The 56,853-nt window shown below is 73.2% G+C and carries 48 protein-coding genes, 1 tRNA gene and 4 pseudogenes (1 of these 53 only partly in view); 26 read left to right on the top strand and 27 right to left on the bottom strand.

Annotation, left to right across the window (positions count from 1 at the left end):
• From BBH68_RS04860 to BBH68_RS04850, 3 genes are all read right to left on the bottom strand, one after another.
• On the bottom strand, positions 1-496 hold the start of the coding sequence (locus BBH68_RS04860) for an oxidoreductase (protein WP_079150807.1). 557 nt of this gene lie to the left of the window's left edge; the window shows 496 of its 1,053 coding nt (coding positions 1-496); it begins with the start codon at positions 494-496; its stop codon lies beyond the left edge, outside the window.
• A gap of 161 nt (positions 497-657) precedes the next feature.
• Positions 658-1,551, bottom strand: coding sequence for an alpha/beta fold hydrolase (locus BBH68_RS04855; RefSeq protein WP_211301803.1), 894 nt, complete (start codon positions 1,549-1,551; stop codon positions 658-660).
• Between the two features lie 76 nt (positions 1,552-1,627).
• Positions 1,628-2,428 (bottom strand): GNAT family N-acetyltransferase, encoded by an 801-nt coding sequence (locus BBH68_RS04850; protein ID WP_065959047.1) that lies wholly within the window; start codon positions 2,426-2,428, stop codon positions 1,628-1,630.
• A 97-nt stretch (positions 2,429-2,525) separates the two neighbouring features.
• Between BBH68_RS04850 and BBH68_RS04845 the strand changes: the two genes are divergently transcribed.
• From BBH68_RS04845 to BBH68_RS04825, 5 genes are all read left to right on the top strand, one after another.
• Positions 2,526-2,840 carry an NIPSNAP family protein gene (locus BBH68_RS04845; protein WP_065959045.1) on the top strand — a complete coding sequence of 105 codons (315 nt, stop codon included), beginning with the start codon at positions 2,526-2,528 and terminating at the stop codon, positions 2,838-2,840.
• Between the two features lie 71 nt (positions 2,841-2,911).
• Positions 2,912-3,847 (top strand): amidohydrolase family protein, encoded by a 936-nt coding sequence (locus BBH68_RS04840; RefSeq protein WP_281182464.1) that lies wholly within the window; start codon positions 2,912-2,914, stop codon positions 3,845-3,847.
• Positions 3,848-3,905: 58 nt separating this feature from the next.
• Positions 3,906-5,936 carry a hypothetical protein gene (locus BBH68_RS04835; protein WP_065959044.1) on the top strand — a complete coding sequence of 677 codons (2,031 nt, stop codon included), beginning with the start codon at positions 3,906-3,908 and terminating at the stop codon, positions 5,934-5,936.
• Between the two features lie 11 nt (positions 5,937-5,947).
• Complete coding sequence (locus BBH68_RS04830) at positions 5,948-6,796, top strand: PTS sugar transporter subunit IIAB (protein WP_065959042.1); 849 nt, start codon at positions 5,948-5,950, stop codon at positions 6,794-6,796.
• Positions 6,797-6,818: 22 nt separating this feature from the next.
• Positions 6,819-8,393: a PTS ascorbate transporter subunit IIC gene (locus BBH68_RS04825; RefSeq protein WP_065959041.1), complete on the top strand. Its 1,575-nt coding sequence runs from the start codon at positions 6,819-6,821 to the stop codon at positions 8,391-8,393.
• Between the two features lie 16 nt (positions 8,394-8,409).
• Here the strand turns inward: BBH68_RS04825 and BBH68_RS04820 are convergent, their stop codons facing one another.
• The 6 genes from BBH68_RS04820 to BBH68_RS04795 all read right to left on the bottom strand — a co-directional run bounded on the left by BBH68_RS04820 (position 8,410) and on the right by BBH68_RS04795 (position 16,012).
• Complete coding sequence (locus tag BBH68_RS04820; protein ID WP_065959039.1) at positions 8,410-10,770, bottom strand: beta-xylosidase/alpha-l-arabinosidase; 2,361 nt, start codon at positions 10,768-10,770, stop codon at positions 8,410-8,412.
• 35 nt (positions 10,771-10,805) lie between these two features.
• Entirely contained in the window at positions 10,806-11,732 is a 927-nt protein-coding gene (locus BBH68_RS04815; protein ID WP_065959038.1) for a carbohydrate ABC transporter permease, read from the bottom strand.
• Positions 11,729-12,697: a carbohydrate ABC transporter permease gene (locus tag BBH68_RS04810; protein ID WP_065959036.1), complete on the bottom strand. Its 969-nt coding sequence runs from the start codon at positions 12,695-12,697 to the stop codon at positions 11,729-11,731. Before BBH68_RS04810 ends, BBH68_RS04815 begins: the two co-directional genes overlap by 4 nt.
• Positions 12,697-13,986, bottom strand: coding sequence for an ABC transporter substrate-binding protein (locus BBH68_RS04805; protein ID WP_065959035.1), 1,290 nt, complete (start codon positions 13,984-13,986; stop codon positions 12,697-12,699). Before BBH68_RS04805 ends, BBH68_RS04810 begins: the two co-directional genes overlap by 1 nt.
• A 165-nt stretch (positions 13,987-14,151) precedes the next feature.
• Positions 14,152-15,213, bottom strand: coding sequence for a LacI family DNA-binding transcriptional regulator (locus BBH68_RS04800; protein ID WP_065959034.1), 1,062 nt, complete (start codon positions 15,211-15,213; stop codon positions 14,152-14,154).
• A 187-nt stretch (positions 15,214-15,400) separates the two neighbouring features.
• Positions 15,401-16,012 carry a TetR/AcrR family transcriptional regulator C-terminal domain-containing protein gene (locus tag BBH68_RS04795; protein WP_065959032.1) on the bottom strand — a complete coding sequence of 204 codons (612 nt, stop codon included), beginning with the start codon at positions 16,010-16,012 and terminating at the stop codon, positions 15,401-15,403.
• Positions 16,013-16,078: 66 nt separating this feature from the next.
• On the opposite strand from BBH68_RS04795, the gene BBH68_RS04790 reads away from it, so the two are divergent.
• From BBH68_RS04790 to BBH68_RS04775, 4 genes are all read left to right on the top strand, one after another.
• Positions 16,079-17,341, top strand: a complete 1,263-nt coding sequence (locus BBH68_RS04790) for a beta-ketoacyl-[acyl-carrier-protein] synthase family protein (protein ID WP_065959082.1) — start codon at positions 16,079-16,081, stop codon at positions 17,339-17,341.
• 99 nt (positions 17,342-17,440) lie between these two features.
• Positions 17,441-18,010, top strand: a complete 570-nt coding sequence (locus BBH68_RS04785; protein ID WP_065959031.1) for an RNA polymerase sigma factor — start codon at positions 17,441-17,443, stop codon at positions 18,008-18,010.
• A 1-nt stretch (position 18,011) separates the two neighbouring features.
• Complete coding sequence (locus BBH68_RS04780) at positions 18,012-19,217, top strand: CU044_5270 family protein (RefSeq protein WP_065959029.1); 1,206 nt, start codon at positions 18,012-18,014, stop codon at positions 19,215-19,217.
• A 94-nt stretch (positions 19,218-19,311) separates the two neighbouring features.
• Entirely contained in the window at positions 19,312-20,547 is a 1,236-nt protein-coding gene (locus tag BBH68_RS04775; protein WP_065959028.1) for a hypothetical protein, read from the top strand.
• On the opposite strand, the gene nirD is transcribed toward BBH68_RS04775, so the two are convergent.
• The 9 genes from nirD to BBH68_RS04730 form a co-directional block, all read right to left on the bottom strand.
• Positions 20,530-20,973, bottom strand: coding sequence for a nitrite reductase small subunit NirD (nirD, locus tag BBH68_RS04770; RefSeq protein ID WP_079150805.1), 444 nt, complete (start codon positions 20,971-20,973; stop codon positions 20,530-20,532). The genes BBH68_RS04775 and nirD overlap by 18 nt on opposite strands.
• Positions 20,970-23,612 carry a nitrite reductase large subunit NirB gene (gene nirB / locus BBH68_RS04765; RefSeq protein ID WP_065959026.1) on the bottom strand — a complete coding sequence of 881 codons (2,643 nt, stop codon included), beginning with the start codon at positions 23,610-23,612 and terminating at the stop codon, positions 20,970-20,972. Before nirB ends, nirD begins: the two co-directional genes overlap by 4 nt.
• A gap of 2 nt (positions 23,613-23,614) precedes the next feature.
• Positions 23,615-24,961, bottom strand: a complete 1,347-nt coding sequence (locus tag BBH68_RS04760; protein ID WP_065959024.1) for an NAD(P)/FAD-dependent oxidoreductase — start codon at positions 24,959-24,961, stop codon at positions 23,615-23,617.
• An 81-nt stretch (positions 24,962-25,042) separates the two neighbouring features.
• A complete protein-coding gene (locus BBH68_RS04755) occupies positions 25,043-26,371 on the bottom strand; it encodes a cytochrome P450 family protein (RefSeq protein WP_065959023.1) in 1,329 nt (442 codons plus the stop codon).
• Positions 26,368-27,624, bottom strand: a complete 1,257-nt coding sequence (locus tag BBH68_RS04750) for a cytochrome P450 (RefSeq protein WP_065959020.1) — start codon at positions 27,622-27,624, stop codon at positions 26,368-26,370. The genes BBH68_RS04755 and BBH68_RS04750 overlap by 4 nt, the downstream gene beginning before the upstream one ends.
• Positions 27,621-28,241 (bottom strand): GTP-binding protein, encoded by a 621-nt coding sequence (locus BBH68_RS04745; RefSeq protein ID WP_079150811.1) that lies wholly within the window; start codon positions 28,239-28,241, stop codon positions 27,621-27,623. The genes BBH68_RS04750 and BBH68_RS04745 overlap by 4 nt, the downstream gene beginning before the upstream one ends.
• Positions 28,242-28,389: 148 nt before the next feature.
• On the bottom strand, positions 28,390-28,749 hold the full coding sequence (locus BBH68_RS04740; RefSeq protein WP_065959019.1) for a DUF742 domain-containing protein: 360 nt from the start codon (positions 28,747-28,749) through the stop codon (positions 28,390-28,392).
• Positions 28,746-29,192: a roadblock/LC7 domain-containing protein gene (locus BBH68_RS04735; RefSeq protein WP_065959016.1), complete on the bottom strand. Its 447-nt coding sequence runs from the start codon at positions 29,190-29,192 to the stop codon at positions 28,746-28,748. Before BBH68_RS04735 ends, BBH68_RS04740 begins: the two co-directional genes overlap by 4 nt.
• A complete protein-coding gene (locus BBH68_RS04730; protein WP_076970987.1) occupies positions 29,192-30,610 on the bottom strand; it encodes an ATP-binding protein in 1,419 nt (472 codons plus the stop codon). Before BBH68_RS04730 ends, BBH68_RS04735 begins: the two co-directional genes overlap by 1 nt.
• A gap of 243 nt (positions 30,611-30,853) precedes the next feature.
• Between BBH68_RS04730 and BBH68_RS04725 the strand changes: the two genes are divergently transcribed.
• The 3 genes from BBH68_RS04725 to BBH68_RS04715 are packed head-to-tail and all read left to right on the top strand — an operon-like array spanning position 30,854 to position 33,762.
• Positions 30,854-31,072 carry a hypothetical protein gene (locus BBH68_RS04725; RefSeq protein ID WP_065959013.1) on the top strand — a complete coding sequence of 73 codons (219 nt, stop codon included), beginning with the start codon at positions 30,854-30,856 and terminating at the stop codon, positions 31,070-31,072.
• 42 nt (positions 31,073-31,114) lie between these two features.
• Entirely contained in the window at positions 31,115-32,944 is a 1,830-nt protein-coding gene (locus BBH68_RS04720) for a stealth family protein (RefSeq protein ID WP_065959010.1), read from the top strand.
• A gap of 35 nt (positions 32,945-32,979) precedes the next feature.
• Entirely contained in the window at positions 32,980-33,762 is a 783-nt protein-coding gene (locus BBH68_RS04715; protein WP_065959008.1) for a sulfite exporter TauE/SafE family protein, read from the top strand.
• Between the two features lie 7 nt (positions 33,763-33,769).
• Here the strand turns inward: BBH68_RS04715 and BBH68_RS44425 are convergent, their stop codons facing one another.
• Positions 33,770-34,975, bottom strand: a complete 1,206-nt coding sequence (locus BBH68_RS44425; protein ID WP_425428775.1) for a substrate-binding domain-containing protein — start codon at positions 34,973-34,975, stop codon at positions 33,770-33,772.
• 36 nt (positions 34,976-35,011) lie between these two features.
• Positions 35,012-35,776, bottom strand: a pseudogene (locus BBH68_RS44420) (serine/threonine-protein kinase); the annotation flags it as partial.
• Positions 35,777-35,976: 200 nt separating this feature from the next.
• Between BBH68_RS44420 and BBH68_RS04705 the strand changes: the two are divergent.
• Positions 35,977-36,510 carry an SRPBCC family protein gene (locus BBH68_RS04705; protein WP_065959007.1) on the top strand — a complete coding sequence of 178 codons (534 nt, stop codon included), beginning with the start codon at positions 35,977-35,979 and terminating at the stop codon, positions 36,508-36,510.
• Positions 36,511-36,565: 55 nt separating this feature from the next.
• On the opposite strand, the gene BBH68_RS04700 is transcribed toward BBH68_RS04705, so the two are convergent.
• Positions 36,566-37,330, bottom strand: a complete 765-nt coding sequence (locus BBH68_RS04700) for an alpha/beta hydrolase (protein WP_065959004.1) — start codon at positions 37,328-37,330, stop codon at positions 36,566-36,568.
• A gap of 235 nt (positions 37,331-37,565) precedes the next feature.
• Here BBH68_RS04700 and BBH68_RS43960 point away from each other — a divergent pair, with 235 nt between their 5' ends.
• Entirely contained in the window at positions 37,566-37,697 is a 132-nt protein-coding gene (locus BBH68_RS43960) for a hypothetical protein (RefSeq protein ID WP_281182463.1), read from the top strand.
• 60 nt (positions 37,698-37,757) lie between these two features.
• Here the strand turns inward: BBH68_RS43960 and BBH68_RS04695 are convergent, their stop codons facing one another.
• Positions 37,758-38,324 carry a TetR/AcrR family transcriptional regulator gene (locus BBH68_RS04695; RefSeq protein WP_065959003.1) on the bottom strand — a complete coding sequence of 189 codons (567 nt, stop codon included), beginning with the start codon at positions 38,322-38,324 and terminating at the stop codon, positions 37,758-37,760.
• A 145-nt stretch (positions 38,325-38,469) separates the two neighbouring features.
• On the opposite strand from BBH68_RS04695, the gene BBH68_RS04690 reads away from it, so the two are divergent.
• Together BBH68_RS04690 and BBH68_RS04685 are read left to right on the top strand one after the other, a co-directional pair.
• Positions 38,470-39,939, top strand: a complete 1,470-nt coding sequence (locus BBH68_RS04690) for an MFS transporter (RefSeq protein ID WP_065959001.1) — start codon at positions 38,470-38,472, stop codon at positions 39,937-39,939.
• 190 nt (positions 39,940-40,129) lie between these two features.
• Complete coding sequence (locus tag BBH68_RS04685; RefSeq protein WP_065959077.1) at positions 40,130-40,783, top strand: TIGR04222 domain-containing membrane protein; 654 nt, start codon at positions 40,130-40,132, stop codon at positions 40,781-40,783.
• Positions 40,784-40,892: 109 nt separating this feature from the next.
• Here BBH68_RS04685 and BBH68_RS04680 read toward each other — a convergent pair whose 3' ends face one another.
• Entirely contained in the window at positions 40,893-41,279 is a 387-nt protein-coding gene (locus BBH68_RS04680) for a cupin domain-containing protein (RefSeq protein WP_065958999.1), read from the bottom strand.
• Between the two features lie 110 nt (positions 41,280-41,389).
• Between BBH68_RS04680 and cutA the strand changes: the two genes are divergently transcribed.
• Complete coding sequence (gene cutA / locus BBH68_RS04675) at positions 41,390-41,713, top strand: divalent-cation tolerance protein CutA (protein ID WP_065958998.1); 324 nt, start codon at positions 41,390-41,392, stop codon at positions 41,711-41,713.
• 57 nt (positions 41,714-41,770) lie between these two features.
• Here cutA and BBH68_RS04670 read toward each other — a convergent pair whose 3' ends face one another.
• Positions 41,771-42,382: a SanA/YdcF family protein gene (locus BBH68_RS04670; protein ID WP_483855351.1), complete on the bottom strand. Its 612-nt coding sequence runs from the start codon at positions 42,380-42,382 to the stop codon at positions 41,771-41,773.
• A gap of 304 nt (positions 42,383-42,686) precedes the next feature.
• On the opposite strand from BBH68_RS04670, the gene BBH68_RS04665 reads away from it, so the two are divergent.
• Positions 42,687-43,673, top strand: coding sequence for an adenosine deaminase (locus tag BBH68_RS04665; protein ID WP_065958996.1), 987 nt, complete (start codon positions 42,687-42,689; stop codon positions 43,671-43,673).
• A gap of 59 nt (positions 43,674-43,732) precedes the next feature.
• On the opposite strand, the gene BBH68_RS04660 is transcribed toward BBH68_RS04665, so the two are convergent.
• Positions 43,733-46,027, bottom strand: coding sequence for a molybdopterin oxidoreductase family protein (locus BBH68_RS04660; protein ID WP_076970988.1), 2,295 nt, complete (start codon positions 46,025-46,027; stop codon positions 43,733-43,735).
• A gap of 159 nt (positions 46,028-46,186) precedes the next feature.
• Between BBH68_RS04660 and BBH68_RS04655 the strand changes: the two genes are divergently transcribed.
• From BBH68_RS04655 to BBH68_RS04635, 7 genes and pseudogenes are all read left to right on the top strand, one after another.
• On the top strand, positions 46,187-47,146 hold the full coding sequence (locus BBH68_RS04655; protein ID WP_065959072.1) for a sirohydrochlorin chelatase: 960 nt from the start codon (positions 46,187-46,189) through the stop codon (positions 47,144-47,146).
• Positions 47,143-48,648: a deoxyguanosinetriphosphate triphosphohydrolase gene (locus BBH68_RS04650; protein WP_245737887.1), complete on the top strand. Its 1,506-nt coding sequence runs from the start codon at positions 47,143-47,145 to the stop codon at positions 48,646-48,648. Before BBH68_RS04655 ends, BBH68_RS04650 begins: the two co-directional genes overlap by 4 nt.
• Before the next feature lie 237 nt (positions 48,649-48,885).
• Complete coding sequence (locus BBH68_RS04645) at positions 48,886-50,175, top strand: NAD(P)/FAD-dependent oxidoreductase (RefSeq protein ID WP_065958993.1); 1,290 nt, start codon at positions 48,886-48,888, stop codon at positions 50,173-50,175.
• 81 nt (positions 50,176-50,256) lie between these two features.
• Positions 50,257-50,442, top strand: a pseudogene (locus tag BBH68_RS42725) (CHC2 zinc finger domain-containing protein); the annotation flags it as partial.
• 138 nt (positions 50,443-50,580) lie between these two features.
• Positions 50,581-51,054, top strand: a pseudogene (locus tag BBH68_RS44415) (hypothetical protein); the annotation flags it as partial.
• Positions 51,055-51,375: 321 nt separating this feature from the next.
• Positions 51,376-53,169 (top strand): annotated as a pseudogene (gene dnaG, locus BBH68_RS42715) (DNA primase); the annotation flags it as partial.
• Between the two features lie 124 nt (positions 53,170-53,293).
• The gene (locus tag BBH68_RS04635) at positions 53,294-54,676 is read left to right on the top strand and encodes an RNA polymerase sigma factor (RefSeq protein ID WP_065958992.1); all 1,383 of its coding nucleotides are present in this window, start codon (positions 53,294-53,296) and stop codon (positions 54,674-54,676) included.
• A gap of 56 nt (positions 54,677-54,732) precedes the next feature.
• On the opposite strand, the gene BBH68_RS04630 is transcribed toward BBH68_RS04635, so the two are convergent.
• Both BBH68_RS04630 and BBH68_RS04625 read right to left on the bottom strand, forming a co-directional pair.
• Positions 54,733-56,229, bottom strand: a complete 1,497-nt coding sequence (locus BBH68_RS04630; RefSeq protein ID WP_065958990.1) for an FGGY family carbohydrate kinase — start codon at positions 56,227-56,229, stop codon at positions 54,733-54,735.
• A gap of 25 nt (positions 56,230-56,254) precedes the next feature.
• Positions 56,255-56,524 (bottom strand): hypothetical protein, encoded by a 270-nt coding sequence (locus tag BBH68_RS04625; protein ID WP_065958988.1) that lies wholly within the window; start codon positions 56,522-56,524, stop codon positions 56,255-56,257.
• 210 nt (positions 56,525-56,734) lie between these two features.
• Here BBH68_RS04625 and BBH68_RS04620 point away from each other — a divergent pair.
• Positions 56,735-56,807: transfer RNA gene (locus BBH68_RS04620), tRNA-Asn, on the top strand.
• The last annotated feature ends 46 nt before the right edge of the window (positions 56,808-56,853 follow it).

The raw sequence follows: 56,853 nt of genomic DNA, 5'->3' as shown, positions 1-56,853 counted from the left end.
GCTCCATGTTGAGATCGCGCGGGTCCACCGTCCCCAGCATGTGCATGAAGCTGGACACGCTGACCACCCGCGCCCCCGGCTTCGCCGCCAGCAGCCTGGGCAGCAGCAGCCCGGTCAGCGCGAAGTGCCCCAGGTGGTTGACGCCGAACTGCGTCTCGAAGCCGTCGGCGGTCCTGCGGTGGGGGAGGGCCATCACCCCCGCGTTGTTGATCAGCAGGTCCAGCCGGTCCCCCCGGTACTCGGCCGCGAAGGCCCGTACGGACGCCAGGTCCGCCAGGTCCAGCGGCGCGAACCGCACCTCCGCGCCCGGCACCTGCGCCCGGATCCGCTCCACGGCCTCGGCGCCCCGCGCCTCGCTGCGGCAGGCGAGCACCACCTGGGCGCCGCGCCGGGCCAGCTCGCGGGCGGTGACATAGCCGATGCCGCTGTTGGCGCCGGTCACCACGGCGGTGCGGCCGGTCTGATCGGGGATGTCGCTCGCGGTCCAGCCCTTCATCACGCGCTCCTTCGCCGTCTGTCGCCGTCGGTCGCCCTCGGTCGCGGTCTGCCGCAGTCCGCCGCAGTCTGTCGCGGTTGTCGTGGACTGCGCTACGCGCTGGTAGCCCTGGCCTCCGGCGACAGCCTAGGCGTGCGGTCGTGAAGGTGCGAGTGACCGGCCTACCGGTCCGCGCCGGCCTTCCGGTCCGCGCCGGCCTTCCGCAGGAGGGAGCGGAGTACGGCCCCGGCGTGGGTCCACAGCACCGCGCCGCCGATCCCCGGTACGACGCGGCGGTCCGCGCCCGGGACGCGGGTGGCGAGGAAGGCGCCGTTGTCGGGGGAGTGGCCGGTGTCCTGCTCGCCGTACCAGATATCGACCGGCACGGCGATCCGGCCGAGGTCGAACGGCCACCGCCCCATGGCCAGGACGGTGTCCCGGCCGTAACCGGCCCCGCCGTGGGCGAAGCCCTCGGCCAGGGCCCGGCGGTAGGCGGCCTCGAACCCGGGGTCCCGGTACACGGCCAGGTCGCACTCCGGGCTCCCGGCCATCACCAGGTCCCACATCGCGTCCGCGCCGAGACCGGCGAAGAACTCCTCCGCCCCGGCCGGGTCGCGCACGCTCCTGTCGACCAGCCCCCGCAGCTCCGCCGGCAGGGCGGTGGCGAACTCCGGCGCCGCCACCTCGTCGGCGCCGGAGACGACGGCCAGGGCCGAGACGACACCCTCCACGGCACACGCGAGCGCGAACGGCGCGCCCTGGGAGTTGCCGACCACCGGCGGGCGCCCCAGCCCGCGCAGCGCCGTGAATTGGCGCATGTCCTCGGCGAAGTCGGCGAAGCCCCGGCCCGGTGCCGGCGTGGAGGCGCCGAGACCCGGGCGGTCCACCGAGACGAGACGCACCCCGAGCGCCTCGACGGCCCCCGCCCCGAAGCCGAGCCACCGGCTCGTGGCGGCCCCAGGACACAGCAGCACGGGCACGCCGTCCGGCGGCCCCCACTCGGCCCACCCCAGGGACCGTCCGTCGGACAGCCGCTCCTCACCGAGCCGTGCGGGATCCTCGATGAACACGCTCATGATTGCCATCTTGGCCCGGGGGCGGGCGCCGCGCACATGGGTTTCGCCGTGTGGTCCGGCGGCGTCGTCCGTCGGATCAGCCCTTCACGCCGTAGAAGCGGATCGGCGAGTTCGGCCTGAACCCGATGCGCGGATACACGGGGGCCCCGGCGGCGGTCGCGTGCAGCGTGGCGCGGGTCAGCCCGGTGGCCCGGGCGCCCTCGTACAGGGCCTTGCGCGTGACCGCCTCGCCGTAGCCTCTGCGCTGCCACTCCGGGTCCGTGGCGACGAGCACGACGAACAGTCGGCCTTCCGCCTCGACCGTAGCCGCGCACGTCACCGGAGTGTCGCCCCGCATGCCCAGGTAGGCGTACACCTCGCTCTTCCACAGCGCGGATCCGGCGAGTCCGTCGCGGCCGTCCTCCAAGGGGAAGCCGTAGGCACGCGAGTTGAGGTCCGCGTACGCCCGCAGGTGTTCATCGGACGTCACGCGGACGAACGTCAGATCGGGGTGGGCCGGCTCGGGCAGGGGAAGCAGGTCCCCGGCCATTCCGGTACCGGGGAAGGCGTACTGGAGGCCCGCGCGCTCGGCCGCCGCCTCCAGCGCGGAGCCGGCCCCGTCGGCGAGAAGGTCCTCGAAGAGCCAGAGGAAGCCCGGCTGTCGCTTCGAGCGCATAATGTCCGCGGCCTGGCTCAGACGCTGTCCCAGGTGCTCCGCGTCCGACCCCACGTCGGTCAGGGTGACGCAGTTCCAGAAGGCGAACCGGCAGTCCGCCCAGCGGACGGCGATCCCCGGAAGGTCGCGCACGTCCGCCCCCGCGTCGCGGTCGAGCACCATGGCGCGCCAGACCGCGGCGAGCTGCTCCATGGATTCGATGGATTCCGCGCGATCGGTCACCGTGGCCCCGCTCGTCGTTGAGGTGGTGGAGGTCGTTCAGGCCGTAGGAGCCTACCGCTGCCGACGGGGGGCGGGGCGGGGACGCTAGCCTCGGAGGATGATTACCTGCGTCGTCGAGTACGTGATCGACCCGGCGAAGATCGAGGCGTTCGAGCGGTTCGGGCGCCGCTGGATGGAGCTGGTCGACCGCCATGGCGGCACGCACCACGGCTACTTCCTGCCGTCCGAGGGCGCCAGCGACAAAGCACTGGCCTTGTTCAGCTTCCCCAGCCTCGCCGCGTACGAGGAGTACCGGACGCTGTTCGGCAAGGACCCCGAGTTCATCGAGGCGGACCGGATCAGGGACGAAAGCGGCTGCGTCCTGCGCTACGAGCGCACATTCATGCGGCCCCTGCTGCCCGACGCTCCCTAGCCCTGCCCCTGCCTCGCCCGCCATCTCACCCCGTGAGAGGGGAAGATCCGTCGCCGATTACGCTGCCGTCCATGGCCGACCCGCATCCCGTCACCCCCGAACGCGACGACGCCACCTCCGAGCGCGAGGACGTCACCTCCGAGCGCGAGGATGTCGCCGCCTTCCGTGCCGAGGTGGGGCTCGACCACCTCATCGACGTCCACACCCACTTCATGCCGCAGCGCGTCCTGGACAAGGTGTGGGCGTACTTCGACGCGGCGGGTCCTCTCACGGGTCGCGCCTGGCCGATCACCTACCGGCGCGAGGAGCAGGAACGCCTCGATGTGCTGCGCGGCTTCGGGGTGCGCGCCTTCACCGCGATGCTCTACCCGCACAAGCCCGGCATGGCCCGCTGGCTCAACGACTGGGCCGCTGACTTCGCCGCCCGTACCCCCGACTGCCTGCACACCGCGACCTTCTACGCCGAGCCGTGCGCCCTCGACGACGTACGCCGCGCCCTCGACCAGGGCGCGCGCGTCTTCAAGTGCCACCTCCAGGTCGGCGACTTCGACCCCAACGACCCGCTGCTCGACGCGGTCTGGGCGGTGCTCGCCGAGCGCGGCATACCCGTGGTCACCCACTGCGGCTCCGGCCCCATCCCAGGACGTCACACCGGGCCCGGGCCGATCGGCGCGCTGCTGGCCCGCCACCCCGCCCTGCGGCTGGTCGTCGCCCATCTCGGCATGCCGGAGTACGCGGAGTTCCTCGACCTGGCCGAGCGGTACGAGCACGTCATGCTCGACACCACCATGGTCTTCACCCCGTTCGTCGAGGCCGACATGCCCTTCCCGCGCGCCGAGCTGCCCCGCCTCGCCGACCTGCGGGAGAAGGTCCTGCTGGGCACCGACTTCCCCAACATCCCCTACCCGTACGCCGACGCCCTGCGCGCCCTGCGGGACACCGGACTCGGCGCCGACTGGCTGCGCGCGGTCTGCCACGACAACGCCGCCCGCCTCTTCGGCCTCTGAACAGCCCCCGCGCCCGCCCGACCGTCCCGCTGTCGGACCCATGCGTCAGGATTTCCCCATGGAGACGACAGCGGGCGGGCTGGTGACGGCGCGGGCCGAGGTGGCGGCCCTGGACGACTACGGCGTGGGGACCGCGCTGAGCGGGCTCGTCGACGGCCCGGGGTACTGGACCCGTGACGGCTCCCTGGCCGCCATCGAGCGGACCGGGCGCTATCTGGCCGGGACCTGGGAGCCCTCCCGGCCGGACGGCGACCCGGGGAAGGCGGGCGAGGGTTCCTGGGCGCGGTTCATCGGGCGGATCGGCGCCGTGGCGCTGCGCGCCGCCGCGCCGTCCACCCGCGAGGAGCGCCGCGAGCGGCTGCTGGCGCTGCTGGAGTTCTGGGCGGAGAGCCCCTTCGCCGACCCGGCGGCCCGGCTGCGCACCGGTGTGGTGCGGGTGGCGGAAGGCGCCCCGGAAGCGGTGCGGGACGAGCGGGGGGCCGCCGTCGCGGTGGGCTGGGCCGGGTCGGGCAGCCGCCGGTTCGTCGAGCTGCGCACCGGCGAGGCGGAGCCGCCGAGCCTGGGGACCGTCGAAGAGGCGCGTGACGTGCCGCGCGGCTGGGGCAGCGCCGAGCAGCTGCGCCGGCTGGTGGGCCTGGTCCGGGAGCGGGGGCCGGCGCCCTGGGACCCCGAGGCCGTGGGCGTGCTGGGCGAGGGCACGGGCCTGGGGCGCGCGGCGGCGTCCCTGGCGCTCGCGGGGCTCCTGGAGCGGTCCTACGTCCCCTTCCTCGACGCACACGAGCGCGAGGTGCTGCGGCTCAAGGTCGCCGAGGCCGACGACGGCGCGTCCGAACTGGCGCGGCAGACCTCGCTGGAGCGCCTCGAGCTGCTGGCGGACGTGCTGCCCGAGGACCCGGCCGAGCTGTGGGAGCCGGGCGGGATGCGCGCGGTGGCGGAGCGGCTGGCCGAGGGGTGGCGGGCGCGGCGCGGCCGGCGGGCCGTGGTGCCGCAGCGCACGCTCGACGCGGTCGTGGAGCTGGGGCTGCTGCGGCTGTCCGCCGCCGAGTTCTGCGCGGCGTTCACCCAGCCCGGGGCCGAGCCGGGGCTCGACGCCCCCCTCGACACCTGGATCAGGAACAGCGAGCACGGTCCGCTGCTCACCGACGCCCGCTGGGACGTGGTGAGGTTCCAGGAGCGCCTGCACACCGTCGTCCCCCACCTGTCCTGGGTGTACGCCGAGCTGCCCGCCGGCGATCCGGTCCGCGACGGGGCGCCCGGCTTGGTGCGGCTGCTGCTGGAGCGCCTGGAACACCCGGGGCTGCTGCTGCGCGCCGGGCGCCCCGCCGCCGGCGTCGGGCGGACGGTCGCGGACCTGCACGAGCGGTTCGGCTTCCGGCCGTACGCGGGCCCGGAGCGGCTGGACGTCGCGAGCATCGACGACGGGCTGACCGTCGTCACGGACGGCGCGGTCGACCGCAGGGGATACCGGTCCCCGCCCAAGCTGTACTTCCGCCCCGCGTACTTCGGCGACGACGAGCGCTCCCGGACCCTGGCGGCCGCGATATCCGACTCCGGGGGATCTCTGGACGACCTCCCGCTCGTGGAGTGGCTGCGCGGCCCCGCCTGCGCGCGCATCGTCGAGCGGATCGAGAGCGCCGCGCTGCCGGCCGGGGCGTACGAGAGCAATCCGGCGGCCTCCGCGCCCGAGGTGGTGGCCCGGGTCGCCGGGAGCCTCGGCGTCGAGGAGGATCCGGCGGCGCTCTACCTCCAACTGCTGGCCCTGCCCGCGCCGACCGACCGGAACGTCCGCGCCTGGAACGGGTGGAAGGCCGACCGGCACCAGAAGGCCGCCGCCGTGCTGGTCGAGCGCGGCCTGGTCGTGGAGGACAAGCGACCCCGGGCGGGCCGCAAGGTCTTCCTGCCGGGCGAGTGGATCCACGCCAAGAAGCCCTACCAGCCGATGGAGGCGTGGAAGGCGGAGCTGATCGGGGTGGCGCGCTCCTACAACGGGCGCCTGGAGAACCCCCTGCCGCTGCCCACCCGCACGCTTCCCGAGCTGTTCGCCCAGGCCTGGGCGCTGGTCGAAAACGGAAGCGGTCCCTCCATGTAAAGATCTTGTGCATGACACAACTAAGTGATTTTCTGTCCGGCGAGGCCATACGGCTCGATGTCCGGGCGGCCGACTGGCGGGAGGCGATCGGGGTCGCGGGCGGCCTCATGGTCGCGGCGGGCGTCGCCACCGGGGACTACACCGCCGAGATGATCGCCAACGTCGAGGACAACGGCCCCTACATCGTCATAGCCCCCGGCCTGGCGTTCGCCCACGCCCGGCCGTCCCCGGCGGTGCTCAGAACCGGCATGTCCTGGGTGCGGCTCGCCGAGCCGGTCGAGTTCGGCCACGAGTCCAACGACCCGGTCGAGCTGGTCGTCGCCCTCGCCGCGAAGGACTCCGCCGCGCACACCTCGGCCATGGCCGCCCTGGCGCGGCTGCTGGGCGACCCGGACACCGCCGCCGCGCTCGCGGCCGCGCCCACGCCCGGGGCGCTGCTCGCCATCCTCACCGGGGGCGCCGAGCCGGGGCCCGCCGCCCCCGCCCCCGCTGCCGAGAGCGCTCCCGCCGCCGGAGGTGCTTCCTCCGCCGCCCCCGCTTCGTCCCTGCACAAGATCCTGACCGTCTGCGGCAACGGCGTCGGCACCAGCCTGTTCCTCAAGAACACCCTGGAACAGGTCCTGGACCGCTGGAAGTGGTCGAAGTTCGTCACCGTGGAGGCGACCGACACCATCTCGGCCAAGGGCAAGGCCTCCGAGGCCGTCGCCCTGCTCACCTCCCGGGAGATCGCCAAGACCCTGGGGGACGTGGGGCGGCCGGTGAAGGTCGTCCAGGACTTCACCAGCACCGCCGAGGTGGACGCGGCACTCCGCGACATCTACGACGTCGACACCCGCGCCGCCGACACCCACGACGCCTGACGACGAGGAAGCGAAGAACATCATGGGCTGGCTTGTCGCTGTCGCGAAGTTTCTCGTCAACGAGATTCTGAGCGAACCCGCGTATCTGATCGGCATCATCACCGCCGTCGGACTCATCGCGCTCAAGAGAACCACCGGGCAGATCGTCGGCGGCGCCATCAAGGCGACCCTCGGCTTCCTGCTGATCGGCGCCGGCGCGGGGCTGGTCACCGGCTCCCTCGCCCCGCTGGGCACGATGATCCAGGGCGCCACGGGCGCTCATGGCGTCATCCCCACGAACGAGGCCATCGTCGGCATCGCCCAGGACCGGTTCGGCTCCCGCGTCGCGTGGCTGATGATCCTGGGCTTCGTGGTCAGCCTGCTGCTGGCCCGCTTCACCCCGCTGCGCTATGTGTTCCTGACCGGACACCACATGCTCTTCATGGCCACGCTGCTGACCGTGGTGCTGGCCGGCACCGGGCAGTCGACCTTCGCGGTGGTCGCGGTCGGCGGGGTGCTGCTCGGCATCATGCTGGTCGCCATGCCGGCGTTCGCGCATCCATGGACCAAGCGCGTCACCGGGAGCAACACCGTGGCCATCGGCCACTTCGGCACCGCCGGCTATGTGGTGGCGGGCGCGGCCGGGAAGGTGGTCGGCAAGCGCAGCCGCAGCACCGAGGAGATGAAGCTGCCCGAGGGGCTGCGCTTCCTGCGCGACTCGATGGTGGCCACCGCCCTGTCCATGCTGCTGATCTACCTGGCCATGGCGGTGGTCTTCCTCGCCAAGGTCGGCAAGGAGCAGGCGTTCAAGGCGTTCGCGGGCGCGGGCGGCGGCGCGCCGGCCACCGATGTCGGCAACTACCTGATGCAGTCCGTGATGCAGGGGCTCCAGTTCGGCATCGCGGTCGCGGTGATCCTCTTCGGTGTCCGTACGATCCTCGGCGAGCTGGTCCCCGCCTTCCAGGGCATCGCGGAGAAGGTGGTGCCGGGCGCGCTGCCCGCGCTGGACGCGCCGATCGTCTTCCCGTACGCGCAGAACGCGGTGCTGATCGGCTTCCTCGCCAGCTTCACCGGCGGGCTGGTCAGCCTGGGCCTGCTCACCTGGATCTTCAACCCGGCCTTCGGCCTGGCCCTGGTGCTGCCGGGCCTGGTCCCGCACTTCTTCACCGGCGGCGCGGCCGGGGTGTACGGGAACTCGACCGGCGGCCGGCGCGGCGCGGTCGTCGGCGCCTTCCTCAACGGGGTGCTGATCACCTTCCTGCCCGCCCTGCTGCTCAAGGTGCTCGGCGCGTTCGGCGACCAGAACACCACCTTCGGCGACGCGGACTTCGGCTGGCTCGGCGCCCTCATCGGCAACGCGGGCAAGGCAGGCGGCGCCCCCGGACTGGTGATCATCCTGCTGATCGGGTTCGCCGTGCTGGGCGCCGCCATCGTGATGCAGAAGCGGGTGGTCGAGACCGGCTGGGACCCGGGCGCCGCCCGCGACGCCGCGCTGGGCCGGGAGACGGCGCCGGGCCGGGAGGCGGAGCCGGCGGGAGAGACCACGGCGGGCCCCGCCTCCTACCCGAAGATCGCCCCGCCCGCCGGCGCCCCCGCGCCCCCGCCGCCGCCCCGCTGACGCCCGGGCGCCGGGGTCACTTCACCTCCGCCGGGCACACCAGCCTCCGCCGGTGGTCCACCGTCCGCTCCGGCCCGGTCAGCGTCAGCGGCAGGGTGTGCCGTACGTCGGCGTCGGCGCTGGAGGCGGCCAGGCGCAGCTCCAGCGGGCCGGGTTCGACGACGCGGCCCCCGTCGGGCGCGCCCGGGTAGGAGGCCAGGTCGGCGTGGAAGGTGAACTGGACCTCGGCGCTCTCGCCGGGCGCCAGCGGGACCCGCGCGTAGCCGATGAGCCGGGTGACCGGGCGGACGGCGCGGGCCACGGGCTGGTGCAGATAGAGCTGCACCACCTCGGTGCCGGGCCGCTCGCCCGTGTTGCGGACGGTCAGGCGCAGCGCGGTCTCGCCGTCGGTGGCCAGGGTGGCCGCGTCCGCCTCCGGGGCCTCCCAGACGAAGGTGGTGTACGACAGGCCGTGGCCGAAGGGGTGCAGCGGGGTGGGGTCCACGGTGCTGGCCCCGCCGTGCAGCCCCAGCGGCGGCTGGAGGTACGTCCAGGGCTGGCCGCCGGGCCCGTACGGGACGCTGACGGGCAGCCGGCCCGAGGGGTTCACGCGGCCGGAGAGCACCCCGGCGACGGCCGGGCCGCCCTCCTCGCCGGGGAAGAAGGCCTGGACGGTGGCGGCGAGCAGGTCCGACCAGCGGCCGAGCGCGTACGGGCGCCCGGTCAGCAGGACCAGCACCACGGGGGTGCCGGTGGCCAGCAGGGTGTCGAGCAGGGCGCCCTGCTCCCCGGGCAGTTCGAGGTCGGCGGCGTCGCAGCCCTCGCCCGAGGTGCCCCGGCCGAACAGGCCGGAGAGGTCGCCGAGCACGGCCACGCACACATCGGCGTCCGAGGCGGCGCGGGCTGCCTGCGCCAGCCGGCTCTCGGCGGCCACGGCGGCCGAGGCGCCCGTCGCGGCGGCGGCCCCGGTGGCCGGTCCGGGCGGGGCGCAGCCCTCGGCGTGGGTGATCCGCGCGTCGGGGAGTTCGGCGCGCAGCGCGGCGAGCAGCGTCGGCACGTCGATGCCGATCGGCAGCTCCGGGTGCTCGATGCCCACGTGCCGGGGGAAGGTGTAGCAGCCGAGCATCGCGGCGGGGTCGTCGGCGAGCGGCCCGACGACCGCGATCCGGGCCCCGGGCGCGAGCGGCAGCACCTGGCGGTCGTTGGCGAGCAGCACCACCGACTCCTCGGCGAGCTGTCGGGCCACCTCCCGCATCACCGGCGGGTCCAGGTCCACCGTCTGGGGCAGCGCGGGCGGAGTGGCCGACCAGTCCGGGTCGAGCAGCCCCAGTTCGCACTTCTGCCGCAGCACCCGCAGCGCCGCCCGGTCCACCAGCGCCTCGTCCACCTCCCCGGCCCGTACGGCGTCCCGCAGCGGCGTGGCGAAGCAGCGCACGGCGGGCAGCTCCACGTCCACGCCGGCCGCCAGCGCGAGCCCGGCGGCGCGCGCCGGGGAGTCGGCGACGCGGTGGTTCAGCTCCAGGAAGGAGACCCCGAAGTAGTCGGAGACGACGGTGCCGGTGAAGCCCCAGCACTCGCGCAGCAGTTCCGTCAGCAGCCAGGGGTTGGCCGCCGACGGGACGCCGTCGAGGTCGTTGTAGGCGTGCATGACCGAGCGCGCCCCGCCCTCGAGCACGGCCATCTCGAACGGCGGCAGGATGACGTCGGCCAGCTCGCGCGGGCCGATGGAGACCGGCGCGTGGTTGCGGGCGCCGCGCGAGGCCGAGTAGCCCGCGAAGTGCTTGAGGGTGGCGACGATCCCGGCCGACTGAAGGCCGCGCACATACGCGGTGCCGATGGTCCCGACCAGGTACGGATCCTCGCCGATGGACTCCTCCGTACGCCCCCAGCGCGGGTCGCGCACCACGTCCACGACGGGGGACAGGCCCTGGTGGATGCCCACCGCCCGCATGGAGGCGCCGATCAGCTCGGCCGCCCGGCCGACCAGCGCCGGGTCGAAGGTGGCGCCCCAGGCCAGCGGGGTCGGGAAGACGGTCGCGCCCCAGGCGGCGAAGCCGGTCAGGCACTCCTCGTGGGCGACGGCCGGGATCCCGAAGCGGTTGCCGGCGGCGATCCGCGCCTGGGTGCGGGCGAGGGCGGCGGCGCCCTCGCCCGGCTCGACGGGGGCGGTGCCGAACGGGCGGGTCAGCTGGCCGAGGCCGTGGGGGAGCAGGGCGTCGAGGTCCACGTCCTCGTTGACCTCGTGCTGGAGCGGGGCGACGTCCTCGCCCTCGGTGGACCCGGAGCCCGGCCAGACCCCGGCGAGTTGGGCGAGCTTCTCCTCCAGGGTCATCCGGGAGAGCAGGTCCGCGGCGCGGTCTTCGGCGGGGAGGGAGGTGTCCTGCCAGGGGTGAGGCATGAAGCTCCTTGTCTCAGGCTGTTCGCCGGGGTCGGTCACTTGCCGCCCACGCCCATCAGGCCGTTGATCAGCTGACGGCGGGCGAAGAGGTAGACGACGAAGATCGGGACGATGGACAGCACGACCGCGGTGAGCAGCGCCGGGGTGTCCACCCGGAACTCGCCGACGTAGTCGTACAGGCCCAGGGTCAGCACCCGGTTCTCCCGGGACTGGGTGAGGATCAGCGGGAACATGAAGCCGTTCCACGCGTGCAGGGCCGAGTACACGCCGACCGTGGAGATCCCCGCCCGCGACATCGGCACCACCAGTCGCAGCAGCACCCGGGTGGGCCCCGCCCCGTCCAGCGCCATCGACTCGTACAGCTCCTCGTCGATGTCGCGCATGGTGCCCGCCAGGATCAGCACGCTGACCGGGAGCGAGAAGGCGGCCGTCGGCAGGATCACCGCCAGCAGGGTGTCGTAGAGATGCAGCTTGGTGATCACCAGATAGATCGGGATGATCACCGCCTGGGACGGGATCGCCAGCCCCAGCAGGAAGATCTGGAAGACGCGCCGGGACACCCGGCCCCGAGCGCGCACGACCGCGTAGCCGACGGTCACCGACAGCACGATGACGAGGGTGGCGCACACGGCGGTGACGACCAGGGTGTTGCCCAGATAGGTGAAGAAGTGGCTGCTCAGCACCCGGTCGTAGTTGGCGAGCGTGGGGTGGGTGGGCAGCGACAGCGGACCGTCGTCGATATAGCCGTCGCGGGTCCGGAAGGTGGTGGCCACCAGGACGTACAGCGGGGCGCCGACGATGACCAGCCACAGCAGGGAGGCGAGACCGGCCGGGTAGTTGGGCCTTCGAGGGCCGCTCCTCCTCAGCAGCCGGGGCAGGCCCGCGCGGCGGGGCTTGGCCGGCGGCGCGACCTTGCCGGTCCCGCGGTCCGTCCCGGGCCGCTGGTGCAGCACGTCGGTCACAACCCCTCCCGGGTGCTGCGCATCGAGCTGAAGCCGGTCAGCCGCACCAGCAGCAGCGAGACGGCGGTGGCGACGACGACGAGGAGGGCCGCGACCGCGCTGGCGTAGCCGAGGTCGAAGGCCTGGAAGCCGTTCTTGTACATCAGGTACGGGACGATGCTGGTGTCCGTGCCCGGGCCGCCCTTGGTGAGGATCAGCACGGTGTCGAAGAAGGTCAGCGCGCCCACCACCATGATCACCGACGAGGTGACCACGGTGTTGCGCAGCTGGGGCAGCGTGATCGAGAAGAACTGGCGGACGGTGCCCGCCCCGTCGATGGCCGCCGCGTCGTAGAGCGAGCGCGGGATGGCCCGGGCGCCGCCCTGGTAGATCAGGGTGTGGAGGGGGATGAACTGCCAGGCGGTCACGAACAGGATGGCGCCGAAGGCGCCCTGGGAGTCGCCCAGCAGGTCGCCGTCCGCGAAGCCGAGGGTGGGCCCGATCTCGGCGATGAGGCCGAAGTTGGGGTCCAGTAGCTGCTTCCAGACCAGGGCGAGGGCCACGGAGGACGCCAGCAGCGGCAGGAAGAAGATCGCCGACAGCACGGCGCGGTTGCGCTGCCGCCCGGCCGCCCACACGCCGAGCAGCAGCGCGATCGGGGTCTGGACCAGCCAGGTCAGGACGGTCAGCAGCAGGCTGAGCCAGACCGCCTGGTGCATGTCCGGGTCGTGCCACAGCCGGGACCAGTTGTCGGTGCCGGTCCAGTGGGGGGAGCCGATGCCGTCCCACTCGGTGAAGGCCAGATAGCCGACCAGCAGCATGGGGAGGACGGCGAAACACGCGAAGAACAGCACCCCGGGGAGCGCCCAGACCGCGCCGGGGCGGCCCACGGCGTCACGGCCCACGCCCTTGCCGGACGCCCTCCTGCCGCCGCCCTTGCCGACGGCGACCTTGCCGCTGCCGCCCTTGCTGACGGCGCCCGTCATTACTTGATGTCCTTCTTCAGCGCCGCGACGAACCCGGTCGGGCTCAGCTGCCCGTTGAACAGCTTCTGGATGTCGGTGTGCAGCGACGGCGTGTTCTTGGCCGACAGCGCCTGGTCCCAGGAGAGGGTGAAGCTCGGGGCCTCACGCACCATGTCGTACTGGAACCGCGCGTAGGCGGGGTTCTCGTGCTCGTTCAGCAGCGAGGTGGCGTCGGAGGTCGTGGGCACGTCGCCGTTGGCTATCAGGTCCTTGGCGTAGTCCTGCTTGGCGGCGAACTTCACGAACTCGATCGCGGCGGTCTTCTTCTTCCCCTTGAGCTTGGCGTTGACGGACCAGTAGTTGGTCGGGTTGCCCACCACGTTCTTCGGGTCGCCCTTGCCGCCCGGGAGGGCCGGGAAGGTGGTCCAGCCGAGCCCCGACTTGGCGAAGTCCGGCTGGTTCGCCTTCTGGTTGGCGTACTCCCACGAGCCCATCAGGTGCATCGCGGCCTTGCCCTTGGCGAAGAGCGTGGAGGCCCCGTCGGCCGTGTAGTTGACCGACTTGTAGTTCTTGCCGAAGGCGCCCCGGTCGACCAGGCTCTTGATCGTCTCGGCGGTCTTCAGCACGGCCGGGTCGTCCCACCCGGAGGCGTCCCCGTTCTGGATCTTCTTGAAGACCCCGGCGCCGCTGTACCGGTCCACCAGGTACTCCACCCACATCAGCTCGGTCCAGGGGTCGGTGCCCGCGAGCGCGAAGGGGGTGACGCCCTTCTTCTTGAAGGTGTCCACGAGCCCCAGCAGGTCGTCCCAGGACTTGGGGGGCTGCGCGCCCGCGTCCTGGAACACCTTCTTGTTGTAGAAGAGGATCACCGGCTGCATGCCGCGCATCGGAATGCCGTAGTACGTGTCGTTCACCGCACCCGCCTCGAGGATGGTGGGGATGAACGCCTTCTTCAGCTCCGGGTCCTTCTCCAGCGTGGGGCCGAGGTCGACCAGCATGCCCTCCTTGGCGAAGTCGCTGATGCTGCCGCCGCCCCAGTTGAAGAAGACGTCCGGGGCGTTGGGGGTGCCCATGGAGGTGCGCATCTTGTCCGTGTAGCCGTCGCCCGGCACCTCGGTCAGGTTGACCTTCACCTCGGAGGTCTTGTTGAACCGCTTGACGACCGCGCGCTGCACCTTGGTCGAGGCGTCGCCGTAGACCCAGACGTCGAGGGAGTCGTCGTCCGAGCCGCCGGGGCCGGAGCTGCCGCAAGCGGTGAGGGTGGTGGTGGCCAGGAGCAGTGCGGCGGCGAGGGTGGATGCCCGGAGCATCGACCGTGACCTGGGGGTACGCATCGTCATCGTCGCGTTTGCCTTCCGGAAGAAGCCCGATAATTCTCGGAAGTGATTGCGTGGACGCTATGAGGGCGCTGATGCGGTGTCAAGAGGTCGAACAAACGGGAGGCTTCGCCGCCGGAACGCGGTGTGCGGGACGGCTCAGGAAGAACCTCCGGGCGCGGCCGTGCTCGGCGGGGCCGTGCTGGCGCGGACGACCAGCGCCGTGGCCAGTTCCACCCGGGGCGACTCGACCTCCTCGCCGCGCGCCTGCCGCAACACCGTACGGGCGGCCAGCTTGCCCATCTCCGCGAGCGGCTGGCGCACCGTCGTCAGCGGCGGGGCCGACCAGCGGACTTCCGGAAGGTCGTCGAAGCCGACGACGCTCACGTCCTCCGGCACCCGCAGCCCCCGGCGGCGCAGCGCCTCGATCGCGCCCAGCGCCATCTGGTCGCTGGAGGCGAACACCGCGGTGGGCGGGGTGTCGGTGTCCATGAGCCGGTCGCAGCCCACGAATCCGGACTCGTGGTAGAAGTCGCCCTGCGCGACCAGCGCCTGGTCGTACGGCACCCCCGCGGCCTCCAGGGCGGCCCGGTGGCCGTCCAGCCGGGCCCGGCTGCACAGCAGCCGCGGCGGGCCGGCGATGAAGCCGATCCGGCGGTGGCCCAGGCCCAGCAGATGTTCGGTCGCGGCCATCCCGCCCGCCCAGTTGGTCGCCCCGATGGTGGGGGCGTCCAGGGCGGGGGAGCCGGCCGGATCGACCACCACGATCGGCACGTTCAGCCGCCGCAGCTCCTCGTGCAGCACCGGTTCCAGTACGGAGGTCACCAGGATCACCCCGTCCGAGGCGCGCGCCCGCAGGTTCTTCATCCACTGCCGCGCGGCCCCCGCCCGGCCGTGGATGGCGGAGACCACGGTGCCCACGCCGTCCTGGTGGGCGACCTCCTCCACGCCCCGGATGATCTCCACCGCCCAGGGGCTGTCCAGGTCGTTGAAGACCAGGTCCACCAGGGCGGCGCGGCCGCCCGGGGCGGCCTGCCGGCGGCGGTAGCCGTGCCGCCGCAGCAGGTTCTCCACCCGGGCCCGGGTCTCGGGCGAGACGTCCGAACGCCCGTTGACCACCCGCGAGACGGTGGGCACCGAGACCCCCGCCTCCTGTGCGATGGCCGTGATCGTCACCCTGGACCGGGCGCCGCTCTCGGCCCCCGCGCTCTCCGTAGCCATTTCCGCCTCCTCCGCTGACGGGAGTCGCCCCCGCCTTTAGCTTTCCGGGTGCACCCCTCGGAACCTTGCAGAAGTCTTCCGGAAAACCGGATCAGACGTGAAGGGGAACGAGGGACGTCCGTGAAGCTCAAGAGCTTACGCAGCACAGCGCTGGTGGCCTCGGCCGCGGCGGGCCCGTTCGGTTGGGCTAGCCGGGCTCGTCATGGATGGTCAGCGCTCCGGCGAGGTCGAGGTCGGCGCCGGTGCCGTGTGCCCCGGCGCGGACGAGCAGCACCGCGCCGAGCGCGGTGCTCCAGAACGTCCTGGTCTCCGCGCTGAGCGGTCGGCGGGTCCTCCAGCCGCGGCTGTCGAGGAGTTGGCTCACGAAACGTTCGGACTGCCGGAACAGCAACTGGAGGTGCCGGTCGACCACGGGGGCGAGTTCGGGCTTGGAGATCCCGGCGGCGAGTGCTCGCGCGACCGAGGGGAGCGAGGGCATGGCCAGTACGGCGCGGGCGATGTTGCGTCGAAATGCCGCCGCGTCGGGGGCTTGGCGACCGATGCGCTCAATCCGTCGGGCGTCGTGCAGCAAGCCGAGGAAGGCGGCGTGCACGAGCAGCGAGTCCTTGGAGCCGAAGTAGTAGGTGACCTGGTTGGGGAAGACGCCTGCCGCGTTCGCGATCTCCGCGACGCTCACCTCGGCGCCGGGCCGCTCCTTGCAGAGCCCCGCGGTTGCCTCGATCAGCCGGTGCCTCGTCGCGCGACCGCGGTCCCGCGACCGGGCCGGCGTCGATCGGGCTTCGGTTCGCTTCTTCTCCACGCCCTAATTGTATGTGATACAACAAGGCTCATTCACTTGTATGGCATACAAGAAAGGTTCATGGGCATGCACGGGACTGAAGTCGTCGTGACCGGACTCGGCGCGATCACGCCACTTGGCGGAGACGTCGAGTCCACCTGGGACGCCCTGCTCGCCGGCGAGTCAGGCCTCCGCCGCTGCGTCCTGCCGGGCCACGAGGACACCGGCCTTCCCGACACCGTCGCGGGCACCATGGCGATCGACCCCGCCGAGCCGCTGCCGCCGGTGCGGGCCAGGCGGCTCGACCGCTCGCAGCAGGCAGCCTTCACCGCGGCGGCTGAAGCCTGGGCCGATGCCGGCGCCCCGGAGGTGGACCCGGACCGGCTCGCATCGGCGATCGGCACGGGCATCGGTGGCGTCCGGACGCTGCTGAGGGAAGACGACGTACTGGAGGCGGCCGGGACACGGCGCGTCTCGCCACGCATGGTCCCGATGCTCATGCCCAATGCGGCGGCAGCGCTGATCAGCATCGAATACGGCGCGCGGGCCGGGGTCTACACGCCCGTCTCGGCGTGCTCCTCCGGTGCCGAGGCGATCGCCCTGGGGGCCAGGCTCATCCGTGCCGGCGAGGCGGACGTGGTCATCGCGGGCGGGACCGAGGCCGCGATCACCCCGGTCACCGTCGCCGGCTTCGTCCAGGCACAAGCACTGTCGCGGCACACCGCCGAGCCCGCCTCGGCGTCACGGCCGTTCGCCGCGGACCGCAGCGGATTCGTCCTCAGCGAAGGCGCGGCTGTCGTGGTGCTCGAAAGCGCCGAGCACGCCGGCGCCCGAGGCGCGCGCGTCCACGCGGCACTCGCGGGCGCCGGCATCGCCGCCGACGCCCACCACATCACGGCGCCCGCTCCCGACGGCTCCGGACAGACAGCGGCCATGCGGAAGGCCCTCGCGCAAGCCGGCCTGGCTCCCGAGCGGATCAGCCACATCAACGCCCATGCCACCGGGACTCCGGTCGGAGACATCGCCGAGGCACACGCGATCCGGGAGGTATTCGGCCGCGCCACCGTGACAGCGCCCAAGGCGGCGCTCGGCCATCTCTTCGGCGCCGCCGGCGCGATCGAAGCGCTCATCGCCGTCCTCAGCGTGGAGCACGGCGTCATCCCGCCGACCCGCAACCTCACCACGGCCGGCGTCGGTCCTGACATCGACCTCGATGTGGTCGCAGAGCGACGAGACGTCCCCCAAGAGGCCGTGCTCAGCAATTCCTTCGGCTTCGGTGGGCAGAACGTCTCACTCGTCGTCACCAGCGCCCGGCACCACGCGTCCCGAACGGTCTCGACCACACCATGACCCACACGACGCGCCCACGAAAAACATTCTCCCCGGGGTGTAAGAAATCGCGGTCCTCGACCACTGCCTGGTGAGAGAGCCGAGATGAGGAGACGGCGCGTGACCGACGCCCAACGCTTCCGGACCCTGTACGAGGAGTGCCATCCCCGTGTGCTCGCCTACGCCACCAGCCTGGTGGGCCGGCAGATCGGTGAGGACATCACCAGCGAGACCTTCACCGTCGCGTGGCGGCGGATGCGGGACGTCCCGGCGCAGCCGTTGCCGTGGCTGCTCGGGGTGGCCCGCAATCTGACCCGCGAGCTGCGGCGCCGCGACGGCAGGCAGTACGCCCTGGCCGTGGCGGAGGCGCAGCGCGTCATCACCTCGGGCGCCCAGGTGGACGACGTGGCCGCCGGGGTGACCGAGCGGGCGGCGGCGCTGCAGGCGCTGGCCGGGCTGTCGGACGCGGACCGCGAGGTGCTGACGCTGGTGGCCTGGCACGGGCTCGGCCCGCGACAGGCGGCCCGGGTCCTGGGCTGCTCCACCGCCACGTTCTCGGTGCGGCTGCACCGGGCCAGACGGCGGCTCGAGCGATCGGTGGACGCGATCGGGGGCGCGGCCCCCGGCGTTCCCCGCGTTCCCCGTGTCTCTCGTGACTCTTGCCCGACAGTGACAGCGAAGGAGCACTGACATGGCACGCAAGCGGCCCGATGTCATGAAGACGCTGGCGGACGCCCGGCCCCGGGAGCTCGACCCGGACCACCTGGCCGGCTCCGAACGCGCCCGGCACGATCTGATCGCCATCCTGGCCGGCGCCCCGGAGGGACCGGAGGGCCCCCGGTCCGCCCGGTCCGTACGGCCGTTCACGTGGCGGTGGGCGCTGCCCGTCGCGGCGACGGCGGCCGTGGCGGGGGTGCTCGTCGCCACCCTGCCGCAGGGCGGCTCGGACACCCGGGACGCCCACGGCTCGGGGGCCACCGGCGGACCCACCACCGGCAGTCCCCGGCACACCCCCGAGAACGGCCGCGTCGCGCTGCTGAACGTGGCCGCCCGGGTGGATCGCGCGGCGGACGAGGGCACGTACTGGCAGACGACCACGCGGTCGGCCTGGGTCGGCGTCGTCGACCACTCCGGCTCGCTCTTCGCGGTCGTCTCCTCCGAGACACAGCGGTGGTCCTTCGGGGTGCGGCCCGGCACACGGAGCCTGTGGGTCTCGGGGATCGACGCCACCACCCGGCCCCGTACCGAGCGCGACAAGGCGCGCTGGCGGGCCGCCGGATCGCCGGAGGAGCTGACGCTCGCCCACTCCGGGAAGGGCGGACGGCTCGGACTGCGGATGGAGGTGGGGGCGAGGAAGCGGCCGATGGTGGACCGGATCAACAGCGGCGACCGGATCGCGGCCCTCGGCCCGCGCAATGTGACCTACGAGGACCTGCGGAAACTCCCCGGCGACAGCACGAAGCTGGAGAAGGTGCTGGCGGACCTGTACGAGGAGGACGGCGGGAGCGAGATCCGGGGCCGCACCGAGTGGATGTGGCGGCAGGCGGCCAACCTGATCAACCTCCCGGTCAGGGCCGAGGTCCGGGCCGCCGCGTACCGGGTCATCGCGGGGCTGCCGGGCATCCGGTCGCTCGGCGAGGTGACCGACCCGCTGGGCCGCAAGGGAGCCGGCTTCGCCCTGCCCGCGACCGACCGGCCCGACTACGGGACGGCACGGTCGGAGCTGATCGTGGACCCGGCCACCGGGGCCCTGCTGTCCGACCAGGAGGTGCTGACCGAGCCGGACGCGAAGGCCGCCGAGGCGGGGCTCACGGCGGGCACGGTGGTGAACTACACGGCCACGGTGACGTCGGAGTGGACGGACCGGCAGCTGAAGACCCCCGAGCAACCCGAGTGACCGGTCGAGGCGAGCTGTAAGAACCGTCGGCCGGCGGCCATTTCCTTCTGAGAACACCAACCGAGCAGAACACCAACCGAGCAGAAGGAGCACCATGGCCAGAACCGCAGGGCGACCCGGAACCCGCCGGACGCGGCTTCGCAGGGCGGTCGCGGTGTGCGCGGTCGCACTCGGCACGGTCGGCGCCCAGGCGAGCGCCGCGCCCGCCACCGCGACCGGCCCCGCCACCCCCGCCCCCACGGCCGCCACCGCCACCCCCTGGAAGCTGCGGCTGCCGATGGGCGAGACCGTCTCGACGGAGTTCTGGGACGTCGCCTCGACCGGGGCCGGGGACGCCTGGGCGGTGGGCCGCAGGACGGACGGTGACGAGGGCGCCGCGCCCGTCATCAAGCACTGGAACGGCAGCGGGTGGACGGATGTGGCCCCCGCCTCCACCGGCGGCAAGGCCGCGCAGCTGGAGAAGGTCGCCGCCGCCGCGCCCGATGACGCATGGGCGGCCGGCTCGGTGATCGACAACACCACCACGCCGGTCCTGCTGGAGCACTGGGACGGCAGGAAGTGGACGAAGGTCGACCACGCCGCGCCCCCGGAGGGATGGGTGAGCTTCGTCGCCGACATCGCCCACTTCGGGGCCAGGTCGGCCTGGCTGACCAGCTTCGACTGGGACCCGGCGGGCAACGCCTACCACTTCCGCCTGGAGCGCTGGACCGGCTCCCGGTGGCAGAAGGTGTCCCTCCCCGCCGCGCCCGGGGGCGGACAGGTGCAGCCCTGGGACATCACCGGGACCGGCCCGGACGACGTGTGGGTCACCGCCGAGGCCGTGACCGGCGAGGTGTCCGAACCGCTGCTGTACCACTGGGACGGCGGCGGCTGGACGGTCCGCGAGGTGCCGACCCCGGCCGGGCACCCGACCGGCTGGGTGGCCAACCACGCCGTGGCCACCGGCCGTAACTCGGTCTACGTCCTCGGCAAGACCAACGACGCGCAGGCGCCCGAGGCCACCATGGCCGTCCGCTGGAGCGGCGGCCGCTGGCAGTCGCTGCCCGCGCTGCCCGTGGACGAGACGAACGCGGCGGGCGTGGACGGCGCCGGGCAGCTGTGGATCTCCGGCTGGGCCCCGGGCGACCGCCACGCCGTGCTGTCCCGCTGGACCGGTACGGCGTGGGCGACCGAGAGGCTGCCCGCCGGGGTCACCGAGCACAGCGAGATGTCCACGGTGTCCGGCATCGCCGGCGTCCCCGGGACGAAGGGCGTGTTCGCCGTGGGGACGGCCGGCTGCGCGAGCGACCCCGTCATGTGCGGGATCGTGGTCTCACGCGACCTGCGCTGACACCACGCCCAGGGCCGCGTCGAGGTCCGCGTCGAGGTCCGCGCCGAGGCCCGGGCCGAGGGCCTCGACCGGGCCCCCGGTGGTACGGGTCAGGTACGCCTGGACGGCGACCCCGTCGTCGTCCAGGCACCGCCCCGTCTCCAGGTCGAAGCGCTGCTTCAGCAGGGGCGAGGCGACGAACGGCCGCCCGCCCGCCGACCCCAGCAGCCCCCGCGACAGCACATACGCCCCGGTGAACGGATCGCGGTTGTCGATCGCGTACGCCCGCCCCGCGCGGTCCAGGAAGACCGCGACCTGGGCCCCGTCCGGCAGCAGCGCGGCCACCCCGCGCCCCGGCGTCAGGTCGGCGAGGTCGCACACGGCGAACCACCGCCGGTCGATCAGGAGTTCCACGCGGACCGCGGTCCGCTCGAGTGCCATGGTCATCGGCTTGCAGTCCCTTCGAGAGTACGGACGGGGATGCCGGGGCCGGACAGGATCGTCAGGTCCGGCTTCATCTGGTCGCGCTCGGGCACGAACCGCACCGTCGGGTCCGGCGCTCCGGGCGCGTTCACGAAGGACACGAAGCGCCGCAGCCGCTCCGGGTCCTCCAGGGTCTCGGCCCACTCGTCGCGGTAGCCCGCCACATGCTCGGCCATCAGCGCCTCCAGCTCGGCGCACAGGCCCAGCGAGTCGTCCACCACCACGTCCCGCACGTGGTCCAGCCCGCCCTCGATCCGCTCCAGCCAGGCGGAGGTGCGCTCCAGCCGGTCCGCGGTGCGGATGTAGAACATCAGGAACCGGTCGATGAGCCGGATGAGCTGCTCGTCGTCGAGGTCCTGGGCGAGCAGGTCCGCGTGGCGCGGGTCCGCGCCACCGTTGCCCCCGACGTACAGGTTCCAGCCGTTCGAGGTGGCGATCACCCCGAAGTCCTTGCCGCGCGCCTCCGCGCACTCGCGCGCGCAGCCGGAGACGGCCGACTTCAGCTTGTGCGGGGAGCGCAGCCCCCGGTAGCGCAGCTCCAGGTCGATGGCCATCCGGACCGAGTCCTGCACCCCGTAGCGACACCATGTCTGCCCGACGCACGACTTCACGGTGCGCAGCGCCTTGCCGTACGCGTGCCCCGACTCGAACCCGGCGTCCACCAGCCGCGCCCAGATCCGCGGCAGCTGGTCCACGCGGGCGCCGAACAGGTCGATCCGCTGCCCGCCGGTGATCTTGGTGTAGAGGCCGAAGTCGCGCGCCACCTCGCCGATGACGATCAGCTTCTCGGGGGTGATCTCCCCGCCGGGGATGCGCGGCACGATCGAGTACGAGCCGTTGCGCTGGAGATTCGCCAGGAAGTGATCGTTGGTGTCCTGCAGCGCGGCCTGCTCACCGTCCAGGACATAGCCGCTGGCGCCCACCGTCGGCGCGAGCGAGGCGATGATCGACGCCACGGTCGGCTTGCACACCTCGCAGCCGTCGCCGCTGCGCGCCTCCTCCCGGCCGTGGCTGTCCAGCAGCGCGGCGTAGGACGTGATCCGCAGCGTACGGACGATCTCGTACAGCTCGGCCCGGGTGTAGGAGAAGCAGCCGCACAGCCCCTTGTCGACGCTGACGCCGCTCGCCTCCAGCTCGTCGTTGACCAGCGTGGTCAGCGCCTTGACGCAACTGCCGCAGCCCGTGCCCGCCTTGGTGCACTTCTTGACCTCCGGGACGGTGGTGCACCGGTGCTCGGTGACCGCCGCGCGGATGGCGCCCTTGGTGACGTTGTGGCAGTTGCAGATGACCGCCTCGTCCGGCAGCGCGGAGGGGCCGATCGCGGCCGGTGCCCCGAGCCCGGCCGGCAGCACCAGCTGCTCCGGGGCGACCGGCGGCACCGAGCCGGTCAGCGGCCGCAGCATGCCGTACGCCTCGGCGTCGCCGACCAGCACCCCGCCGAGCAGCGCTCCGTCCGCGCCGATCACCAGCTTCTTGTAGACGCCCGCGCGGGAGTCGGAGTACACCACGTCCAGACAGCCCTCGGCGGTGCCGTGCGCGTCGCCGAACGAGGCCACGTCCACGCCCAGCAGCTTCAGCTTGGTGGAGGTGTCGGCGCCGGTGAAGCCGCCCTCGCCCGCGGCACTCGTCTCCGCGATGTCGTCGGCGGCCACCTGAGCCATCTCGTAGCCCGGCGCCACCAGCCCGTACACCCGGCCGTCGGCGGCCAGCGCGCACTCGCCGATCGCGTACACCGCCGGGTCGCTGGTGCGGCACCGCTCGTCCACCGCGACACCGCCGCGCTCGCCGACCGTCAGCCCGCAGTCCCGCGCCAGTTGGTCGCGCGGGCGCACCCCCGCCGAGAAGACCACCAGGTCGGTGTCGATCGACGAGCCGTCGGACAGGGCCATCGCGGTGACCGCGCCGTCCGCGTCCGCCGTGATCTCCTTGCCGCCGACACCGGTGTGCACGATCAGGCCCATGTCCTCCACGGTCCGGCGCAGCGCGGCGCCCCCGCCCTCGTCCACCTGGAGTGCCATCAGCCGCGGGTTGAACTCCACGATGTGGGTGGTCAGCCCCAGCCCCTTGAGCGCGCCCGCCGCCTCAAGTCCCAGCAGCCCGCCCCCGACCACGGTGCCGGACGAGCAGTTCCCGGCGTACTCCTCGATGGCCAGCAGGTCCTCGATGGTGCGGTAGACGAAGCAGCCCCGGCTGTCCTTGCCCGGAACCGGCGGCACGAACGGGTACGAGCCGGTGGCCAGCACCAGCGTGTCGTACGCGACGGTCAGCCCGGAGCGCGCGGTGACCGTGCGCGCGGCGCGGTCGATGCGCTCGGCGGGGTCCCCCAGGTGCAGCTCGATGCCGTGCCGGGCCATGAAGCCGTCCTCCACGAGGGAGAGGTCCTCGGGGGTCCGCCCGGCGAAGTACGAGGTGAGCTGGACGCGGTCGTACGCCGGGCGCGGCTCCTCGCACAGCACCACGACGCGGGCCCGCTCGGTGACGCCCCGCTCCGCCAGGGCCTCCAGGAAGCGCTGGCCGACCATGCCGTGGCCGATGAGCACGATGGTGGGGGCGGTGGCGGCTGTGGCGGTGTCGGGGTTCGGCGCGTTCTTGGGTGCGCTCATCGTCAGGAGCCTCCATCGTTGGTCAGCAGGTGGAGCAAGGGGGCGGAGGGGAGCGGCTCGTCACCCTCCCAGGTGCGGGCGAGCGCGCCGACGCTGCCGAGATCGCCGAGCAGGATGCCGCCGACGAGGCGGTCACCGCGGACCACGACCTTGCGGTACGCGTTCCGCGTGGCGTCGGCCAGGTGGACGACGTCGTCGCCGGGGGCGGGGGTGGTTTCGCCGAAGGCGGCGAGGTCGAGGGGGGCGAGGCCGAGGGGTCTGTGCGCGGCGGCGAGCGTGAGGCGGGTCAGGGTGCGGCTTCCCTTGTAGCGGGGGCCGGTTTCGTGGCCGTGTGCGGCCCGGTGGCCGAGAACACGCGCCAGCATGTCCGCCTGGTCCTGTGCCGGGCCGGCCAGGCCGTAGAGCACGCCGTCGTGTTCCGCGCAGTCGCCGATCGCGAACACCCGCGGGTCGCTGGTGCGCAGCTCGTCGTCCACGACGACGCCGCGCGCCACCTCGAGTCCCGCCGCGCGGGCCAGGCCCACGCGCGGCCGGACCCCGCAGGCGAGGACGACGAGATCGGCCTCCAGCGCGTATCCGTCCGCCAGTTCCACGGCGCTCACGGCGCTCACGGCGCTCCCGCCGACCGCCTTCCCGCCGCCGTCCGCCGTGCTTCCGCCGCCCTCCGGAGGCCGCGTCCGCAGCCCCCGTACCCGGCACTCCGTGTGGACCTCCACGCCCAGCGTCTCCACATGGCGCCGCAGCACCTCGGAGGCTCCCGCGTCGAGCTGCCGCTCCATGAGGTGTTCGCCCTGGTGGGCGAGGACCACCTGGGCGCCGCGCTGGGCGAGGGCCCGGGCCGCGGAGACGCCGAGCAGGCCGCCGCCGATGACCACGGCGCGCACGCCGGGGCGGACGGCGGCGGCGAGCGCCAGGCAGTCGTCCATGGTGCGGAAGGCGTGGACGCCGTCCGGCAGTTCGTGGCCGTGGGGCCCGAACAGTCCGCGCAGCGGCGGCAGCACCGGGTTGGAGCCGGTGGCCAGCACCAGCGAGTCGTACGGGACGCGGCGGCCGTCGTCGCACACCACCTCGCCCGGGTCCCGGTCGATCCGGACCGCGCGCACCCCGCCGAGGCGTCGGGCCGCGGCGGGGGCGGGGAGGGCGATGACGTCGGGGGCGTAGCGCCCGGCGAGGACCTCGGCGAGCAGCACCCGGTTGTACGCCGGGTGGGGCTCCTCCCCGATGACCGTCACCTCGACGCCGCCCTCGGCGGCCGTCGCGGCGAGCTGCTGCGCCAGCCGGGTCCCGGCCATGCCGCCGCCGACGACCACCACCCGGTGGCGGCTGTCCGGCTCCCTGTTCGCCCTCATGCCAGGAAGCCTGCGGGGTGGCTGTTACCCGGCCGCATCACCGCCGTTTCCCCGAAGCAACGCTGCCCTCAGCGCGCCCCCTCAGCCGCTGTGAGCCCCCGACCCCGGCCCCGAACCCGGCCCCGGCCCCGGCCCCGGCGCCGGGTCGCCGAGCCGCAGCGGAAGCTCCTGGGGGCTGTTGCCGACGAAGCTGGGGTGCGGCACGAGCTGCTCGTCGGGGACGGCCAGGTCCAGCCCGGGGTAGCGGGTGAACAGCGCGTCCAGGGCGACCGTGGCCTCCAGCCGGGCCAGGGGCGCGCCGAGGCAGTAGTGGGCGCCGTGGCCGAAGGAGAGGTGGCGGGCGGCGTCCGGGCGGGTGGGGCGGGTGACGTCGAAGCGGTCGGCGTCCGCGCCGTGGGCGCGCGGGTCGCGCCCGGCGGAGGTGTAGGAGACGAGGACGGGGCAGCCCTGGGGGATCACCGTGTCGCCGACGGGCAGGTCGCGGGTCGGGTAGCGGAACGGGAAGAAGCTGACCGGGCTGTCGTAGCGCAGGGTCTCCTCGACCACATCGCCCCAGGACGCCTCGCCGGCCCGCACCAGCTCGAGCTGGTCGCGGTGGGCGCACAGCGCCCGCACGGCGTTGGTGATCAGGTTGAGGGTGGTCTCGTGCCCGGCGATGATCATCAGCAGGAGGGTGCCGATCAGCTCCTCCTCGCTGAGCCGGTCGCCGTTCTCCTCGCGCGCCGCGATGAGCGCGCTAATCAGGTCGTCCCCGGGGGAGCGCAGCCGGGCGGCGGCCACCTTGCCCAGGACGGCCAGCATCTCGCGGTTGGCCGCCAGAGCGCGCTCGGGGGCGGTCCGGGTGCCGACGATGTCGTTGGACAGGGCGTGCAGCCGGTCCTGGTGCTCGGGGTCGACGCCGAGCAGCCGGCAGATGACGCCCATGGGCAGCGGCAGCGCGAAGTGGCGGCGCAGGTCGGCCACGCCGTCGGGGGCGGCCGCGGCGGCCTGGGCCAGCCGGTCCAGGAGGGAGGCGGTCAGCTCCTCGACGGCCGGGCGCAGCGCCTCGACCCGGCGCGGGGTGAAGGCGCGGGTCACCAGGGACCGCAGCCGCCGGTGGTCGGCGCCGTCGGCGGTGGTCATGCCCCGTACGGTGGCGAAGGTGGCCAGCGGCCAGCCGGGCGGGATCTCACCGTCGCGCAGCGCGGCGAAGTGGCGGGCGTCCTTGGCCACGTCGGGGTGGGCGACGAAGTCCCTCAGCTCGCCGTGGCGGGTGATGGCGTAGGCCGCGACCCCGCCGGGCAGCAGGACCGGGACGGCGGCCCCGCGCTCCCGCAGCCGTTCGTTGACCGTGTGCTGGCCGGCCCCGGTGGGGTCCAGCCGGTGGGGCGCCGGGGCGGCGTGCGGTACGGGGCATCGGCCGTCGGTCATGGCGAGTCTCCTGAGTCTGCTGCCGCGAGCTGGGGGGCGGTGAACCGCACCGGCAGCCCGGCCAGGTTCTTGGACCAGGGCGAGGTGATCCAGGAGAGCTGGTCCTCCGGCACGGCCAGTTCGAGGTCCGGCAGCCGGTGCCGGAGGGTGTCCACGGCGGTCCGGGTGATCAGCCGCGCCGGGTCCTGCGCCGGGCAGGTGTGCGGGCCGGCGCTGAAGGCGAGGTGCGAGCGGTTGCCGACGACCGGCCGCCCGTTCTCGGGCAGCACCTCCGGGTCGGCGTTCGCCCCCGCCAGGCCCAGGATCAGCATGTCCCCGGCGCGGATGTGCTGCCCCCCGAAGCGGAGGTCGCGGGTGGCGTAGCGGCCGGGGAAGTTGGCGGTGGGCGGATAGCGCCACAGCACCAGGTCCAGCGCGTCGTCCACCGTGAGGTGGCCGCGGGTCAGCGAGGAGCGGAAACCCGGGTCGGTGAGGAGGATCCGCACGGTGTCGGCGATCCAGTTCACGGTCGTCTGGTTCCCCGCCACGATGATCACCACGAGGTTGTGCAGCACCTCCTGGTCGCTCAGCCCGACCGGGTGCCCCAGCAGCCAGGACGTCACATCCGCGCCCGGCCGCCGCTTCTTCCGCTCGATCAGCTCCAGCAGGATGGAGCCCATGCGCCGGTTGGCGCCGGTGGCGGCGGCGGTGGGGGCGACCACGGCGGCGATGGCCTCGACCAGCCGCGGCCCGCTCTCCTCGTCGAGGCCCAGAATCTGCGTGACGACCTGCAACGGGAGCAGCCGCGCGTACTGCGGCACCAGATCCGCCTCATGGCGGTCCGCGAAGCCGGCGATGAGCCGCTCGGCGGTGGACCGCACCATGCGGATCAGCTCGTGCCCGTCGAGCCGGCCCAGCGCCTCGGCGACCGCCGAGCGCATCCGGCGGTGCTGCTGGCCGTCGGCGAACAGCAGCGCCGGACGCCAGCCGACCATCGGCATCAGCGGCGAGTCGGGCGGCACGCGGCCGTCCCGCAGCGGGGTCCAGCGCCGGGGGTCGTGGGAGAAGTATTGCTCGTCGCGGGTCATATGGAGCAGCTCGCGGTGGCCGAGCACCAGCCACGCCTCGATGCCGGGGGCGATGGCGACGGGCACGACCGGGCCGTGCTCGCGGCGCATCCGCTCGTACAGCGCGGACATGTCGCCCCGCAGCGTCGGCCCGTACAGCGGGACCGGGGTGGGCGTCGCGGCCCCAGCCGTCCCAGCGGCCCTCATGACGCCTCCGTGGCGGTCTCTATGAGATGGCTGACCAGCGAGATCAGCGCCTGGACCGAGGACTTGTGCTCCCGCGCGTCACAGATGACCAGCGGGGTGTGCGGGAGCAGGTCGAGCGCGGAGCGCAGATCGTCCTCGCTGTGCAGCACACTGTCGGGGAAGGCGTTGACCGCGACGGAGAACGGGACGTCCAGGTCCTCCAGATGCCCGATGGCGTCGAAGGACGCCTCCAGGTCCCGGGTGTCGACCAGCGCGAGCGCGCCCAGCGCGCCGCGCGCCAGGTCCTTCCACGCGGGGAGGAAGCGCTGCTGGCCCGGGGTGCCGAACAGATAGAGCACCAGCTCGCCGCCGAGGGTGATCCGGCCGAAGTCCAGGGCGACCGTGGTGGTGACCTTGGACGGCCGCACGGCGGTGTCGAGCCGGGCGCCCGCCTGGGTCATGGTCGCCTCGGTGGACAGCGGCTTGATCTCCGACACCGTGCCGATCAGCGTGGTCTTGCCGACGCCCATGGGGCCGACGACCAGGATCTTGGCCGCGCCGGACACGCTGGACTGCACGTATATGACGGGTGTGTCGGACAGATCGTCCGCGTCGTCGGTGTCCTTCACGTCGTCCATGTTGTCCACGTCGTCCACACCGTCCATGTCATCCGCGCCGTTCGCGCCGTTCGCGCCGTCCCTGTGATCCGTGTCATCCGCGTCGTCTGCTCCGTCTGCGTCGTCCGTTCCGCCTGTGTCGTCTGTGTCGTCCGCTCCGTCCGCGATCTCAGAGCTTGCTCTCAAGCCCATGGAGCACCTTTCTCAGCAAGTCCATATCGGCACGCTCGACGACCCGGACCGGCGGGCGCGCCACGATGTGCCCCCAGTCGATGAGATCGGCCAGCAACACCTGCACCACGGTCGGCGGCTGGCCGAGGTGCGCGGCCACCTCCGCCACCGACAGCAGGCCCTGGCAGAAGTCGACGATCCGCCGGTACTCCGGCTGGAGATCCGGCGGCGGCACGCTCCCCGAGGCCATGACGAGCGTCTCCCACGGCAACTCCGCCCGTGAGGAACCCGCGCGGCCACGTGTGATCACATAGGGCCGCACGGCCGCGGTGGTCCGTTCCTCTCGGGGCTCGGTCATGACGCCGGGTTCATCGGCTCCCGGGGAAGGCTGCTCAGATGGGCGCCGATCTTCGCCACCAGCAGCTGCATCTGCTGGGCGACCAAGCCGACGTCCGCCTCCGTATCGGTGGCCACCCCCAGGGACGCGCCCTGGCCGGCCGAGGTCAGCAGCACGAACCCCCGGTCCGACTCGACCATCAGCTGCCGCACCCCCGCCTCGCCCCCGAATAACAGCGCCGCCGTGGAATGCCCGGTCACCGTGAGCGCCGCGCAGGCGGCGGCCAGCGACTCGGCCTCCGCCACGTCCAGCCGGGGGACCTCGCCCGTCAGCCCCTCGGCGGAGCCGTGTCCCATGCGCAGACCGTCCTCCGAGACGACGACCGCGTGCCGCACGCCCGGGATCTGCGTCAGCGGACGCAGCATCCATCCAACGTCCGGCAGTCTGGATATGGTTCCGGCCACTACCGGCCTCCTTCTCGATCCGCTCGGTCCTGTCGGTCCTGCTGGAGCTGTGGGTTCTGCCAGTCCTGCCAGTCCTGCCGGTCCGCGTTCCGTGGTGTGTCAGCCGCTTCCGCGCGTCCGCGGCGGGTGCCGGACACGACGTCGGCGATCGAGGCCCGGGCGGCCTCGGGGGTCCACGGGCCCGCGGCGGAATCGGTGCGAGCGGGAGCCAATTCGCCCCCGGCCCCGTCCCCGGCTCCGTTCCCGTTCCCGCCCCCGGCTCCGCCCCCGCCCCCTGGCGGCTTCGGGGCCGGACGGCGGCGGCTGCGCCGCTGCGGCAGCCCGCCCGCCCCGGAGCCACCGGCCCCGTATCCGGCCCCCTTGTCGGCCCCGGCGCGGGCCGGCGCGGTCGGGGCGACCGCGGTCTCGACGACGACCGGCTCCGCGTCCACCGCGGCGCCCACGCCCGGCGCCTCGCCCGTGGGCTCGGTCAGCAGCCGGTGCGGTACGAAGACCACCGCCCGCGTCCCGCCGTACGCCGACGCGGTGGACAGCTCCACACCGAAGCCCAGCTCCCGCGACCACCGCCCGACACACGCGAGGCCCAGCCGCGGCACGGCCCCCAGCTGCGCGAGGTCAAGACCCTCCCGGAGCTGGGCCACGGCCTGCGCCAGCACATCGGGCGGCATGCCGAGTCCGGCGTCGTCGATCTCGATCACCGCGCCCGCGGCCACCTCCCGGACGGTGACGGCGACCTGGGTGCGGGAGGGGGAGAAGACCGTGGCGTTCTCCAGCAGTTCGGCGACCGCGTGCATCAGGCCCTCGACGGCGGGCGCCACCGCGTACAGCGTCTGCCCGCCGTGCACATCCACCCGCTCGAACTCCACGATCCGCGACTGCGCGCCGCGCACACAGTCGAAGAGCGTCACCGGCCGGGTCTCGCGCCGCGCGGGCCAGATCCCGCACATCACCATCAGCGTCTGCGCCTTGCGGGTCATCTGGGCCGCGGCGTGGTCGGCCTTCATCACCTCGGCCATCACGGCCGGCTCGTCGACCCGCTGCTCGAGGCCGTCCAGGACCTGCTGCTGCACCACCGCCATGGCGTGCATGTTCCGGGCCACGGACTCGAAGGACGCCTGGACGGAGTCGCGCAGGATCCGCTCCCGGCGGGCCGTCTCGTCCAGCTCGGCCCGCACGGCGGACAGCCGCGCGACCTCCTCGCCGCGCTCGGCCGCGAGGGCCCGCTCCCGCTCCGCCGCCGCCCGCTCCCGCTCCGCGTCGGCCCGCGCCTCAGCGGCGACGGCCCGCTCCCGCTCGGCCGTCGCACGCGCCTCGGCGACCGCTCTGCGCAGCTTGGCGGCCCATAACGAGGCCAGCAGCAGCGTCAGTACCAGCGATACGGACGCGACGACGATGACGGCCACCGTCCCCGACAGCACCTTCCTGCACCTCCACCCGGGACGCGGCCAAGAACGGGCAGATACTACTGACCAACTGATCAGTTGTGTCCGGTAGTTGTCAAACTTCCACGTTCGGCCTACGGGCTCTGCACGGCGGCGAGCAGTCAGAGTCTCGTCTCGCACCTTGCGCAGCCGAAGCGGTCAGCCGGTGGTGCCCGTGAACCCTTTTCCTCCCATCAGGCAAGTAACGGTGACCGGTCTGTGCGACGAAAGGTGTCCGCGGTGTTCATCCTCCGCTGCTCGATGGCGGCGCTGACTCGTCTGACCAGCCGGGTTCGGCTTTGGACGGGGTTCCCCGCATCGGCCGACGACGAATTCGGCGAAGCGGAGGACTGGCCCGTCCGCCATTGCGACGACTGCGGCCGGACACGGTTGTCGGAGGCCTCGGAGGACGGTTTCCACACCTGTGTCTTCTGCGGTTCCGTCGACGTCGACGGCTGACCCCCGGTCCCACATGCAGATCATTCCGAGAGGTCAGGACACGTGAAGAAGCAATCCGAGCCAGGGGCGCCGCCGTCCGAGGACTCGCCGTGGAGCGCCCAAGCGGCGGCGCTCCTTCGGCAGAACCCCGAGACGTCCTGGTGGGTCGGCGTCTACCGGCGGAGTCTGCCGGTCGGCACCCGTCGAGCGCTCGCCCGGCGGTTCTCCCCCGAGTTGCGCAGGCAGGTCAAGCGGCACCTCGCCGCCCTACCGACGTCCGCGTCCGGCGTGGGCCGGGTACGGGCCGCCCGCGAACTGCGGCGCCTCGGGGGCCTGCTCACCGGCCCGGACCGGGCGTTGCACAGCGTGCGGGGTGTCCCCAAGGTCACTCTGGTCCGCCAGACCGTCTCGCCGCTGCAGGCGCGCGGCGACAACCTGGCCGCGGTGTGCGGGGCCCTGGACGCGGCGCACGTGGACTACTTCTGTGTGCGCGGTGTCCGCGACGGCTCCGCCGTGGTCGCGGCACCGGCCGAGGACCGTTCCCGTGTCCTCGATGCCCTGGCCGAACTCTGCGCGCACCTGCCCGGTTATGTCTCCGCCATGGACGGGCGGGCCCGTACGCCCCGCTCCTCCGAGCCCGGCTTCGACCCCGCCCCCTGGCAGAAGCTCGCCACGGCGGAGGTGATCCGCATGACCTGGTACCACAGCGACCCCACCGGTCGGCTGGTGCTGGGCCCCGAACACGGCTGCGACGTGGAGTTCTGGCCCGCGGACGGAGACCGGCTGCTCGCTCCCCGCCCGAACCGGGTGGCCGATCAGGTGCCCCGCGGCGACGCGCCGCAGCGGGTCTCCGACTCGGTGTTCACCCGGCTCGCACCGACCGCGGGCCGCCCGCTGCCCGAGGTGCGCACCCGCCGGGAGTTCGCCGCCCCGCGGCCCGATGACATCCGCTTCCCCATCGACGTGGTCTACACCTGGGTCGACGGCCAGGACCCGGCCTGGCTGCGCCGCCGGGCCGAGGCCGCGGGGGAGGCGTACCACGAGGAGGCCGCGAACGCGGCGCGGTTCATCAGCCGCGACGAGCTGCGCTACTCACTGCGTTCCCTGCACCAGAACGCGCCGTGGATCCGCACCGTGTTCCTGGTGACCGACGACCAGACACCGTCCTGGCTGGACCCGGACGCCCCGGGGCTCCAGGTGGTCAGCCACAAGGAGATCTTCACCGACCCGAGCGTGCTGCCGACCTTCAACTCACACGCCATCGAGAGCCAGTTGCATCACATCGCCGGTCTGTCCGAGCACTTCCTCTACTTCAACGACGACGTTTTCCTCGGCCGGCCCACCACCCCGCAGGACTTCTTCCACGCCAATGGGCTGACCAAGTTCTTTCCCTCCCCCGCGCTGATCCCGCCCGGCGAGCCGTCCACGGAGGACGTGCCGGTCTCGGTCGCCGGGAAGAACAACCGGGCCCTGCTCCGGACCCGCTTCGGCTCCGTGATCACTCAGAAGATGAAGCACACCCCGCACCCGCTGCGGCGCAGCGTCCTGGAAGAGATCGAGACCGTCTTCGCCGACCGTCACCGGGCTACCGCAGGCCATACGTTCCGCAGCATGGAGGATCTGTCCATAGCCTCCTCGCTCCACCACTACTACGCCTTCCACACGGCCCGCGCGGTGCCCGGCAGCCTCCGCTACGCCTACCTCGACCTGTCGCACCCGGACACCGCGACGCGGCTTGCCACGTTGCTGGCGCGCCGGGATCGCCAGGTGTTCTGCCTCAACGACACCGTCTCCGGCGAGCAGGACATCGACGCACAGCAGGCCCTGCTCGGACCGTTCCTCGACGCGTACTTCCCCGTCCCCTCTCCGTACGAGAAGGGCGCGATGCGCTGATAAACCGGCGCATCGCACTGGCTAGGCTCCTGATCATGCCTGACATATCGCTGGTGACGTTGCTCCTGCTCTGCCTGGCCGCGGCCGGGGCCGGCTGGATCGACGCCGTGGTGGGAGGCGGGGGCCTCCTCCTGCTGCCCGCCATGCTGGTCGGACTGCCGCACTTCCAGCCCACCTACATCCTCGGCACCAACAAGGCGGTCGCTATCGTCGGCACGACCGGGGCCGCCATCACCTACACCCGCAAGGCCCCGGTCGACATACGGCTCGCCACCCGCATCGGCGCGGCCGCCCTCGCCGGCGCACTCGGGGGCGCCTTCCTCGCCTCCGGCATCAACAGCGGCGTCCTGCGCCCGCTGATCATGGTGGTCCTGCTGGCCGTGCTCGCCTTCGTCCTCCTCCGCCCGGCCTTCGGCACCGCCCCGGCCCCGGCGGGCCCCGTGAGCCGGCAGCGCGTGCTCGCCGCGATCCTCGCCGTCGGCCTCGGCATCGGCTTCTACGACGGCCTCATCGGCCCCGGCACCGGCACCTTCCTGGTCATCTCCCTCGTCGCCACCCTCCACATGAACCTGGTCACCGCCTCCGCCACGGCCAAGGTCGTCAACGTCTGCACCAACTTCGGCGCGCTCGTCACCTTCGCCGTCCAGGGCACCGTCCTGTGGCGCATGGCGGCGCTCCTCGCGCTGTTCAACCTGGGCGGCGGGATGCTGGGCGCGCGGATGGCGCTCAAGCGCGGGAGCGGGTTCGTCCGGGGGGTCCTGGTGGTCGTCGTGGTGTCGCTGGTCTGCAAGCTGGCGTACGACCAGTGGCTGGCGTGAGCCGGCCCTACTGTCCCAGCTCGGCTTCGGTGTAGTAGCCCTCGTCCACCAGCAGCCGGGTGTTGGACTTGTCGATGCTCACCGGCCGCAGCAGACGGGAGGGGACCCGCTTCTCGCCGTTGTCGTACGACGTGGTGGCGTTGGCCTCCGGCCTGCCCCCCGTGAACATCGCGTCGCCCGCGTTCACGGCGGCCTTGGCGAGCTTGCGGGTGTCCTTGTAGACGGTCTGCGTCTGCTCGCCCTTGTTGATCGACTTGACCGAGGCCAGCTCCGCGTCCTGCCCGGTGACGATCGGGTACGGACGGTTCTTGAAGCCGTAGCCGTCGGCCTTGAGCGCGGAGAGGATGCCGAGGGACATCCCGTCGTAGGGCGAGAGCACCGCGTCGACCCTGGCCTTGACGTATGACTCGCTGAGCAGGTCGCTCATCCGCTTCTGGGCGGCCGCGCCGTCCCAGCGCTCGGTCGTGAGCTGGTACAGCTGGGTCTGGCCGCTGCGGACCACGAGCCGGTGGTCGGCGAGGTACGGCTTGAGCTTGTCCATCGCGCCGTCGAAGAAGTACCGGGTGTTCGGGTCCGTGGCCGCGCCGGCGAACAGCTCGACGTTGAACGGGCCCTTCTCGCCCTTGTCGAGCCCCAGCTTGCGGACGATGGAGTCGCCCTGCAGCCGGCCGGACTCGCGGCTGTCGAAGCTGACGTAGTAGTCGACCGCGTCGGTGTTCAACAGCGGCAGGTCGTACGCCATGACCTTGATGTCCGCCTCCTCGGCCCGCTCCAGCACGCCGGACAGCGAGGCGCTGTCGATCGGGGCGACCACCAGCAGCTTGTGCCCCTTGGCGATCATGTTGTCGAGCTGCGTGGCCTGCTGGTTGGCGTCGCCATTGCCGTACCGGAGGTCGACCGTGTAGCCCTTGGCCTCGAACTGCTTCTTCATGGCGGTGCCGTCGGTGATCCACCGCTGGGAGTCCTTGGTCGGCAGCGCCAGGCCGATGGTGATGCCCTTGGTGCCGCTGTTACCGCTGCCGCCGCTGTTACCGCTGCCGCCCGTCTTCTTGCCGGCGGTCTTGTCATCGGACCCCCCGAACGGCCATGCCAGCACCAGGCCGGTCACGACGCAGGCCAGGACCAGGGCCCCCGCGGCGACGAGCACCCCTGCCCTGCGCCGGGGGCGTGAGGGGGGAGGCAGGGGCGGACGGTGAGCCGTCTGCGTGGTCATGGACGCTGTGGGGGAGCGGAGCGAGGCCAGGGCCGCCGCTACGGTCGGGCGCCGGTCCGGGTCCTTCTCCAGCAGCCCCGTGATGAGCGGAGCGAGCCGCCCGGCCCGCCGGGGCGGCGGCGCCTGGTCGAACAGGACTGCGGTCAGCGACCCGGTGGGGGTGTCCCGGCGGAACGGCGAGACGCCCTCGACGGCCTGGTACAGCGTCACCCCCAGCGAGAACAGGTCGCCGGCGGCCAGCCCGTCGGTGCCGCGCAGCCGCTCGGGGGCCATGTACTCCACCGAGCCGATGACCGCCCCCGTGGCGGTCAGGGCGGTGTCGGCGTGGTGGACCGCGATCCCGAAATCGGCGAGCAGCACCTCGCCGTTGGCGGCGAGCATGACGTTGGCCGGCTTGACGTCGCGATGCACGATCCCCGCGTCGTGGGCCGCGCCGAGCGCGAGCAGCAGCCGCTCGGCGACGTTCGCGGCCTCCTCCACCGACAGCGGTCCGCGCTCGGCCAGCCGCTCCTCCAGCGAGCAGCCGTCCACCAGCCGCATGACGATCCAGGGGCGGTCGTCCTCGATGACGACGTCGTGAACCCCCACGATGTTCGGGTGGTCGCGCAGCCGGGCGGCGTTGCGGGCCTCACGCGCGGCGCGCGCCAGCCGTTCGGCCTGCTCGGTCTCGGACGCCGCCGGGGGCAGCCACAACTCCTTGACCGCCACGTCCAGCCGCAGGGTCTCGTCGTGCGCCTTCCAGACCCGCCCGAATCCGCCCGAGCCCAGGTGGGAGACCAGCCGGTACCGGCCCCCGATCACCTGGCCCGGCCGCGCGTTTCCTGTCACGGCCACTCTCCCCCTTGGTCACGGTCCAGAACGAGCAGACCACCCGTCGGCTCCTCTACGGGCCCTGGGTTCAGGCACTTTACTCGCCGACGGATCACGACCGGGCCACTCCCGCGCCCCGGGGCTGACCCGCGCCGCGATGAGTTTCCGTCGCCCGGCCGGTCTACCCCCACATGGACGAAGACTTCGGCGTCACCGGCGCCCACACCGAGGTGGAACTGCTCGTCGACGTGCCCATCGACGAGCTCTGGCCCGTGATCACCGACCTGTCGCGATACGGCGACTGGAGCCCCGAGTGCACCTACGCCGCCTGGCTGGACGGCTGGACCGGACCGGAGGTCGGCGCCCGGTACGAGGCCCGCAATCGCTTTCCGGACGGCTTGGTCACCCACGTGCTGTGCGTGGTGACCGCCGCCACCGCGCCGTACGCGTTCGGCTGGGACGTGTACGGCGGCGACCCCGAGACCCATGAACCCTTCGCCGCCTGGCGCTACGACCTGCGCCCCGCCGTGCGGCCCGTGCAGACGGTGGTCCGCCAGTCGTTCACGCACGGCCCGGGCGACAGCGGCGCCCGCGCGGCCGTACGAGCCGACCCCGCCAACGCCGCGGCGATCCTCCAGGGGCGGCTGGACCAGCTACGCCACAACATGAAGTCGACCATCGGGGCGATGGTCTGCGATGTCGTCCCGGGCCACCGAGCCGTATGACGAGGCCATGACGGCGGCGCCCGACCCGCTCGGCCGGGCGCCGCCACCGCTCGCGTCAGACCGGCGCGGCGACCGAGGCCCCGAGGTGCCGGACGAAGAACCGGACCGCGCTGTCGGCCTCGAACCTGGGCAGCTCCTTGTGGGCGCCCGTGTTCGCGTGCAGCGTCTTCTCCTTCGAGGCGAAGGCGTCGAACAGCGCGAGAGCGGACTCGCGCGGGATGTGCTCGTCGTCCCACTGCATGTCGAACTCGATCGGGACGGTGATCCGCCTCGCCTTCTCGGCCAGGGCGTCGGGCCAGTGGAGACCGAAGACCGCCGCGGTGATCCTCGGTTCGATCGCCACCAGCGGGACCCCGATCGCGGTGCCCATGTTGAGACCGAAGTAGCCGACCGGCCCGTCCGTGCCGATCTCCGGCAGCTCCTGGAGGGCGTCCAGGGTGGCCAGCCACTCGGGCACGGCGCGCTCCGCCAGCTGGGCGTTGTAGCGGACGACGATCGGGCCCTCCGGCTCGCCCGCCGCCCGCGCCCGGTAGAGCTCCGCGATCTCCTGCTCGTCGTAGGCGGTGCGCGGCCGGTCGCCGTGGCCGGGCGCGTCGATGACGGCGACGTGGAAGCCGCCGTCGGCCACGAGGCGCTGTGCGCGGCCGGTCATCGCCGGCCACCTCTTGTGGGTGCCGCCACCGTGGCCCATCAGCACCAGAGGCGCGCGGTCGGCGGCGGTCAGGGGCGACCAGAGGACCCCGGGCACCTCGCCCACGGTGAAGTCGCGCTCGCGCATGCCGTTCGACGAGGATTCGGAGGTGAACTGAAGAGAGTACATAGCGTGTTGCCTTTCGGGAGTGCCTTGCGATCGAGGCGCTCCCGGCGACGCGTATGTCAGTCGCCGACCGTGGTGAACAAGGGGAGCACCCATACGGTTACCGCGTTCATGGGTCTCACCTCCTCGGACGACGTCACGGTGAACCGGACGCTATCAGCCGGGCGCCGCCCGCCCAACCCCATTTCCGCCGGCACCGCCCCTGCCTCCCCCGGTTCAGGATGCTCCCCCGACCCGGTTGACCCGGTCGACCCGGTTGACCCGGTCGTACGCCGCGGCGCCCCACGACACCTTCGCGTTCGGCCTGCGGTCCATCCTCGACGGCTTCGAGGCCCGCCTCACCGCCGATCGCGGCGGCCGGCGCGAGTGACGGGCGCCCGGACCACGCCTGCGGAAAACCCGGACCACACCCGCGGAGAAAGGCCTCGGGTCACAGCAGCCGGTCGACCAGCCCGTCGACGTACTCCGGGGTGAGGGGGTCCAGACCGAACAGGACGCGGATGTACATCGGGGCCATCACGTGGTCCAGCACCTCCAACGCGTCGGGTGCGCGCTCGCCGCGTTCGCCGGCGCGATCGAGCATGGACTGCAGGTGCCGGGCGCGTTCGGCGAGGAGGTCGTCAAGCGCCCGCCGGCCCTGCTGACCGTTGCCCGACAGGGCGACGGCCAGGCGCAGCAACGCCAGGCCTTCGGGGCCGGTGATCTCGCGTGCCACGTTGGCCGCGTAAGTGTGCAGGTCGCCGGCCAGACTCCCGGTGTCGGGCATCGGCGACCGCGCGTTGAGGCGGGTGAGCGCCACATCGGTGAGCAGCGCTTCCAGGTTGCCCCAGCGGCGGTAGACGCTGCTGTCGGCCACGCCCGCGCGGGCCGCGACATCGCCGACGGTGAACTTGCCGTAACCGCGCTCGCTGATCAGGTCGGTGACGGCCTGGTGCACCGCCGCGCCGACGCGGGCGGCGCGCCCGCCCGGTCGCCGGACTCGCTGTCGCTCCTCCATGCCCTCACCTTAACGCAGCCGAGGCTTGCGTTTATGGGCGAGCCTCCTTACAGTCGCCTAACGCAGTCAACGACTGCGTTAGGGCGTCCCAAGGCCGACCGCGTCGGCCGTGGAGAGGCGCGACCATCGATCGAGAGGAATCCCCATGGCTGCATCGGCTGCGGCCGTAGACGGTCGACCGAACCGGGTCGTGCTGCTCACGGTGACCTGCCTGGGCCAATTCATGGTGCTGCTCGACAACACGATCGTCGGAGCGGCGCTGCCCGACATGCAGCACCGGCTGCACACTCAGCTGACCGGTCTGCAGTGGATCGTCGACGCGTACGTGCTGCTGGTCGCCATGCTGCTGCTGTCCGGCGGCGTTTTCGCCGACCGGTTCGGCCGCAAGCGGGTGTACCTGGCCGGTGCGGTGGTGTTCACCGCCGCATCGGGGCTGTGCAGCCTCGCGCCCTCGGCCGGATGGCTGATCGCCGGCCGGGTGCTCCAGGGCGTCGGCGCCGCGGCGCTGAGCCCCGCCTCGCTGGCCCTGCTCGCCGCCGCCTATCCCGTTCCGCAGGAACGCGTCAAGGCGATCGGGCTGTGGGCAGGATTGAGCGGCATCGGCCTGGCCGCCGGACCCGTGGCCGGCGGCGCGCTGACGGACGCCTTCGGCTGGCCCGCCATCTTCCTGGTCAATCTGCCCATCGGCGTGATCCTGCTGCTGGTCGGCCTGCGCCACCTGGACGAGTCCCGCAATCCGAACGCCCCGGCGATCGACGTCCCGGGCACGGTGCTGTCCGTTCTGGCGGTGGGGGCGCTGGCCTACGGGCTGATCGAGGGTGGCGCCCGCGGCTGGACCTCACCGGTCATCCTGGGAAGCTTCGCCGCCGCGGCGATCCTCCTCGCCGGCTTCGTCGCCGTCGAAGCGCGTCGCTCCGCACCGATGCTGCCGCTGCGGCTGTTCCGGCAGCGGCTGTTCACCGTGTCCAACACCGCCATGGTCGTGGTGGGGTTCGCGCTCATGGGCTCGTCGTTCTTCTTCTCCCAGTTCTTCGTCTACGTCCAGGGCAGCTCGATCCTGCGCGCCGGCCTGCAGACCCTCCCCGCCACCCTCGCCATGGTGATCGTCAGCCCGTTCGCGGGCCGGCTCGCCGCCCGGTACGGCTTCCGGGTCGTGGTGACCATCGGCCTGGCCCTGGCCGGAGGGGGGCTGCTGGCGCTGGGCACGGTGCACGCCGACACCGGTTACGGGAACGTGTGGTGGCGGCTGGGAGTCGTCGGCATCGGCTTCGCCCTGACCATGTCCCCGCTGACCGGCGCCGCCATCCAGGCGGTCAGCCCGCAGGAAGGCGGCCTCGCCTCCGGCATCAGCAGCACCACCCGGCAGATCGGCGCGGTGCTCGGCGTGGCGGTGCTCGGAGCCGTCGTCCGCACCCGGCAATCCGGCGGCGCGTCCTTCGAGGCCGGCCTCAACAGCGCCTTCGTCGCCGCCGGCGCCGTCACGTTGGCCACCGCAGTGTTCACCGGCCTGTGGCTGGCGAGGTCCAGGCCCGCGGAAGGCTCGGCGGTGCCGCACCGCTCCGCCGGTCCGGACGCGGTCACCCCGTCGAACGAGGTGGCCGCGAACAGCCGTTGACGGCGACCCCGGCCCCGACCCCGACCTCGGCCCCGACCTCGGCCGGGGGGAGGCCGAAAAGCCGCCGACCGCCGTCGACGCACAGCCGAACCTCAAGTCTGGCTCTGAAGTGGGCCGGTCCGGGTTCGCGGAACGCTGATCGGACAATACTGCTGGTAAGGGAATCGGCAGGATGGACGGGGGCATTCCTGTGAGGACGTTATTCCGGCGCCGCGACGGAGCGGCGCGGCGGGCACTGGATCTGTACGACATCGCCTACTTGGCGGGCGGCCCGCGGCGCGTGGCCCAGGTCGCGCTCATCACGCTGCGCGAGAGCGGCGCGATCAAGTTCATCGGTTTGCGGGTGCGGGCGGTCCGGCCCGCGGAGGCGGCCGACCATCCGGTCGAGCGCGCGCTCATCAGGTGGTGTCACCCGGTGGGGTGCGACGCGGCCTCGGCGGTGGCCGAGGTGCTGTCGGGCCCCGAGGTGCAGCGGATCGGGGCCAGGCTCGTTTCGTACGGCCTGCTCAGCCGCTCCCGGCGGCGCCGCACGGACGCGGGCGGCCGGGCGCTGGAGTCGGCCCAACGGGAGGGGACGCTTCCCGCCCATGTCTTCCAGGGCCTGTCCGCCGTTCCGGACGAGCGCCTGCGGACCGCGGTCGGGAAGGCCGTGCCGACTCCGGCCGGGCTCGGCGGAACCCTGATCCGTATGGGCCACGCCTTCGAGGACGACGACGGTGACGACTACGGCCAGGACTCGCATGGGGGCTCGGATTCCGCCCCCGGTCCGGACTGGGGATCCCACTCCGGCTCCGGCCACGCCTCCTGCGGCAGCGGCTGCGGCGGGGGAGGCGGCGGCGACTGACGGGAGGCATCGCGGTCGGGCGGGTGGCGCCCCGGCGCGGCACATTGCCGCGCCGGGGCGCCGCCCTGACCGGTTGCGTCTTGTCCCGGGCCGTCCCGGGACAGCACACCTAGTGCCGGTCCGCGTGCTGGTGGGCGGCGGCCTCCTCGGTGGGGGTGGGGCAGCCCACCGTGGCGGTCACGGCGGTCAGCAGCACCACCGAGTCCTCCAGCGCCACCAGCCCGTGGCGCTCCTGCGGGATGCGCTGCACCTGCCCGGCGATGAGGTCGAGACCGCCCTGGCCGGTCTCGCGCGCGGTGAGCCTGACATGCCCGTGCAGCACCTGGAGGCTCGCCGCCGGGGGCGCGTTGTGCTCGTCCAGCTCACAACCGGCGACCATGGCGATGACGCTCTGCCGCAGCGGCCCGTCGTGCAGGAAAAGATGCGAGCTCCGGCCATGCGGGTCGGCCTTGGCCCGGTCCAGGTGATGGCGTGCGAGTGCGGTGAGGTCGTCCATGAGTGTCCCGAGTCTCCCTCGATCGGCCTGGTCTGGTCGTCACCGGGTTCCCTCAATCCTCACCGGCTAGCGTGGTGCGCGCCAATCCGAGGTACAGAGAGGTTTCCGCCGTGGCCGACTTCCTGACCGTCCTGACCACCACCGACACCCCCGAGAAGGCCGAGGCGCTGGCCCGCGGAGCGGTGACCGCGCGGCTGGCGGCCTGCGCGCAGATCAGCCAGCCCGTCACGTCGGTGTACCGGTGGCAGGGCGAGATCGAGACCGCGTCCGAGTGGCAGGTGCTGTTCAAGACGACCACGGCCCGCTACGCGGAGCTGGAGGCACATCTCCGCGAGGCGCACGACTACGAGACGCCCGAGATCATCGCGACGCCCGTCACCCAGGGCAGCGAGGGCTACCTGGCGTGGGTGGTGGAGGAGACGACCATCGGCTGACGGGAGCCGGCGCGGGCGGGCACGGGCGGGCTCCGGGGGGCGCGGTCGGGGCCGCGCTCAGCGGGAGCCCGTCAGCGCCTTCCGGATCCCGTCCTCGCGCGGGCCGAGGAAGCGCGGGTCCGGCCGGAAGGCGGCGTCCAGCGCGGCCTTGCCCGCCGCGAAGGCCTCCCGCGCCCCGCCGAAGAGCCATGTCACGTCGTGCGGCTCGGCGACACCGACCCCGTACGCGTCGATGCCCGCCGCGTCGCACAGCGCCAGCGCCCGGCGGATGTGGAAGTCCTGGCTCACCAGCACCGCCCGGCGCACGCCGAAGATCCGCTCGGCGCGGCTGCACGAGTCCCAGGTGTCGAAGCCCGCGTAGTCGCTCACGATGCGCCCGTCCGGAACGCCGTGCCGTACGAGGTAGGCCCGCATCGCGTCCGGCTCGTCGTAGTCGTGCCGGCTGTTGTCGCCGGTGACCAGGATCGCGCGGACCTTGCCCCGCTCGTACAGCTCGACGGCCGCGTCGAGCCGGTGGGCCAGGTACGGGGACGGCTCGCCGTCCCACAGCCCGGCGCCGAAGACCACCGCGACGGGGGCCTTCGGGACGTCCGCGACCGTGCGGACCCGGGAGTCGGCGGTGAGCCGCAGCCAGGTCGCGGGCAGCAGGGCGACCACGCTGAGCGCCATCGCCGCCTGGACGGCCCGGCGCCGCCCGCGCCGGGTCTCGGGCAGGCGCGGCCATCGGGGCAGGCGCGACCGGGCGGGGAGCCGCAGCCGCGCCCGCCCGGCCGGCCAGGCTCTCCGTACCCGCTCTCCCGCACCCATCCGCCCACCGCTTTCGCCGCTCCGCCGCCGATCCGTTGTTCGCGTGGAGGGACGCCGGCCGGCGTCGGCCGGTTGCTTGACCGGTTCGGCCGGGCGGCGCCGCCGCATTAGTCTGGGCACCCTCCCCGTCAGCACAAACAGGCAGAAAACAGCAGGTGATCCGGTCGTGCCCCCGATACCCAAAGCAGAGCTCCACCTCCATATCGAGGGCACCCTCGAACCCGAGCTGGCCTTCGCGCTCGCCGAGCGCAACGGCGTGGCCCTGCCGTACGCGTCCGAGGACGAGCTGCGCGCCGCGTACTCCTTCACCGACCTCCAGGACTTCCTGAACCTCTACTACGAGCTGATGGCGGTGCTGCGCACCGAGGACGACTTCGCCGACCTGACCCACGCCTACCTCGCCCGCGCCCGCGCGCAGGGCGTCCGGCACGCCGAGATCTTCTTCGACCCGCAGGCCCACACCGCGCGCGGCGTGGCCATCGGCACGGTGATCGACGGCCTGTCGCGGGCGCTGGACGCGGCCGAGGAGACGTACGGCATCACCACCCGCCTGATCATGTGCTTCCTGCGCGACGAGAGCGCCGAGTCCGCCCTCGACACCTTCGAGTCGGCCCGCCCCTACCTGGACCGGATCGCGGCCGTCGGCCTGGACTCGGCGGAGGTCGGGAATCCGCCGTCGAAGTTCCGCGAGGTGTACGCGCGGGCGCGGGAGGCGGGGCTCAAGTGCGTTGCGCACGCGGGGGAGGAGGGGCCGCCCTGGTACGTGTGGGAGGCGCTGGACGTCCTCGGCGTGGACCGCGTCGACCACGGCGTGCGCTCCCTGGAGGACGACGCCCTGGTGGCCCGGCTGGTCGCGGACCAGGTGCCGCTGACCGTGTGCCCGCTGTCCAACGTACGGCTGCGGGTCGTCGACCGGCTGGAGGACCACCCGCTGCGGGCGATGCTGGACGCGGGGCTGCTGGTGACGGTGAACTCCGACGACCCCTCGTACTTCGGGGGCTACGCGGGGGACAACTTCGACGCGGTGCGGGACGCGCTGCGGCTGGACGACGCCACCTTGCGGCTGCTCGCCCGCAACTCCTTCCGCGCGGCCTTCCTGGACGAGGGCACCCGGGCGGCCTACCTGAAGGAAGTCGACGCGCACGGGGCATGAGGCGGGCGGCCGCGTGCCGGTCTGCGGTGAGTATGGGACGGCGTGTCGCCGTCCCATACTCACCGCGGATCCGCGCGTTCCACCCGCACCGCGCACACCTTGAACTCCGGCATCCGGGAGACCGAGTCCAGCGCCGGATTCGTCAGCGCGTTGGCCCGCCCCTCGCCCGCCCAGTGGAAGGGCATGAACACCGTGTCCGGCCTGATGTCCCGGCTGATGCGGGCCGGTGCGACGGCCCGCCCCCGGCGGGAGACCACCGCGAGGGCGTCGCCCTCGGCGGCCCCCAGGCGCTCGGCGAGCAGGGGGTGCAGCTGGACGAACGGGCCGGGGGCGGCCCGGTTCAGCTCCTCCACGCGCCGCGTCTGCGCGCCCGACTGGTACTGGGACAGCACCCGGCCGGTGGTGAGGAACAGCGGATAGTCGGCGTCGGGCTCCTCGGCGGCGGGGCGGTGGGTCACGGCCGCGAAGCGGGCCCGGCCGTCGTCGGTCGCGAAGCGGTCGAGGAAGAGGCGCGGCGTACCCGGGTGCGGTCCGGAGCCGTCCCGCCCCGCACCCTCCCGCCCGGCACCGCCCCACTCGTCCCGCCCGGAACCGTCCGGCCCCGGCCCGGGCCCCTTCCGCCCGGAGCCGTTCGCCTCGTCCCGCCCGGCACGTTCGTGCCCAGCACCCGCCCACTCCTCCGGGCAGGGCCAGAAGACCCCGTCCTCCTCCGCGATCCGCCGGTAGGTGATGCCGGAGTAGTCCGCCACCCCGCCCGCCGAGGCGCGGCGCAGCTCGTCGAAGACCTCCTCCGGGTCCGCCGGGAAGCCCTTCTCCCAGCCCAGCCGGGCGGCCAGCGCGCCCAGCACCTGGAGGTCCGAGCGGACGCCGGGCGGCGGGGGGACGGCCGCGCGGCGCAGCACGACCCGGCCCTCCAGGTTGGTCGTCGTGCCCGTCTCCTCCGCCCACTGGGTCACCGGAAGGACGACGTCCGCGAGCGCGGCGGTCTCCGAGAGGACCACGTCCGCGACCGCCATGAAGTCCAACGACCGCAGCCGCGCCTCGATGTGGGCCGCGCGGGGGGCGGAGACCACCGGGTTGGAGCCCATCAGCAGCAGGGCCCGTATGTCGCCGCCGAGCGCGTCCAGCAGCTCGTACGCGCTGCGCCCCGGCCCGGGCAGCGCGTCGGGGTCGATGCCCCACACGTCCGCCACATGGGCGCGCGCGGCGGGGTCGTCGAGCTTGCGGTAGCCGGGGAGCTGGTCGGCCTTCTGGCCGTGTTCGCGCCCGCCCTGGCCGTTGCCCTGGCCGGTGAGACAGCCGTAGCCGGACAGCGGACGGCCGGCCCGGCCGGTGGCCAGGCACAGGTTGATCCAGGCGCCGACGGTGTCGGTGCCCTTCGACTGCTGCTCGGGCCCGCGTGCCGTGAGCACCATCGAATTCTCCGCGTCGCAGAACAGGCGGACCGCCTCCCGGAGTTCGGGGACCGGGACGCCCGTGATCCGCTCGACCATCTCGGGCCAGTGCGCCATCGCGGCGGCCCGCGCCTCGGGCCAGCCGGCCGTGCGCCGCGCGACGAACTCCTCGTCCACCCGCCCCTCGGCGACCACCAGGTGCAGCAGGCCGAGCGCGAGCGCCAGGTCCGTCCCGGGCCGGGGCGCCAGGTGCAGATCCGCCTGCTCCGCCGTGCGCGTCCGGCGCGGGTCGACGACGATCAGCGTGCCGCCCGCCTCCTTCAGCTCGGTCAGATAGCGCAGCGCGGGCGGCATGGTCTCGGCCAGATTCGAGCCGACGAGGATCACACACCCGGTGCGCGCCACGTCCGCCAGCGGGAACGGCAGCCCGCGGTCCAGGCCGAAGGCCTTGTTGTGCGCGGCCGCCGCCGAGGACATGCAGAAGCGGCCGTTGTAGTCGATCTGCGAGGTGCCGAGCACGACCCGCGCGAACTTCCCCAGCGCGTACGCCTTCTCGTTCGTCAGCCCGCCGCCGCCGAAGACCCCCACCGCGTCCCGCCCGTGCGCCCGCGCGGCCCCCGCCAGCCCCTCCGCGACCCGGTCCAGGGCCTCCTCCCAGGTCGCCGGTTCGAGCCGGCCGGTGTCGGGGCGGCGGACCAGCGGCTCGGTCAGGCGCACCCGGGAGGAGAGCACGGCGGGCGCGGTACGGCCCTTGCCGCACAGCGCGCCGCGGTTCACGGGGAAGGCGGCCCGCTCCACCACCTCCACGCCCCCCTCGGCCCCGGGCGCGGGGCGCAGGCCCATGCCGCACTGGAGCGAGCAGTACGGGCAGTGGGTGTCGACGGTGCCGGGGGCGGCGGTGCCGGTGCCGGGGGCGAGGCCGGGGGAGCTGGTGGTGGCGGGGGCGGTGACGTGCGGCATGGGGGCAGCGTGCTACGGCCGTGTTACGGCCCGCGTCCGCCCGCGTTACGCACCGGGCAACCGGACCTCAGCGCGGGCCGCGACGGCCGGTGAACTCGCGGCAATCACTCGTGACGGCCACGCAACGGGGGCGCAATGTCCCGCTGCGAGGCTCTCGTCATGACGGCGTCGCCTCGCCCCGGTCCCCCGAGCCACCCCGCCCCCGCCGGCTCCCTCGACAGTACGGCCCAGCTCATGACCCGGATCACCGCACAGCTCAGCTCGCAGCTCGGCCATCTGGCCCCCGGCGGCCTACGGCGCCGCCCCCGGCCCCGATCCCTTTCCCGCCCCGCCGCGCGCCGCCCGCCCACCCTGGTCGCCGTGGCTCACGGCAGCCGCGACCCCGAGGCGCTGCGCACCGTCACCGCGCTGGTGGACCGCGTCCGGGCGCTCCGCCCCGACCTGCCCGTACGCCTCGGCCACGTCGAGCTGAACCATCCGCTGCTCGCCGACACGCTCGCCGCGCTGCACGGCGAGGCCGTCCTCGTGCCGCTGCTCCTCGGCCGCGGCTACCACATCAAGCGGGACCTGCCGGACGCGGCGGCGGCCGCGCCCCATCTGTCGGTCCGCGTCGCCGCCCCGCTCGGCCCCCACCCGCTGCTCGCGGAGGCCCTCCACGCGCGCCTCGCCGAGGCCGGGTGGACGCCCGGCTGGACGCCGGGGGAGGCGCAGGGGCGGACGCCGGGGGAGGCGCCCGGCGGGCTGTCGGCGGCGGGTGTCGTGCTGGCGGCCGCGGGCTCCCGCGACCGCGACTCGGCCGCCGACACGGCCCGGACGGCCGCCCTGCTCAGCGCCCGGCTCGGCGGTGTGCCCGTGCTGCCCGGCTACGCCTCCGGGACCGGGCCCACGGTGGCCGACGCGGTCCGCGCCCTGACCGGGCGGGGGCGCGAGAGGATCGCGGTGGCCTCGTACTTCGCCGCTCCCGGCCGCTTCGCGACCCAGTGCGCGGCCGCCGCGCCCGGCATCGCCGCCGCGCCGCTCGGCGACCACGCCGCCGTCGCACGGCTCGTGGTCCACCGCTACGAAGAGGCGCTCGCCTCTGCACCCATGTCACACCCGGCGGTTACCGTCGGTGTATGAGGCGCACTGGACCCACGGCATCCGATCCGACAGCTGAGGCCGCCGAGCAAGCCGGGCCGGCCGCCACCCCACCCGCGCCCGAGTGCGCGCCCGAGGCCGGCCCCGCGCCCGAGGCCGGCCCCGCGCCCGAGGCCGGCCCCGCGCCCGAGGCCGGCCCCGCGCCCGAGTCCGCGGCCTCGGCGAGGCCCGGCTACGAGGCGGCGGACCTCGAGCGCTGGGCGCCCGAGCCCGACAAGCGCCCGGGCCGGACCGCCTTCCAGCGGGACCGGGCGCGGGTGCTGCACTCGGCCGCGCTGCGCCGGCTGGCCGGCAAGACCCAGGTCGTCCCCGCGGCGCCCGCGGCCGACCTCCGCCCCGGCGCCGGCGCCCCCGCGTGGGACGCGACGCCGCGCACCCGGCTGACCCACTCGCTGGAGTGCGCCCAGGTGGGCCGGGAGCTCGGCGCGGCCCTCGGCTGCGACCCGGACCTGGTGGAGATGGCCTGCCTCGCCCACGACCTGGGCCACCCGCCCTTCGGGCACAACGGCGAGCAGGCGCTCAACGAGGTCGCCGAGGCGTGCGGCGGCTTCGAGGGAAACGCGCAGTCGCTGCGGCTGCTCGCCCGGCTGGAGCCCAAGCGGTTCGTCGCCGACCCGGACACCGGCGAGCCGGTGAGCGTCGGCCTGAACCTGACCCGCGCCGCGCTCGACGCCGCCACCAAATACCCCTGGCCGCGCGGCGGCCACCCCACCGACCCCGGCTCCCGCAAGTTCGGGGTCTACGAGGACGACCTCCCGGTCTTCGCCTGGTTCCGGCAGGGCGCCCCCGAGCACCGCACCTGCTTCGAGGCCCAGGTCATGGACTGGTCCGACGACGTCGCGTACTCGGTCCACGACGTGGAGGACGGCCTGCACGCGGGCCATCTCGACCCCGCCCTGCTGCTCGCCGAGCCCGAGCGGCGCGAGGTGTTCGCGGTCGCCGCCGCCCGCTACGCCCCGGGCGCCGAGCCGGACGAGCTGGCCGAGGCGCTGGACCGGCTGCTCGACCAGGAGTGGTGGCCCCACGGCTACGACGGCTCGTCCGTCGCCCAGGCCCGGCTCAAGGACGCCACCAGCCAGCTCATCGGCCGCTTCTGCCTCGCCGCGGAGGGGGCCACCCGCGCCGCCTACGGCACCGGCCGGTTCACCCGGTACGCCGCCGAGCTGGTGGTGCCGCGCGGGGCGCGCCTGGAGTGCGCGGTGCTGAAGGCCGTCGCCGACCGCTATGTGATGCAGCGCGCCGACCAGGAGGCGGTCCGCGCCGATCAGCGGATCATCATCGCCGAGCTGGGCGAGGCGCTGATCGCCCGCGCCCCGGTCGGCCTGGACCCGCAGTTCCGCGCCCTGTTCGACGCGGCGGACGCGGCCGGGGACGAAGCGGGCCGGCTGCGCGCCGTCGTCGACCAGATCGCCGCCCTCACGGACGCCTCCGCCCGCTCCCTCCACGCCCGCCTGTCCACCCCGCACCCGACCCGCCGCCCATGACGGCCCCGCACCCGCCCCCCACCCATGACCGCCCCGCACCCGCCCCGCGGGCGGCCGGACCCGCCCGTGCGGGGTGCGGCGGGCCCGGCCCGCTGGCCCGTACGGCGTACTGCCCCTTCCCGCCGCACGCGCGGTGCGGGAGGCTCGAACATCGGCTCACACGACCGGGGCTCATACGACCGGCCCTGACACGGCGTAGCCGCGCGCGGGCGTCGCGCGGCAGCGAGGAGGAGACAAGTGGTCGACGCACACCAGACGTTCGTCATCGTCGGAGGGGGTCTGGCCGGGGCGAAAGCCGCGGAAACCCTTCGCGCCGAGGGATTCACCGGCCGGGTGATCCTCATCTGTGACGAGCGCGACCACCCCTATGAGCGACCGCCACTCTCCAAGGGCTTCCTCACCGGAAGCCAGGAGCGCGACAGCGTCTTCGTCCACGAACCCGCCTGGTACGCCCAGGCCGACATCGAGCTCCACCTCGGCCAGACCGCCGTCCACCTCGACCGCGCCGCCAAGGCCGTCGCCCTCGGCGACCGCACCCGCATCCACTACGACCGGCTGCTGCTGGCCACCGGCGCCGAGCCGCGCCGGCTCGACATCCCCGGCACCGACCTGGTCGGCGTGCACCACCTGCGCCGCCTGGCCCACGCCGAGCGGCTGCGGGCCGTGCTGACCTCCCTCGGTCGGGACAACGGCCAGCTGGTCATCGCGGGGGCGGGCTGGATCGGCCTGGAGGTCGCGGCCGCCGCGCGCGGGTACGGCGCCGAGGTGACGATCGTCGAGCCCGAGCCCACCCCGCTGCACGGCGTCGTCGGCCCTGAGCTCGGCTCGCTCTTCGCCGACCTGCACCGCGAGCACGGCGTCCGCTTCCACTTCGGCGCCCGGCTCACCGAGATCACCGGACAGGACGGCGTCGTGCTGGCCGCCTGCACCGACGACGGGGAGGAGCACCCCGCCCACGACGTCCTGGCCGCCATCGGCGCCGCCCCACGCACCGCCCTGGCCGAGGCCGCCGGCCTGGAGGTGGCGGACCGCGCGGCGGGCGGCGGCATCGTGGTCGACGGCTCGCTGCGCACCAGCGACCCGGACATCTTCGCGGCGGGCGACGTGGCCGCGACCCCGCTCGCCTTCCCGGACGCCGCCGCGCCGCCCGGCGGCCGGCTGCGCGTCGAGCACTGGGCCAACGCGCTGAACGGCGGGCCGGCCGCGGCCCGCGCCATGCTCGGGCAGGAGGTCGCGTACGACCGCGTGCCCTACTTCTTCTCCGACCAGTACGACGTCGGCCTGGAGTACTCCGGCTACGCGCCGCCCGGCTCGTACGACCAGGTGGTGGTCCGCGGCGACGTCGGCAAGCGGCAGTTCATCGCCTTCTGGCTGAGCGAGGGCCGCCTGCTGGCGGGGATGAACGTGAACGTGTGGGACGTGGTCGAGCCCATCCAGCGGCTCATCCGGAGCGGCGTCCGCCTCGACCCGGACGACCTGGCGAACCCGTCCGTCCCCCTGGCGTCCCTGCCGCGGCAGCAGCCGTAGCTGCCGCGGGGGCCGCAGCCGTACCGCCGGGCCCCCGCCGGGCCCGGCGGCCGTGTCGGTGCCCGGCCGTAGAATTCACGCGTGGCAGGCAGGATCAACGATGACGACGTCAAGGCGGTGCGGGACGCGGTCCCGATCGACGCCGTTGTGTCCGAGTACCTCCAGCTGCGGAACGCGGGCGGGGGCAATCTGAAGGGCCTGTGCCCCTTCCATGACGAGAAGTCCCCGTCTTTCCAGGTGAGCCCCAGCAAGGGGCTCTATTACTGCCTTGCCGGGGAGACAAGGGTTCTGACCTGGGATGGCGTGAAGCCGATCCGTGAGCTCGCGGGAGGAAGACACCGCATCCTCACGCGCAGCGGGAATTGGCACGAGGCGCCGTTCCGGTCGTTCGGCGTGCAGCCGCTGATGAAGATCACCCTTGGGCGCAACGGCCAGCGGAAGGAGATCTACGCCACACCCGAGCACCGCTGGTTCGTTTTGTCGGGAAAGAGCCGCTACAAGCAGCGCGAGGTGGTGACCTCAGAGCTCAAGCCGGAGCATCGCCTTGCCTACGTCTTTCCGGGCTCGCGGGTCAAGCAGACGACTCCGTCACCATTCGGTATCGCGCATGGGATCACCTATGGCGACGGCACCCTCAGCGGTACCGGCTCCATGGCGCAGCTCGACCCGATCAAGGATGTTGAGCTGCTGAAATGGTTTCCGAATAGCCAAACTTCGGACACCGGCAAGCAAATCCAGGTGCACCATCTGCCAAGGTTCTTCAAGGATCTTCCCCCGCTCGACGAGTCGGTGCCGTACCTCTACGGGTGGCTGGCGGGTTACCTGGCGGCCGACGGGCATGTGGACAAGGAAGGCACGGTCAGTCTGAACTGTGCTCAGCGAGAGGCCTTGGAGTACGTTCGCGCGGTATGCACGCGTCTCGGCATCGGGACATATGGGATCACAGAGCAGGTCCGTGAAGGGTTTCCGGGCCGGGAACCGAGCTCCCTTTACCGTATCCATTTCATCAACGAGTACCTGACGGCCGATTTCTTCCTCAACCCGGAGCACCGTCGCCGTTTCGAGGCGTCCGTGAAGGGATTCGCGCGCCGGGGGTGGGTCGTCAAATCCGTTGAGTCGACTGACCGAGTTGAAGAAGTATTCTGCGCCACAGTCGACCAGGGGCATGCCTTCGTCCTTGAGGACAACATTCTCACCGGCAATTGCTTCGGCTGCCAGGAGGGCGGCGACACGGTCGACTTCATCATGAAGATCGACCACCTCTCCTTCGCCGAGACCATCGAGCGGCTCGCCTCCCAGGCCGGCATCACCCTGCGCTACGAGCAGGGCGGCTACACCCCGGGCCGGCAGCAGGGCGAGCGCACCCGGCTGGTCGAGGCCCACAAGGCGGCCGCCCAGTTCTACATCGAGCAGCTCGAGCGGCCCGAGGCCGAGATCGGCCGCCGCTTCCTCGCCGAGCGCGGCTTCGACCAGGCCGCCGCCCAGCACTTCGGCGTCGGCTACAGCCCGGCCGGCTGGGACCACCTCGTCCGCTTCCTGCGGGGCCGCGGCTTCACCGACAAGGAGCTGATCCTCTCCGGCCTCGCCCAGGACGGCCGCAAGGGCCCCATCGACCGCTTCCGCGGCCGCCTGATGTGGCCCATCCGCGACATCACCGGCGAGGTCGTCGGCTTCGGCGCGCGCAAGCTGCGCGACGACGACAACGGCCCGAAGTACCTGAACACGCCCGAGACGCCGATCTACAAGAAGTCCCATGTGCTGTACGGCATCGACCTCGCCAAGAAGGAGATCGCCAAGACCAGCCGGGCCGTCGTCGTCGAGGGCTACACGGACGTCATGGCCTGCCACCTCGCCGGGGTGACCACCGCCATCGCCACCTGCGGCACGGCCTTCGGCGGCGACCACATCAAGATCCTCCGGCGGCTGCTGATGGACAATTCCAGCGCCGAGGTGGTCTTCACCTTCGACGGCGACGCGGCGGGCCAGAAGGCGGCGCTCCGGGCCTTCGAGGACGACCAGAAGTTCGCCGCCGAGACCTACATCGCGATCACGCCCGGCGGGATGGACCCGTGCGAGCTGCGCCTCGCCGAGGGCGACGACGCGGTCAAGACGCTGGTCGAGAGCCGTACGCAGCTCTTCGAGTTCGCGATCCGGCAGATCGTCGCCCGGCACAACCTGGACACGGCCGTCGGACGGGCCGCCGCCCTGGAGGAGGCCGCGCCCGTCGTCGCCGGGATCAAGAACAGCTCGATCCAGCACGAGTCCGCCGTCCAACTGGCGGGGCTGCTCGGCATCCTCGACACCCAGTTCGTCGTCCGCCGGGTCGCGCAGCTCGCCCGCTGGGCCCGCGAGCGCGGCCAGCGCGGCGGCCCGCAGCAGGACGGCCCCCGCCGCGGCGGGGGCCCCGGCGGCGCGGGAGGCCCCGGTGCGGGCTACGGCGGCCCGGGCGGCGGCCCGGGCGCGGGCCATGCCGGAGCCGGCGGCCCCGGCGGCCCGCAGCCCCCGCGCGGCCCGGCGCTGAACCTCCGCAGCCCCGCCCACCGCGTCGAGCGCGAGCTGCTGAAGCTCGCCCTCCAGCGCCCGGAGCTGGTCTCCCCGGCTTTCGACGCCTACGGGATCGACGAGTTCACCGCCCCGCCGTACGCCGCCGTGCGCCGCGCCATCGAGGAGGCGGGCGGGGCGAGCGGCGCCGACGGCGACTATCTGACGCGGGTCCGCGAGGCCGCCCCCGACGACACGGTGCGGGCGATGTGCACCGAGCTGGCCGTCGAGCCGCTGAACCTCCGCCGCGATCCCGACGAGGCCTACGCGGGCGTCCAGTTGGTGGCCGTCCGGCTGGCCGCGGTCAACCGTCGGATCGGCGAGGTCCAGGGCGCCCTCCAGCGGCTCGGCCCCGGCGCCGACGCCGCCCACCTCGCCGCCGTGCAGAACGAGCTGTGGGTCCTCCAGCAGTACGGGCAGTCGCTCCGCGAGAAGGGCGCGGCGGCGCTGTGAGCGCTGCGCCCTGAGCGGCGCGCTGTGCACGATGCGCTGTAACCGGCCGGTCACGGCCCGCTGAGCAAAAAGTGCCCGCACGCCCCTCGTGGCGGGCCTGTCTCGTACTCCACACTGGGGTGCGGTGCCTGAGTCCTCGGAGCGCGGCGGTGTTGGCCGGGAAGGGCCGGAATCCCCCGCAGATCCGCTCATGATGTACGGGACGGACGGTGGCATGGCCACCGCAGCCGTACCCGATCGTTCTGCCGCCTCAGCAGCGATCACCCTGGAGGTCGCCCCCGTGCAGACCCAGACCCTGACCGACGCGGCTCCCCCGGCGACGCCGCCGCAGCCGCTGTCCCCCCACCCCGACCCCGAACCGGCCACGGCCCCGGCACCGGCCGAGCTGGAAGCGGTCGAAGCCCTGGCGGCCGTGGCCGCGGCCGTACCGGAGGCGGCCGTACCGGAAGCGGTCGAGACCGAGGAAACCCCGGAAGGCCCAGACGCCCCGGACGCCCCAGACGCCCCGGACGCCCCAGATGCTCGGGACACCCCAGACGCTCCGGAAGCCCCCGAGGCGCCCGAGCCGGGCGCCGCCCGCGCCGAGACCTCCGGCGGACCCTCCTCCGACCTCTTCCGCCAGTACCTCCGCGAGATCGGCCGGATCCCGCTGCTGTCCGCCGCCGAGGAGGTCGAGCTGGCACGCCGGGTCGAGGCGGGCCTGTTCGCCGAGGAGAAGCTCGGCAGCACCCCCGACCTGGACTCCCAGCTGGCCCTCGACCTCGACCGTCTGGTCGTCCTGGGCCGCATGGCCAAGCGCCGCCTCATCGAGGCCAACCTCCGCCTCGTCGTCTCCGTCGCCAAGCGCTACGTCGGCAGAGGCCTGACCATGCTGGACCTGGTGCAGGAGGGCAACCTGGGGCTGATCCGCGCGGTGGAGAAGTTCGACTACGCCCGCGGCTACAAGTTCTCCACGTACGCGACCTGGTGGATCCGCCAGGCCATGTCCCGCGCCCTCGCCGACCAGGCCCGCACGATCCGGGTCCCGGTGCATGTCGTCGAGCTGATCAACCGGGTGGTGCGGGTGCAGCGCCGGATGCTGCAGGAGCGCGGCTACGAGCCCACGCCCGAGGAGGTCGCCCTCCACCTCGACCTCCCCCCGGAGCGGGTGACCGAGGTGCTGCGCCTCGCCCAGGAGCCGGTCTCGCTGCACGCGCCCGTCGGGGAGGAGGACGACGTCGCGCTCGGCGATCTGATCGAGGACGGGGACGCGGCCTCGCCGGTGGAGTCGGCGGCGTTCCTGCTGCTGCGGGAGCACCTGGAGGCCGTGCTCTCCACGCTGGGGGAGCGGGAGCGGAAGGTGGTGCAGCTCCGCTACGGGCTGGCCGACGGGCGGCCCCGGACGCTGGAGGAGATAGGGCGGATCTTCGGGGTCACCCGGGAGCGGATCCGGCAGATCGAGTCGAAGACGCTCAACAAGCTCCGCGACCACGCGTTCGCCGACCAGCTCCGCGGCTACCTGGACTGACCGCTACCGACTCCGACCGCCGGCCACCCCGGTCACCCCTGTCTCGTCCGTCCCGGCTATCCCGTCTGCCCGGCGCCCATGCCCGCCTCGAACGCGCCCGGGTGGGTCTGCTCGCGGACCGCGATGTACTGCTGCCGCACGGCCTGGCCCACCGCCAGCTCCTCGCCCGGCTCGAAGACCTGGCTCGCGGCCGCGGGCCACGGCGGCGGCTGGTGCGGCGACAGGGTGCCGTGCGCGGCGCCCAGCGCCCAGGCGGCCTGCCGGGCGGCGCCCAGCGCGGCGTAGTCCGCGGGCTGCGGCACCACGACCTGGGCGCCCAGCAGCGCGGGGGCGATGGCCCGTACGGCGGGGAGGTCCGCGGCGGGCCCCAGCAGGAACACCCGCCGCACCGCGACCCCGCGCCCGCGCAGCACGTCCAGCGCGTCCGCCAGCCCGCACAGCATGCCCTCGAAGGCGGCGCGGGCCAGATGCTCGGGCTTCATGCTCTCGCGCCGCAGACCGGTCAGCGTCCCGGCGGTGTGCGGCAGGTGCGGGGTGCGCTCACCCTCCAGATAGGGCAGCAGCACCAGGCCGTACGAGCCGGGGGTGGACTTCAGCGCCAGCGCGGAGAGCCCCTCCAGATCGACGCTCAGCAGCTCGGCGGTGCCGCGCAGCGCCCGGACGGCGTTGAGCGTGTGGACGACCGGCAGGTGCATGCCGGTGGCGTCGGCGTACGAGGTGATGGTGCCCGTGGGGTCGACCAGCGCCTCGTGGTGGACGGAGAAGACGGAGCCGGAGGCGCCGAGCGAGATCACCGCGTCGCCGATCCCGACCCCGAGGCCGAACGCGGCCGCCATGGTCTCCCCGGTCCCGGCGGAGATCAGCAGCCCCTCGGGGGTGTGGCCCGCGGCCTCGGCCGGGCCGATGACCTCCGGCAGCCGCACTTGGTGCCCGAGCGCCAGCTCGACCAGGTCGGGGCGCCAGGAGCCGGTGGCGGCCGACCAGTAGCCGGTGCCGGAGGCCGTGCCGCGGTCCGTGGTGCGCCGCGCGGGCCGCCCCAGGAGCTGCCACACCAGCCAGTCGTGCGGCTGCATCAGGTCGGTCACCCGCCGCGCCGCGTCCGGCTCGGTGCGGGCCAGCCAGCGCAGCTTGGCCACGGCCTGCGTCGCGGTCGGCACGGAGCCCACCGCCTGCGCCCACGCGGCGCGGCCGCCGAGCGACTCGATGAGGTCGGCGGCCGCGGACTGGGCGCGCTTGTCGTTGCCCACCAGCGCGGGCCTCACGAGCACCCCGCCGGCGTCCAGCGCCAGCAGCCCGTGCCCCTGCGCCGACACGCCGATCGCCTGCACCCCCTCCAGCAGCTTGCCCTCGGCGGCCTCGCCGAGCGACAGCAGCCACGCCTGGGGGTCCACGTCGTGCGGGGACGCGGCGGAACCCCCCGCGCTCCCCACGGACGCCGCCGGGCCCGCGGGATGCGGGGCGTAACCCTGCCTGAGTACGGCTCCCGTGTCCGTATCGCAGACGACGATCCGTGTGCTCTCGGACGAACTGTCCAACCCGGCGACTATCCCCATGGATCAGATCATGCCACCGAGAAGGCTAGGTGTGGCTCGTACCCCAGCCGTCCTCCCCCTCGGCGGGCTTCTCCCGATGCCCGATCCGCTCGCGCAGCGGCTTGGCCTTCTCGAAGGCCTTCGCCGCCACCTGGCGCCCGCTGAGCGCGGCCGTCTCGGCGGAGTTGCGGACCGCCGGGTTCTGCACGAACCGCTGCCAGCCCTTGCGCAGCTGCTCGTACCGCTCGCGGCCGGCCCGCGTGCCGAGTACGTAGCCCACAGCCAGCCCGGTCATGAACGTCAGCCGGTAGCGCATCGACCTGCCCTTCTGGTTGTCCTTCGCGTCGGACCCTGGGGTCGTGCTGCGCCTACCCGTCCCGACCGCAGATCACCCGCGGCCGCCGTGAACACCCACGAGGTTACCGATTGGCGGAGCACCCCCCTGCTTGCGCTAATGTATGTGTCGCAGCGAGCGCACGCCGTCCGGGAGCCCCGTACGGAGTGATGGTCGCGGCACACGGAGCAATCCCCTGTAGCTCAATTGGCAGAGCAGCCGGCTGTTAACCGGCAGGTTACTGGTTCGAGTCCAGTCGGGGGAGCTCGGTCCCCTGTAGCTCAATTGGCAGAGCATTCGGCTGTTAACCG

Source organism: Streptomyces sparsogenes (assembly GCF_001704635.1).
In the GTDB taxonomy this organism is placed as follows: domain Bacteria; phylum Actinomycetota; class Actinomycetes; order Streptomycetales; family Streptomycetaceae; genus Streptomyces; species Streptomyces sparsogenes.
Note: the sequence above shows the minus strand (reverse complement) of the source record. Positions and strands in the feature narration are given on the sequence as shown.

Coding starts and splice junctions, on each gene's coding strand:
- BBH68_RS04855 (WP_211301803.1), bottom strand. CDS start 1,551: ATGAGCGTGTTCATCGAGGATCCCGCACGGCTCGGTGAGGAGCGGCTG.
- BBH68_RS04845 (WP_065959045.1), top strand. CDS start 2,526: ATGATTACCTGCGTCGTCGAGTACGTGATCGACCCGGCGAAGATCGAG.
- BBH68_RS04840 (WP_281182464.1), top strand. CDS start 2,912: ATGGCCGACCCGCATCCCGTCACCCCCGAACGCGACGACGCCACCTCC.
- BBH68_RS04835 (WP_065959044.1), top strand. CDS start 3,906: ATGGAGACGACAGCGGGCGGGCTGGTGACGGCGCGGGCCGAGGTGGCG.
- BBH68_RS04830 (WP_065959042.1), top strand. CDS start 5,948: ATGACACAACTAAGTGATTTTCTGTCCGGCGAGGCCATACGGCTCGAT.
- BBH68_RS04825 (WP_065959041.1), top strand. CDS start 6,819: ATGGGCTGGCTTGTCGCTGTCGCGAAGTTTCTCGTCAACGAGATTCTG.
- BBH68_RS04820 (WP_065959039.1), bottom strand. CDS start 10,770: ATGCCTCACCCCTGGCAGGACACCTCCCTCCCCGCCGAAGACCGCGCC.
- BBH68_RS04810 (WP_065959036.1), bottom strand. CDS start 12,697: ATGACGGGCGCCGTCAGCAAGGGCGGCAGCGGCAAGGTCGCCGTCGGC.
- BBH68_RS04805 (WP_065959035.1), bottom strand. CDS start 13,986: ATGCTCCGGGCATCCACCCTCGCCGCCGCACTGCTCCTGGCCACCACC.
- BBH68_RS04800 (WP_065959034.1), bottom strand. CDS start 15,213: ATGGCTACGGAGAGCGCGGGGGCCGAGAGCGGCGCCCGGTCCAGGGTG.
- BBH68_RS04790 (WP_065959082.1), top strand. CDS start 16,079: ATGCACGGGACTGAAGTCGTCGTGACCGGACTCGGCGCGATCACGCCA.
- BBH68_RS04780 (WP_065959029.1), top strand. CDS start 18,012: ATGGCACGCAAGCGGCCCGATGTCATGAAGACGCTGGCGGACGCCCGG.
- BBH68_RS04775 (WP_065959028.1), top strand. CDS start 19,312: ATGGCCAGAACCGCAGGGCGACCCGGAACCCGCCGGACGCGGCTTCGC.
- nirD (WP_079150805.1), bottom strand. CDS start 20,973: ATGACCATGGCACTCGAGCGGACCGCGGTCCGCGTGGAACTCCTGATC.
- nirB (WP_065959026.1), bottom strand. CDS start 23,612: ATGAGCGCACCCAAGAACGCGCCGAACCCCGACACCGCCACAGCCGCC.
- BBH68_RS04760 (WP_065959024.1), bottom strand. CDS start 24,961: ATGAGGGCGAACAGGGAGCCGGACAGCCGCCACCGGGTGGTGGTCGTC.
- BBH68_RS04755 (WP_065959023.1), bottom strand. CDS start 26,371: ATGACCGACGGCCGATGCCCCGTACCGCACGCCGCCCCGGCGCCCCAC.
- BBH68_RS04750 (WP_065959020.1), bottom strand. CDS start 27,624: ATGAGGGCCGCTGGGACGGCTGGGGCCGCGACGCCCACCCCGGTCCCG.
- BBH68_RS04745 (WP_079150811.1), bottom strand. CDS start 28,241: ATGGACGACGTGAAGGACACCGACGACGCGGACGATCTGTCCGACACA.
- BBH68_RS04740 (WP_065959019.1), bottom strand. CDS start 28,749: ATGACCGAGCCCCGAGAGGAACGGACCACCGCGGCCGTGCGGCCCTAT.
- BBH68_RS04715 (WP_065959008.1), top strand. CDS start 32,980: ATGCCTGACATATCGCTGGTGACGTTGCTCCTGCTCTGCCTGGCCGCG.
- BBH68_RS44425 (WP_425428775.1), bottom strand. CDS start 34,975: ATGACCACGCAGACGGCTCACCGTCCGCCCCTGCCTCCCCCCTCACGC.
- BBH68_RS04705 (WP_065959007.1), top strand. CDS start 35,977: ATGGACGAAGACTTCGGCGTCACCGGCGCCCACACCGAGGTGGAACTG.
- BBH68_RS04700 (WP_065959004.1), bottom strand. CDS start 37,330: ATGTACTCTCTTCAGTTCACCTCCGAATCCTCGTCGAACGGCATGCGC.
- BBH68_RS04695 (WP_065959003.1), bottom strand. CDS start 38,324: ATGGAGGAGCGACAGCGAGTCCGGCGACCGGGCGGGCGCGCCGCCCGC.
- BBH68_RS04690 (WP_065959001.1), top strand. CDS start 38,470: ATGGCTGCATCGGCTGCGGCCGTAGACGGTCGACCGAACCGGGTCGTG.
- BBH68_RS04680 (WP_065958999.1), bottom strand. CDS start 41,279: ATGGACGACCTCACCGCACTCGCACGCCATCACCTGGACCGGGCCAAG.
- BBH68_RS04670 (WP_483855351.1), bottom strand. CDS start 42,382: ATGGCGCTCAGCGTGGTCGCCCTGCTGCCCGCGACCTGGCTGCGGCTC.
- BBH68_RS04660 (WP_076970988.1), bottom strand. CDS start 46,027: ATGCCGCACGTCACCGCCCCCGCCACCACCAGCTCCCCCGGCCTCGCC.
- BBH68_RS04655 (WP_065959072.1), top strand. CDS start 46,187: ATGACGGCGTCGCCTCGCCCCGGTCCCCCGAGCCACCCCGCCCCCGCC.
- BBH68_RS04650 (WP_245737887.1), top strand. CDS start 47,143: ATGAGGCGCACTGGACCCACGGCATCCGATCCGACAGCTGAGGCCGCC.
- BBH68_RS04630 (WP_065958990.1), bottom strand. CDS start 56,229: ATGGGGATAGTCGCCGGGTTGGACAGTTCGTCCGAGAGCACACGGATC.
- BBH68_RS04625 (WP_065958988.1), bottom strand. CDS start 56,524: ATGCGCTACCGGCTGACGTTCATGACCGGGCTGGCTGTGGGCTACGTA.